General features: G+C 59.8%; 42 protein-coding genes (1 of these 42 cut by a window edge). 7 read left to right on the top strand and 35 right to left on the bottom strand.

The window, feature by feature from the left end; translation table 11 throughout:
• Positions 1-94: 94 nt before the first annotated feature.
• The 4 genes from ACQZ5K_RS22975 to ACQZ5K_RS22960 form a co-directional block, all read right to left on the bottom strand.
• Positions 95-571, bottom strand: coding sequence for a hypothetical protein (locus tag ACQZ5K_RS22975; protein ID WP_448741515.1), 477 nt, complete (start codon positions 569-571; stop codon positions 95-97).
• Positions 572-620: 49 nt separating this feature from the next.
• Positions 621-1,829 carry a sterol desaturase family protein gene (locus ACQZ5K_RS22970; protein WP_448741514.1) on the bottom strand — a complete coding sequence of 403 codons (1,209 nt, stop codon included), beginning with the start codon at positions 1,827-1,829 and terminating at the stop codon, positions 621-623.
• A 95-nt stretch (positions 1,830-1,924) separates the two neighbouring features.
• On the bottom strand, positions 1,925-2,701 hold the full coding sequence (locus ACQZ5K_RS22965) for an SDR family NAD(P)-dependent oxidoreductase (RefSeq protein WP_448741513.1): 777 nt from the start codon (positions 2,699-2,701) through the stop codon (positions 1,925-1,927).
• Positions 2,698-3,504: a glycoside hydrolase family 16 protein gene (locus tag ACQZ5K_RS22960; protein WP_448741512.1), complete on the bottom strand. Its 807-nt coding sequence runs from the start codon at positions 3,502-3,504 to the stop codon at positions 2,698-2,700. Before ACQZ5K_RS22960 ends, ACQZ5K_RS22965 begins: the two co-directional genes overlap by 4 nt.
• A gap of 108 nt (positions 3,505-3,612) precedes the next feature.
• Between ACQZ5K_RS22960 and ACQZ5K_RS22955 the strand changes: the two genes are divergently transcribed.
• Positions 3,613-4,116: a MarR family transcriptional regulator gene (locus ACQZ5K_RS22955; RefSeq protein WP_448741511.1), complete on the top strand. Its 504-nt coding sequence runs from the start codon at positions 3,613-3,615 to the stop codon at positions 4,114-4,116.
• A 12-nt stretch (positions 4,117-4,128) separates the two neighbouring features.
• Here the strand turns inward: ACQZ5K_RS22955 and ACQZ5K_RS22950 are convergent, their stop codons facing one another.
• From ACQZ5K_RS22950 to ACQZ5K_RS22895, 12 genes are all read right to left on the bottom strand, one after another.
• A complete protein-coding gene (locus ACQZ5K_RS22950; RefSeq protein WP_448741510.1) occupies positions 4,129-5,223 on the bottom strand; it encodes a LacI family DNA-binding transcriptional regulator in 1,095 nt (364 codons plus the stop codon).
• Positions 5,224-5,902: 679 nt separating this feature from the next.
• Complete coding sequence (locus tag ACQZ5K_RS22945) at positions 5,903-7,030, bottom strand: Gfo/Idh/MocA family protein (RefSeq protein ID WP_448741509.1); 1,128 nt, start codon at positions 7,028-7,030, stop codon at positions 5,903-5,905.
• Positions 7,031-7,240: 210 nt separating this feature from the next.
• On the bottom strand, positions 7,241-8,053 hold the full coding sequence (gene iolB / locus ACQZ5K_RS22940) for a 5-deoxy-glucuronate isomerase (protein WP_448741508.1): 813 nt from the start codon (positions 8,051-8,053) through the stop codon (positions 7,241-7,243).
• 236 nt (positions 8,054-8,289) lie between these two features.
• Positions 8,290-9,198: a myo-inosose-2 dehydratase gene (iolE, locus tag ACQZ5K_RS22935; protein ID WP_065116994.1), complete on the bottom strand. Its 909-nt coding sequence runs from the start codon at positions 9,196-9,198 to the stop codon at positions 8,290-8,292.
• A gap of 1 nt (position 9,199) precedes the next feature.
• Positions 9,200-11,026: a 3D-(3,5/4)-trihydroxycyclohexane-1,2-dione acylhydrolase (decyclizing) gene (gene iolD, locus ACQZ5K_RS22930; RefSeq protein WP_448741507.1), complete on the bottom strand. Its 1,827-nt coding sequence runs from the start codon at positions 11,024-11,026 to the stop codon at positions 9,200-9,202.
• The gene (locus ACQZ5K_RS22925; RefSeq protein WP_448741506.1) at positions 11,023-12,939 is read right to left on the bottom strand and encodes a bifunctional 5-dehydro-2-deoxygluconokinase/5-dehydro-2-deoxyphosphogluconate aldolase; all 1,917 of its coding nucleotides are present in this window, start codon (positions 12,937-12,939) and stop codon (positions 11,023-11,025) included. The genes iolD and ACQZ5K_RS22925 overlap by 4 nt, the downstream gene beginning before the upstream one ends.
• 208 nt (positions 12,940-13,147) lie before the next feature.
• Positions 13,148-13,963, bottom strand: a complete 816-nt coding sequence (locus ACQZ5K_RS22920; RefSeq protein WP_003519830.1) for a MurR/RpiR family transcriptional regulator — start codon at positions 13,961-13,963, stop codon at positions 13,148-13,150.
• A 271-nt stretch (positions 13,964-14,234) separates the two neighbouring features.
• Complete coding sequence (locus tag ACQZ5K_RS22915) at positions 14,235-14,951, bottom strand: ABC transporter ATP-binding protein (protein ID WP_020809642.1); 717 nt, start codon at positions 14,949-14,951, stop codon at positions 14,235-14,237.
• Complete coding sequence (locus tag ACQZ5K_RS22910) at positions 14,932-15,696, bottom strand: ABC transporter ATP-binding protein (RefSeq protein ID WP_020809643.1); 765 nt, start codon at positions 15,694-15,696, stop codon at positions 14,932-14,934. Before ACQZ5K_RS22910 ends, ACQZ5K_RS22915 begins: the two co-directional genes overlap by 20 nt.
• On the bottom strand, positions 15,693-16,700 hold the full coding sequence (locus ACQZ5K_RS22905; protein WP_137005608.1) for a branched-chain amino acid ABC transporter permease: 1,008 nt from the start codon (positions 16,698-16,700) through the stop codon (positions 15,693-15,695). The genes ACQZ5K_RS22910 and ACQZ5K_RS22905 overlap by 4 nt, the downstream gene beginning before the upstream one ends.
• 1 nt (position 16,701) lies before the next feature.
• Positions 16,702-17,565 carry a branched-chain amino acid ABC transporter permease gene (locus tag ACQZ5K_RS22900; RefSeq protein ID WP_003519826.1) on the bottom strand — a complete coding sequence of 288 codons (864 nt, stop codon included), beginning with the start codon at positions 17,563-17,565 and terminating at the stop codon, positions 16,702-16,704.
• A 90-nt stretch (positions 17,566-17,655) separates the two neighbouring features.
• Entirely contained in the window at positions 17,656-18,828 is a 1,173-nt protein-coding gene (locus ACQZ5K_RS22895; RefSeq protein ID WP_003519825.1) for an ABC transporter substrate-binding protein, read from the bottom strand.
• Positions 18,829-19,205: 377 nt separating this feature from the next.
• Here ACQZ5K_RS22895 and ACQZ5K_RS22890 point away from each other — a divergent pair, with 377 nt between their 5' ends.
• Positions 19,206-19,577 (top strand): hypothetical protein, encoded by a 372-nt coding sequence (locus ACQZ5K_RS22890; protein ID WP_078053182.1) that lies wholly within the window; start codon positions 19,206-19,208, stop codon positions 19,575-19,577.
• Between the two features lie 27 nt (positions 19,578-19,604).
• Here the strand turns inward: ACQZ5K_RS22890 and ACQZ5K_RS22885 are convergent, their stop codons facing one another.
• From ACQZ5K_RS22885 to ACQZ5K_RS22865, 5 genes are all read right to left on the bottom strand, one after another.
• Positions 19,605-21,338 carry a M14 family metallopeptidase gene (locus ACQZ5K_RS22885; RefSeq protein WP_448741505.1) on the bottom strand — a complete coding sequence of 578 codons (1,734 nt, stop codon included), beginning with the start codon at positions 21,336-21,338 and terminating at the stop codon, positions 19,605-19,607.
• A 5-nt stretch (positions 21,339-21,343) separates the two neighbouring features.
• Positions 21,344-22,192: an ABC transporter permease gene (locus ACQZ5K_RS22880; RefSeq protein WP_448741504.1), complete on the bottom strand. Its 849-nt coding sequence runs from the start codon at positions 22,190-22,192 to the stop codon at positions 21,344-21,346.
• Between the two features lie 6 nt (positions 22,193-22,198).
• Positions 22,199-23,122 carry an ABC transporter permease gene (locus tag ACQZ5K_RS22875; protein WP_037092271.1) on the bottom strand — a complete coding sequence of 308 codons (924 nt, stop codon included), beginning with the start codon at positions 23,120-23,122 and terminating at the stop codon, positions 22,199-22,201.
• A 75-nt stretch (positions 23,123-23,197) separates the two neighbouring features.
• Entirely contained in the window at positions 23,198-24,733 is a 1,536-nt protein-coding gene (locus tag ACQZ5K_RS22870) for an ABC transporter substrate-binding protein (protein ID WP_137005612.1), read from the bottom strand.
• Between the two features lie 41 nt (positions 24,734-24,774).
• Entirely contained in the window at positions 24,775-26,595 is a 1,821-nt protein-coding gene (locus ACQZ5K_RS22865; RefSeq protein WP_448741503.1) for an ABC transporter ATP-binding protein, read from the bottom strand.
• Positions 26,596-26,673: 78 nt separating this feature from the next.
• Between ACQZ5K_RS22865 and ACQZ5K_RS22860 the strand changes: the two genes are divergently transcribed.
• Positions 26,674-27,021 (top strand): hypothetical protein, encoded by a 348-nt coding sequence (locus ACQZ5K_RS22860; RefSeq protein ID WP_448741502.1) that lies wholly within the window; start codon positions 26,674-26,676, stop codon positions 27,019-27,021.
• 51 nt (positions 27,022-27,072) lie between these two features.
• A complete protein-coding gene (locus ACQZ5K_RS22855) occupies positions 27,073-27,375 on the top strand; it encodes a putative quinol monooxygenase (RefSeq protein ID WP_137005614.1) in 303 nt (100 codons plus the stop codon).
• A gap of 77 nt (positions 27,376-27,452) precedes the next feature.
• On the opposite strand, the gene ACQZ5K_RS22850 is transcribed toward ACQZ5K_RS22855, so the two are convergent.
• Positions 27,453-29,354, bottom strand: coding sequence for a bifunctional sugar phosphate isomerase/epimerase/4-hydroxyphenylpyruvate dioxygenase family protein (locus ACQZ5K_RS22850; protein ID WP_137005959.1), 1,902 nt, complete (start codon positions 29,352-29,354; stop codon positions 27,453-27,455).
• Positions 29,355-29,473: 119 nt separating this feature from the next.
• On the opposite strand from ACQZ5K_RS22850, the gene ACQZ5K_RS22845 reads away from it, so the two are divergent.
• Positions 29,474-30,166, top strand: coding sequence for a TetR/AcrR family transcriptional regulator (locus tag ACQZ5K_RS22845; RefSeq protein ID WP_137005615.1), 693 nt, complete (start codon positions 29,474-29,476; stop codon positions 30,164-30,166).
• Here the strand turns inward: ACQZ5K_RS22845 and aroQ are convergent.
• The 12 genes from aroQ to pcaD all read right to left on the bottom strand — a co-directional run bounded on the left by aroQ (position 30,141) and on the right by pcaD (position 39,471).
• On the bottom strand, positions 30,141-30,584 hold the full coding sequence (gene aroQ, locus ACQZ5K_RS22840; protein ID WP_137005616.1) for a type II 3-dehydroquinate dehydratase: 444 nt from the start codon (positions 30,582-30,584) through the stop codon (positions 30,141-30,143). The genes ACQZ5K_RS22845 and aroQ overlap by 26 nt on opposite strands.
• Complete coding sequence (locus tag ACQZ5K_RS22835) at positions 30,581-31,450, bottom strand: shikimate dehydrogenase (protein ID WP_137005617.1); 870 nt, start codon at positions 31,448-31,450, stop codon at positions 30,581-30,583. The genes aroQ and ACQZ5K_RS22835 overlap by 4 nt, the downstream gene beginning before the upstream one ends.
• Positions 31,451-31,522: 72 nt before the next feature.
• Positions 31,523-32,281 (bottom strand): amino acid ABC transporter ATP-binding protein, encoded by a 759-nt coding sequence (locus ACQZ5K_RS22830; RefSeq protein WP_003505500.1) that lies wholly within the window; start codon positions 32,279-32,281, stop codon positions 31,523-31,525.
• A 29-nt stretch (positions 32,282-32,310) separates the two neighbouring features.
• Positions 32,311-33,144: a transporter substrate-binding domain-containing protein gene (locus ACQZ5K_RS22825; protein ID WP_233284833.1), complete on the bottom strand. Its 834-nt coding sequence runs from the start codon at positions 33,142-33,144 to the stop codon at positions 32,311-32,313.
• 41 nt (positions 33,145-33,185) lie between these two features.
• Positions 33,186-34,025 (bottom strand): transporter substrate-binding domain-containing protein, encoded by an 840-nt coding sequence (locus tag ACQZ5K_RS22820; RefSeq protein WP_137005619.1) that lies wholly within the window; start codon positions 34,023-34,025, stop codon positions 33,186-33,188.
• A gap of 41 nt (positions 34,026-34,066) precedes the next feature.
• Complete coding sequence (locus ACQZ5K_RS22815; protein WP_035262651.1) at positions 34,067-34,717, bottom strand: amino acid ABC transporter permease; 651 nt, start codon at positions 34,715-34,717, stop codon at positions 34,067-34,069.
• Positions 34,718-34,727: 10 nt separating this feature from the next.
• Positions 34,728-35,396 (bottom strand): amino acid ABC transporter permease, encoded by a 669-nt coding sequence (locus ACQZ5K_RS22810; RefSeq protein WP_059758436.1) that lies wholly within the window; start codon positions 35,394-35,396, stop codon positions 34,728-34,730.
• Between the two features lie 370 nt (positions 35,397-35,766).
• Positions 35,767-36,828: a 3-carboxy-cis,cis-muconate cycloisomerase gene (locus ACQZ5K_RS22805; protein ID WP_448741501.1), complete on the bottom strand. Its 1,062-nt coding sequence runs from the start codon at positions 36,826-36,828 to the stop codon at positions 35,767-35,769.
• Between the two features lie 32 nt (positions 36,829-36,860).
• Entirely contained in the window at positions 36,861-37,481 is a 621-nt protein-coding gene (gene pcaG / locus ACQZ5K_RS22800; RefSeq protein ID WP_448741500.1) for a protocatechuate 3,4-dioxygenase subunit alpha, read from the bottom strand.
• Between the two features lie 2 nt (positions 37,482-37,483).
• A complete protein-coding gene (gene pcaH, locus ACQZ5K_RS22795) occupies positions 37,484-38,224 on the bottom strand; it encodes a protocatechuate 3,4-dioxygenase subunit beta (protein WP_003505508.1) in 741 nt (246 codons plus the stop codon).
• Positions 38,221-38,670, bottom strand: coding sequence for a 4-carboxymuconolactone decarboxylase (pcaC, locus tag ACQZ5K_RS22790; RefSeq protein WP_448741499.1), 450 nt, complete (start codon positions 38,668-38,670; stop codon positions 38,221-38,223). The genes pcaH and pcaC overlap by 4 nt, the downstream gene beginning before the upstream one ends.
• Before the next feature lie 3 nt (positions 38,671-38,673).
• On the bottom strand, positions 38,674-39,471 hold the full coding sequence (pcaD, locus tag ACQZ5K_RS22785; RefSeq protein ID WP_448741498.1) for a 3-oxoadipate enol-lactonase: 798 nt from the start codon (positions 39,469-39,471) through the stop codon (positions 38,674-38,676).
• Between the two features lie 94 nt (positions 39,472-39,565).
• Between pcaD and pcaQ the strand changes: the two genes are divergently transcribed.
• Positions 39,566-40,501: a pca operon transcription factor PcaQ gene (gene pcaQ / locus ACQZ5K_RS22780; RefSeq protein ID WP_003519800.1), complete on the top strand. Its 936-nt coding sequence runs from the start codon at positions 39,566-39,568 to the stop codon at positions 40,499-40,501.
• Positions 40,502-40,716: 215 nt separating this feature from the next.
• Here pcaQ and pobA read toward each other — a convergent pair whose 3' ends face one another.
• On the bottom strand, positions 40,717-41,889 hold the full coding sequence (gene pobA / locus ACQZ5K_RS22775; protein ID WP_448741497.1) for a 4-hydroxybenzoate 3-monooxygenase: 1,173 nt from the start codon (positions 41,887-41,889) through the stop codon (positions 40,717-40,719).
• Between the two features lie 117 nt (positions 41,890-42,006).
• On the opposite strand from pobA, the gene ACQZ5K_RS22770 reads away from it, so the two are divergent.
• Positions 42,007-42,228: the 5' end (the start) of a helix-turn-helix domain-containing protein gene (locus tag ACQZ5K_RS22770; RefSeq protein ID WP_448741496.1), read on the top strand. The gene runs 702 nt beyond the window's last position; 222 of the gene's 924 nt are visible here — the first part of the coding sequence; it begins with the start codon at positions 42,007-42,009; its stop codon lies beyond the right edge, outside the window.

Genomic DNA, 42,228 nt, shown 5'->3' with positions numbered 1-42,228 from the left:
GCAGGTCTAGACATAGATCCTCACATTCAGAGAACTCGTATGCCCCCAATACCCTACTCAGCATCAGCCGCGCCAGATGGGGTCTCCTTGCCGCTTACGAACCGGAAGCAAAATATCCAAGCAGCATGGGCGCAGAGATAGTGCCAAGGCTCAAGGCAAAGTCGAGTGCGCTGATATTGGACGAACTTCGTGCATTACTGCTTCGCCCGACAAAACCATGCCCAGTTGTAATGATCGTGCCGGAAGTCACGCCGAGGAGCCCATAGGAGAGCAGAAAGACGGTGTAGCTCTGCGCACCAACACCAACATGGGTTGCAACTGCGCCGATGATGGCTGCACATGCGAGAATCAGCGCAGGTCGGTATTGGGTTATAGCTCGGGCGGCGACTAGCGAGCCGCCGACGATACCGGAACCCCAGGCCACGTAGAGTAGGCTACCCTCTGCGGCATTTATGGCAAATTGCCGTTGCAGGTCTGGTAAAGCGGCTGGGGCAAAAGTACCGAGTGCCCCAGCAACGAAGAAGGCCAACATCAGCGGCAGCATGGCACGCGAATTCTGCTTTTCGTCCATTGCATGTCTCCTTGCGGTTCGCAAAAAGAGAAGGAACAGTGAGCGCTAGTCAGTATTTCGAATCTACGCGGATCGGCGGATGATAAGTGGTTTTGCCGAAAAGGATTTTCGGCCAGTGGACGATGGAGTTTAGCTTCAGCTCGAGATACATACGGTGAAAGGGGTGGGCGACGTAGCGGACTGGATTGCGGATATAGTCCTGCTCCCCATAAAGGCCGGTCTTCGGAATATGCTGAGGCGGTTCTACATAGGTGCCGAACACCCGATCCCAAAGTGTGAAGCGGGCGCCGAAATTACAGCCGAAGTCCTTGTTGTGGCCCTTTTCTCGGGAATGATGCGTGTAGTGAACGGCGGGGGTGACGAAGATGCTTCGAAGCCACCGCAGGAGAGGGAGTTTGATCTCTGCCTGATAGAGGGTGATCGAATGAGAGGGGTTCGTCCATGCATCGAAGAGCAAGATGACGATCAGGCCCCAGCCGCTTTGTGTCACATCGAAAGACAAAAGCTGGGTAATGACCGGCATGAACAATAAGACGAAAGCACGCCCTCCGGCGACGTCAAGGATTGCAGACTGCGGATCGACGGACTGGGTAAGTTGCGTGAGATTTTGGGTACGGTGATGGCTGACGTGGCCGAGGCACCAGAACAAACGCACCTTATGACTTAGACGATGTGACCAATAGTAGCAAAAATCGGCCATGAGGCAGGCGGTCAGCAAGGCCAACCAACCGTCGAGCTTCACGAGCGTGGGCACATGGCGCACGAGTTGCACGTAATAGTCCACCAATTTTTCGAAGAACGGGTTCGCGAAGGTGAAGATGGCCGTCAGCAGGTAGATGCTGTTCACCAAAGAGACGGTAATCATACCAGGCCAGTCGAAAGGCTCACCCTTGATACGCTGATGCAGCAACAGATCGAGCGCGCCGACAATAATGCCGAAAATGATTCGTACTAAGGCCGCAATTAACAATAGATCGGCAATTTGACGAGAAGAGATTGCCTCCATTATGACCGGTTCGGTTCCGTAGAAGACAGTAACGGCTTTGGCCTTGAGGATCGAGAAAGCCTCGATCCCTTTGTGATGGAAAGCCATCTCCAGGAGGAACGCGCCAAAGGCCGCGATCAGCAAAAAGTATGCCGCCCGATGCTCCTTCCCCGGGACAATGTCCTTTTCCCAGAATATTTCTCTGATAAACTTACTTACCCCTGCCGAGGAAGGGCGTTTGAAGATCCTCTTTGCCGAAATAAAATGCAACATGTTACCTCCATTGCTTGGCGCGCAAGCTATGTCCAACGACGTTTCAGGAATGACGGGAAATCGGAATTCGGTGATTCCGTGGATCGACGTTCAGCTCAGCGGATTGTCCACCCTCCATCGATCACGAGGTTGTGGCCGGTAATCAGAGAGGCAGCTGGTGAGGCAAGGAAGACGATTGCGCCGGCAACCTCTCTCGGCTGGCCCAACCGATGGAGAGCGGCGATACGGTCTATCGTATCCTGTTTGAAAGCCGGCTTGGAAAGCGCCTTTGCTGTACCAGGAGTTTCGATAAAGGTCGGGCAAACGGCATTTACGCGGATGCCATATTCACCCCATTCGACCGCCAGACATCGCGTCATGTGCGAAACCGCTGCCTTGGCAAGGCAATAGACCGTCTCCCCTGGCAGTGCGACAAGGCTCGCCTGGGAGCTGACATTGATGATGTTTCCGCCACGGTTCACCTCAATGAGGTTACGGGCAATTGCCTGGGAAATAAAAAACGCCGACTTCACGTTGAGGTTCATAACCTGGTCGAAATCTGTCGGCGTCACATCAAGAGCCGCATCAGCTATTCCGCCACCCACGTTGTTTACGAGTATGTCGATCGGGCCAACCTGCTCAATGGTCTTGTCAATCGCGGAAAGGCAGCGATCAATCACACCTGCGTCCATGTGCAGGATCTCTACTCGGCGGCCCATATCCCGGATGCTGCTTGCCAATTCTGCAACATCGGAGGAAGGCCGTACTCCGAGAAGGAGATCAGCGCCAGCATGGGCTAGAGCAAGTGCCGCCGCCCGACCGATGCCACGAGACGCGCCCGTCACCAGTGCGAGAGAGCCTGAGAGATCGTAATTCGGCAGATCGTGGCTCATGACGCGCTCCCATAGGCCCTGATATAGTCGATGTCGAACCAAGCCTCCTTGGCGGCTTCGCGCGCTCCGAGCCCAGAGAGATCATAGAAATTAAGCATGATCTGCATCGGATAGGCCGGCGATTGGGTGGTTGTCGTCACTCTTTCGCCATCGACGTAGAAATCGACGCCCGACGGTGTCCAGTCCATAGCATAGACGTGCCAATCCTCGATATTGATCGGCAATGCGCGGCCATCGATTTCATCAACAAGCGTGGGATCCTGTATCTTCTTGATTCCCCGATTGATGGACGAAGCGGATATACCGGCTTTATCGCCAAAGGCCTCGAACACAGTGATCTCCCCCGATTTCTCGGGAGCATCCTCGAAACCGATGAGCCAAAGAGCCGCGAGATTCCACGGATTGAGCTTGGCACACGCCTTCATTTCGAGTCGGCAATATTGCGGAACGAAGAGGCGCATCTCCGGAAGAGTGTGACGGACCCTCAGATTATCATTAAAGCGGTGCTGGCCTTGCGAACTGTCGAGTGGACCTGCGAAATGCCCCGTCTGAAGGCCGGATACCCGGATCTGCCCATCAAATTCGGGGCACCATGGCTGCTGATCGTTTGCGATCGTAAGGCGCAAAATGCTGTCGGCGATATTAAACCGCGCCGCAGCGCCCAACCCACTCCAGTGCGGGAGATAATAAGGAAGCCATTTCTTGGCATCCAAGTCGTGTCGGTCGAAATTGTCTTCGAAAATAATGTTTGATGCGTAAGGTTTTGTTTTCTCACAAAAAGCGTTCAGAGGCGGCCTAGCCATTCATGTGGCTCCTATCGTTGTTCGGCGGCCCTCCTCCAAAGCCATGTATATGCGTAACGCATATATACTTCAGTTGATTTATATGCGCAACACAAATAAAATGGCTCCATGCACTCAAAACGACTTCAGAATATCGTCGGTGCGCTAGCGCTGAAGATAGCCGATAATATTGCGGAAAATACCGAGGTTCTCGCGCCCCGCGATGATCCGGCTGCGGCGATTGCCCTGATCGGGCGTTCGCCGAGATGGACAATCCGTCAGCTTAGCAACGATCTCGGCTTGTCACATGCCGCCACCGTACGACTGGTGGATAGGCTGGTTGCCGACAGCCTGATGTTGCGGGAGAAGTCTACCAAGGATGGGCGCGCTGTAGAACTCGTTCTGACCCAAGTTGGCGAACAGGTTTACAGAGACATGCTCGAAGCCCGTCATCATTGCCTAGCCAAACTTCTTTGCCGCCTGTCTGACGAAGAACGGGAAATGCTGGGCAAGATCAGCGAAAAGCTTCTGGCACTGGCGGCAAAGAATACAACGGATCGAAGCCGAACTTGCAGGCTCTGCGATGTTGCAAACTGCAAGACCTGCCCAATGGATATCGCTGTGTCGATCTAACTGCTGGTCCGCTCATTTGCGCGAAGATGCAGGGAGACCCAAGACTGGCCCTTTACAAGGCCGGGATGTGCTGCCACGAACTATCAAGTTGACCTCAAGCGCTACGCGTTGAGGGATGGTGGCGCTTTCCAGTATCGAGTTCACCGCCTTTTGCGCAAGTTCCTGGAGTGGTTGCGCGATGGTTGTCAACCCAGGTTGCAAAATTGCCCCTTCTGGCACACCATCAAAGCCGACAACCGATACGTCGCTTGGTACGGAGATATCGTGTTTGCTTAGCCATTGTATCGCGAACATCGCTATCCGGTCGGACATTGCGAGAATGGCAGTCGGCGGCCTCGGCTGTGAGAATAGCGTCGTCAAGGCAGTCTCGACGGTCGGCCGGTCATTCAGCGTTCCATATATCGAAACATCGTCGCGCCTAACACCAAATACCTCCAACCCTTGCCAATAGCCAATCATCCGGTCTCGCATACTGACACCCAAGACCTCGTCCAAATGCTCCGGCGATAGAGCTCCATGAGAAAGGCTGGAGTTGGCGACAGCGAGCACCGCTACACGTCTATGCCCTAGTTCACCTATATGCCTCGCCGCCAACACTGCCCCGGCTTTATTGTCGATGCCAATCTGCGGGATTGTAGCGTCCTGATGGCCTAGCGCTAAAGCTATGAAAGGCAATCGCCGCTGGCGTGTCAATTCGACAAGCCTTTCGCCCCCTTCCACGCATAGCAGAATAAAGCCATCCACGAGCGCGCTGTTGATATTCCAGGCGAGCTTTTCCTGGTTCTGCGCCGAAACCAGTGCGATTCCAGTTCCGGTGACATCGCAAACCTCGCTGATTGCGGTCATCAGGGAACGTGCCCATTGATCTTCAAAAAAGTATGACAACGGTTCTACTGACGCCACGCCAATCGCATTGACGCGCCCCGCCCGAAGGAGCCGGCCCTTTAGGTCTGGTCCTCTATATCCCAGTTCCTTGGCTACCCTGAGCACATGTTCCCGCACTTCATCGCGCACCACCCCTGGGCGGCTGAAAACGTTTGAGGCCGTACCTTGCGACACGCCGGCCGCCTTCGCGATATCAGCCAATTTCACTTGTTTGTTTTTCAAGCTTGCAGCGTCCTGTCGTTGCCTGGCGCAATAGCATGCATAGAGCACTTTTTGTATCGATTCAAATCTGCTTGACATTTCGCCGAGATGAATCGAAATTGAATCGATTCAATTCCGCGACGGCTCTGTCAGAAACCTGCTGAAAGGTACCCGAAATGATTCCCATCAGCCATCTGTTCAAAGATATTTACAATGAGCGTTGGGGCTCCCCCCTTAATTTGACGCCGGAGATCGATACTGTATCCGGCTCGCGAGAAGGGGGCCCAAAGGCAGTTCTAAAAACGTTTCTCTGCTTATTCCACCGCAAACGCGGAACTGCTTGGTCCTTTACTCTACCTACAGATCACCGCCTGAGGTGAGCGAAGCAGTCTAATTCTCACACTCCAATTTGAGAGCGCCGGTGCAAAAGTCGGCCACGGTAGCGGCAGAATAATCCATCCGCGGGCGGAGTAAAAACCGGCCACCTATTTCCTTTCTGCAATGAGCGCAGGAGGCACAGGGGATGTTTGGTCCGCCTGAACCCTGACTGGTTTTTAGACCTGAATGATGAGTGAGTTATGCAGGAATTGGTTGCGGGGGCTCGCTTCAAATCTCCATAGTCAACAAATGTTGGTCTCGGTCAGAACCTGCCCGAGCATGACGAAAGAGGTGAAGCTTTGCGCTTACCTCATACGCGTCCCTATTCCGCAATCTCCGAGCTTCCCACCCAACGCCCTTCGGCAAACGACCGGGCCATGGCGTGGATGCTGCGCTCGATCTTCAGGCCTTCCTCGAAATCGATGATATGGGCCTTTTTCCCCTCGATTGCCGCGATCAGTTCCCGGCATTCGATCACCTTCAGATCGTTGAAACCGAGGCCGTGGCCGGGGGCGGGGATGAAGCGGTCATAGGGCTTGTGATGCGGTGCCGTGAGGATGGTTCTGAAACCCTGCTCTTCCGGGCGTCCATCCGTGGTGTAGAGCTGGAATTCGTTCATCCGCTCCTGATCGAACAGGATCGAGCCGGTGGAGCCATAAATCTGGATGGCGATGCGGCCCTTGCGGCCCCAGGCGGAGCGGTTGGCGATGAGCACGGCGGAAATGCCGCCTTCTAGCTTCAACAGCACGCTGGCAAGATCGTGCGTCTCGACGGCGCGGTTGCCGCCGCCGGCAAGCGGGCGGGTTTCGTAAGGTTTCACCATGTCGGTGATGGCGCTTTCGGCATGGCCGAACAGGGCGAAGAGCAGTGACAGAGGGTGCACGGCAAAATCATCCAGCGCGCCGTAACCTGAGGAGGCCTCGCTCTTCCAGTAGAAGGGCTGGGTGGCGTCGGCCATGAAGTCCTCGTCCATTTCGGCGCGGACGTGATAGACGTTGCCAATCGCGCCTTCGTCAATCAGGCGGCGGATGTGGCGGATGACGGGGTTCTGGATGTAATTGTAGCCCATCGCTGCCGCCTTGCCGGACCGGCGGGCGGCATCGCGCATCTTCACCGCGTCAGTAAAGGCGGGCGCCATCGGCTTTTCGCACCAGACATGTTTGCCGGCCTCAAGGGCGGCAATCGCCATTTCCGGGTGGAAGGCGTTGGGCGTGGTGACCGAGATCACGTCGATCTCGGGGTCGGAAAGCAGGTCGCGCCAGTTGCCCGTCGAGCGGGCAAAGCCGAACTCGGCGGCTTTCTTTGCGGCAAGCTCGGGATTGACTTCCGCGAGCGTCACGAGGCGGGGGCGTTCCACATCGCCGAAGACGCTGGTGACGTTGTTCCACGCCAGCGCGTGGCATTTGCCCATGTAACCGGTGCCGATAAGGCCCACGCCAAGAGCGGCCATGCTATTCTCCTCCCGAGAGTTTTATAATGAAATCAATGTATTGAGCGTTAAATGTGACAGGCGAAACGAAACCCCTCCGCCCTCATCCCTGTGCTTGTCACAGAGATCCAGCCAGCCCAAGTCCTTGGGCTGGGAAGACTCTCCCCGTCGCGCAGACGCGCGCTAGCTGGATTCCTGTGACAAGCACAGGAATGAGGACAGGTGAGTGAATTACGGATTATCCCGCTTGAAAATCCAGTCATGATCCGGGTGGTTCTTGAAGCGCCATTTGCGCATCGGCCCCGCCATCACGTTCAGATAATACATCTCATAGCCATAGGGCGCGCCGCAGGGGTGGTGGCCCTTGGGGACCAGCACGACATCGCCGTCTGACACCGCCATGGTCTCATCCAGCGAACCGTCTTCGGTAAAGACGCGCTGGAAACCGAAACCCTGCGCCGGGTTGAGGCGATGATAATAGGTCTCCTCCAGATAGGTCATATCGGGGTAATTGTCCTCATCGTGCCGGTGCGGCGGATAGGAGGACCAGTTGCCCGACGGCGTGAAGACTTCCGTTACCAGCAGGCTGTCCGCCACATCGCGCTCTTCCATGGCGATGGGGAAAATGTAACGCGTATTGGCGCCCTTGCCACGCTCGGTGAGCTGCACGCCATTGGGACCGATCTGCTGCGCCTCGCGGCTGCCTTTTTCGCCGGGCGCGGTGCAGATACCGACGGTGCAGTCGGTCGTGGCGGTCAGCGACCATTCGGAGCCTGCGGGCACGTAGACGCAATGCGGCGGTTTGCGTTCGAACACATTCATGCGGTCGCCGAGTTCACCGAAGTCCTTACCGCCTGCGGAAATCGTCGCCTTGCCTTCCACCAGCACGAGGATGACTTCGGTATCGCCGGTGCTTTCCGCTGCCGTTTCGCCCGGCTTCAGGCGGTAGAGGCCGAAACCGACATAACCCCAATCCGCGCTTTGGGGCGTGATGTCGTGCACCTTGCCGCTGGTCGCGACCGGCTTGCGCAGAAGTGAGGTCATGGTGGTGTTCCTTTTTGGTCAGTCGTTCAATTTATCGGGCGGCTATTCCCGCGTTTCCCTCATCCCTGTGCTTGTCACAAGGATCCAGCCAGCCCAAGTCCTTGGGCTGAGAGGAGTCTTTCCGCCGCGCCGACGCGCGTCGGCTGGATTCCTGTGACAAGCACAGGAATGAGGGAGGAGGGGATGCACCGGAACATACGATTCCAGGACGTATGGACGAATGCCCCCCGCTCAGCTCAAGCAGCCTGAGCCTTGTCCAGCCCTGCCTCGCGCGCAAAAGCCTTCAGCGATTTCAGCCCGAGGCTCTGATATTCGAACGGGTTGCGCACGTCAGGGTCCTGTTCGGCCTCGATCACCAGCCAGCCGCTGTAACCATGCTCGGCCGCCACCTTCAGCACCGGCGGGAAGTTCACGCCGCCTTCGCTGTCGCCGGGAACGGTGAACACGCCGCGGCGCACGCCTTCGAGGAAGGAGAGCCGCTCACCCCGAACCTGATCGGCAATGGCAGGGCGCACGTTCTTGGCATGGATATGGCCGACACGACCCATGTATTTCTGCGCGACGCGCACGGGATCGCCGCCGCCGAACAGGCAATGGCCGGTATCGAGCAGCAGATGCGTCTTCGGGCCGGTATGCTTCATCAGGAGGTCGATTTCCTCTTCGCTCTCGACCACCGTTCCCATGTGGTGGTGATAAACGAGGGTGATACCCTGTTCTGCGGCAAAGGCGGCCAGCGCCTCGACGCCCGCGCCGAATTTCGCCCAGTCCTCGGCCGCAAGGCGCGGACGGTCGACCAGCGCCTTGTTGTCATCGCCATGGATGGCGTTGGAGGTCTCGCAGACGATGATGACCTTCGAGCCCATGGCTTTCAGCAGGTCAAGCGCCGGCTGCATCGCCTTCTTTTCGGATTCGATGTCATCGGTCAGAAGGTTCAGCGAATGCCAGCCGGAGACGAAGGAGAGGCCGCGCGGCGAAAGCACGCCCTTCAGGCCTTCCGGCTCAGTCGGGAATTTGTGACCCTTTTCGATGCCGTCGAAACCGATCTTGGCGGTTTCATCGAGGCATTGTTCGAGGCTGATATGCGCGCCCAGCGTGCGGTCGTCGTCGTTGGACCAGGCAATCGGGTTGGTTCCGTAACGGATCATCTTACTGTCTTTCCTTGACATGGTTTTCATAACGGACGCGGGCCGGGCCGATTTCGGCGCGGTCGGAAACTTCAGGCACCGCGACATCCCACCAGTGACCGCCGGCCTGCGGCGTCGGGTAAGGGTCGGTATCGATGACGATGACGGTGGTGCGGCTGGAGGCACGGGCTGCCGCAAGCGCCTCTTCCAGCTCGGTAATGGTGGAAACCTTGCGCGCATCCGCCCCCATCGAGCCCGCATGGGCCACGAAATCGATGGCGATCGGGTTGACGTTGGTGTGGGCGTAGAGGTTGTTGAACTCCGCGCCGCCGGTTTCCATCTGAAGGCGGTTGATGCAGCCGTAACCGCGATTGTCAGTAATGACGAGCGTGATCTTCACGCCCATGGCAACCGATGTCGCAAGCTCGGAATTCATCATCATATAGGAGCCATCGCCGACCATGACGATCACGTCGCGGTCCGGTTCCGCCATCTTGATGCCGAGGCCGCCGGCCACTTCATAACCCATGCAGGAGAAGCCGTATTCCATGTGATAGGAGAGCGGCAGCCTGGATTTCCACAGCTGGTGAAGCTCGCCCGGCATGGTGCCGGCCGCGCACATGACGACAGTATTGTCACGCGACTGGCGCTGCACCGCGCCGATGACCTGCATGTCGGTGGGCAGGCTGTTGGAATTTTCTTCGCCCGGCGCTGCCGTATCGGCATCGGCCTTTTTAAACCATGCAGCCTTGAGACCGGCGTCCGGCGCGGCAAAACGGTGGCTGCCGAGTGCTGCGGAGAGCTTTTCAAGTCCGATCTTCGCATCCGCCGTCAGGCTGATCGCATCGTGCTTGGCGCTGTCATAGGGCTGAACGTTAAGCGCCAGGATTTTGCGGTTCGGGTTCTTGAACAGCGCCCAGGAGCCGGTGGTGAAATCCTGAAAACGGGTGCCGACGCCGAAGACCAGATCGGCCTTTTCGCTGATGATATTGGCGCTTTCCGCGCCGGTGACGCCGACGGGGCCGAAATTCAGATCATGGTCCCAGGCGAGGGCCGATTTACCGGCCTGCGTTTCGACGACGGGAATGGAATGGGTTTCGGCAAAGCGCTTCAGGGTTTCGGTTGCGCCGGCAAAATGCACGCCGCCGCCGGCAACGATGATCGGGTTCTTCGCCGCCTTGAGCGCAGCGACGGCTTCATCGAATTCCACCACATCCGGCTCGGGGCGGCGCTGGCGCCAGACACGCTTTTCGAAGAAGCTGACAGGGTAATCATAGGCCTCCGCCTGCACATCCTGGCAGAAGGCGAGCGTGACGGGGCCGCAATCGGCCGGGTCTGTCATGGTGCGCATGGCGCGGGGAAGCGCTGTCAGCAACTGTTCCGGCCGCATGATACGGTCAAAATAACGGCTGACGGGGCGGAAGCAGTCATTCACCGTCATCGTGCCATCGCCGAAATCTTCGAGCTGCTGCAAGACCGGATCAGGCCCACGATTGGCGAAGACGTCGCCGGGGATCAACAGCACCGGCAGGCGGTTGACATGGGCAAGGGCGGCGGCCGTCACCATGTTTGCCGCACCGGGGCCGATGGAGGAGGTGACCGCCATGGCGCGGCGGCGACGCAGCTGCTTGGAATATGCGATGGCCGCATGGGCCATGGATTGCTCGTTCTGGCCGCGATAGGTCGGCAGTTCGTCGCGGATACCATAAAGCGCCTCGCCGATGCCGGCGACATTGCCATGGCCGAAAATGGCCCACATGCCGGCGATATAGGTTTCGCCATGTTCATTCATCTGCGCTGCCAGGTAACGAACCATGGCCTGCGCAGCCGTCAATCTGATTGTATTCACGCTGCCTCTCCCTTTTTGGCGCGCGCCTCATCCCAAATGCGGCACAGGCTGGCATAGCGCTGCGCCATATCCCTGACCGCTTCCTCATCGGTCATCTTGCCACCGAGCCAGCTGCGGGCGGCATCCGCGAAAATCGTGCGGCCAACGGCGAAACCTTTGACCAGATCGAAACCGGCGGCAAGGCGGAAGCTCTCTTCCAGTTCGCTTTGCGGCGCGTCGAGACCGAGAACGACGATGCCCCGCACGTAAGGATCGTTGCGATGCACGGCGTCGCAGGCGTTTTTCCACGCAGCACGGGTCTTCATCGGCTCCAGCTTCCACCAGTCGGGATAGACCCCGATCTCGTAAAAGCGCTCGATGATGCGGGCGGCGGTCAAATCGTCGGTCGGGCCGACCTTGGAGGGAATGACCTCCAGCAGCATTTCCAGCCGGTTGCGGCGTGTCGCCTGGAACAGACGCATGACCGTCTCTTCCTGCGCGGCGCGCATCTCATCCGTATCGTCGGGATGATAGAAACACAGAACCTTGACGACATTTTCAAGCGGCCATTCGGAAAGACCGCCGAAATCCTTGCCGAGATCGGGTTCCAGCGTCAGCGGGCGCGAACCCGGCCATTCCACCGGGCGACCGATCCAGAGGCCCGAGCCGCTGGCGGCAAACAGGGCGTCACGTCCAAGGCGGCCGTCGCAGAGAATGCCGTAACCCGGCCTGTCACCGGCAACATGCTGTGCGGCCTGAAGGCAGAGTTTCTTGAAAGCGCCGATCTGCTCGTGCTTGACGCCAAGCTCGTCGGCGATGGCTTCCAGCTGCATGCGGTGGTCGAAGGCGAAGACGCGCATCGTGTCCCAGTCGCCCTTGCGGTTGGTCGACCAGTGCACCTGTTCCAACGCCTCGTCCTTGCGCAGCGCCTTGTTACGAATGCCGGCCTTGAAGAAATATTGCAGCTCCTCCCAGCTTGGATAGGCAGGCGTGCAGCCATGGCGGGAGACGGCGAAGGCGCCGCAGGCATTGGCGTATTTCAGCGTCGTCGGCCAGTCTTCGCCGCGCAGCCAGCCACGGAACAGCCCGGCCATGAAGCCATCGCCGGCACCCAGAACGTTGAAGACCTCGATCGGGAAACCTTCACCCGTCTCGCCATCGTCGAGGCTGGCAGGAATATCGCCAGCGAAAACCGAAGCGCCCATCGGTCCGCGCTTGCACACCAGCGTCGCATTTGAGACCTTGCGCACGGCGTTCAGCGCGGTCAGCGTATCGGTGGAACCGCCGGCAATGTGGAATTCCTCTTCCGTGCCGACGATCAGGTCGAAGAGATGCAGGGTGGATTGCAGCTTGGCGGTGACCTTCTGCGATTCGACGAAACGGCTCTCGCCATCGCCATGGCCGGCCACACCCCAGAGATTGGGGCGGTAATCGATATCGAGCGCGGTCTTCGCGCCATTTTCGCGGGCGAGTTTCAGCGCCTTCAGCACGGCCGCTTCCGTCTTCGGATGCGACAGATGCGTGCCGGTGGCGCAGATGCAGCCGGCTTCGGCGATGAAGGCGGGATCGATGTCGTCTTCGCTGAGCGCCATGTCGGCGCAGTTTTCACGATAGAAGATCAGCGGGAACTGGTTCTGGTCGCGAATGCCGAGCAGCACCAGCGCGGTCAGCCGCTCCGGATCTGTCTTTACGCCACGTACGTCAACGCCTTCGCGCACCAGCTGTTCGCGGATGAAGCGACCCATATGCTCATCGCCGACACGGGTGATGACGGCGCTGTTGAGCCCGAGGCGGGCAGCGCCGGCTGCGATATTGGTGGGAGAGCCGCCGATATATTTGGCAAAGGAGGCCATGTCCTCCAGACGGCCGCCGACCTGCGAACCGTACAGATCGACAGACGAGCGCCCGATCGTGATGAGATCAAGTTTTTTCAAAAGGTTCCTCCTTAGCACCGCACCTCGGTACGGTCTGCCTCACATGTCTGGAGCGGCATTCAGGCGACGATCGCCCGCATCTTTCGCCATCCCGCTCCGATGAGCCTCCTCCGCTCATTTTCGTTCGTCACGAGACGGACGATTATGGAATGCCCGTTTCATGGATTTGGATCATAAATTCTATTTTTTCCGTTTTCAATAAAAATATTCAGGCTGTTTTGCGAGTTCCCACAGCCACGGCCAGCGTAATGGCCAGACAGAGCGTGGCGGAAAGCGAGCGAAATGCGCCGAAATCGATCTCGGTGACGGTCAGCAGCGTCGCGCCGGATTTCCGCAGCGGATTGACGGCGGAATCGGAGAGCGCCACGACCGGAATACCGTTGGCGCGGGCGTTTTCCGCCAGCTCCAGCGTTTCGGCGGAATAGGGAGAAAAGGTGATAGCGATCAGCGCGTCGTCACGGGAAATGGCGCTGATATTGCCGAGCCCGCCGACCGCACTGTGCAGAACCGCCGGCACCTTCATCTTCTCGAAGGCGTAAGCGAGATAGCTGGCAATGGGAAAAGAGCGCCGCAGACCGATGATATGCACGGTGCGCGCCTTCGCCAGCGCCGAAACCGCCTCGTCAAGCTGGCGGGTATCGACCGATTTCAGCAGCATTTCCAGTGAGGAACGGCCGGCCTCCACGAATTCGGCAAGCAGGCCGGATGCGCTTTCATCGCCCTTCTCCCGCAGATGGTCGAGTCGCGTCGCATAATCCGGCCAGCCGCCGACATAGGAATCACGGAACAGCCGCTGCATTTCCGAAAAGCCGGAAAAGCCCATGATCTGGCAAAAACGCATGAAGGCCGAGGGCTGTACGCCAGCCCCTTCCGCCATTTCAGCGACGGTGGAAACGGCGATGCGATCCTGATTGGAGGCGACATAATCGGCGCATTGCCGCAATCGTTTCGGCAAACCCTCCGCGACCTGGAGCAGCCGCTCCTCAAAAGCCTTTACGGATTCTGGCGCCTCGATTGCCGTCATTGTCGTTCCTTTGTGCAGACTGAAATCGTGTGCACTTTAACTGCAGTGGAATTTTTATTCCATTGGGTTTTTTGAGGAAGGGCAAATGAGACGGCGGGGGCTTTGTGTGATCGGTCACCCTCCGTCATTCCGGCCTTGAGCCGGAATCCAGCCGGCGCGCGTCTGCGCGGCGCGAAGAGTTTTCACCCCAAGGACTTGGGGTGGCTGGATACCGGCTCAAAGCCGGTATGACGAGATTATATATATGAACGCGCAACGGCGATGCGTTGGCTCAATGCAGCCCGCCGACCCCAAGATGCGTATCGATAATATCCGGGTTTTCCGCAAGATCGCTCGACGGCCCTTCCCAGACGATGCGGCCGCGTTCCATGATGATGGCGTGGTCGGCGAAGTCGATGGCCATCTGGATGCGCTGTTCGACGAGGAGAATGGTCATTTCGCCGGATTGGGCGAGTTTGGAGAAGGCGGCCATCAGCTCCTCGCAGATGACGGGGGCAAGGCCTTCGAGCGGTTCGTCGAGAAGCAGCACCCGCGGTTGGCCGAGAATCGTGCGGGCGGTGGAAAGCATCTGCTGTTCGCCGCCCGAAAGTTGCGAGCCGAGATTGCGGCGGCGTTCCTTGAGGCGCGGAAACAGCGTGTAGGCTTCCTCGATGGCCGATTTCGGCCGGGTCTTGAGGCCGACGAACAGGTTTTCCTCGACGGTGAGGGTGGGAAAAACATCGCGGGTCTGCGGCACGTAGCCGAGGCCGGCTTTGGCGCGGGCGGCACTCGGCAGGGCGGCGATGTCCTGCCCGCCGATGCGGATATCGCCGGCAAAGCGTTTCGTCTGGCCGGCCAGCGTGGCGAAGAGGCTGGTCTTGCCGACGCCGTTGCGGCCGAGAACCGCGAAACGCGAGCCCGACGGCACGGAAAGCGACAGGCCCTCGATGACGCGGGTAGGGCCATAACCGGCGGTGAGGTTGACGATTTCAAGCGGCGCTGCGGGCATCGGCGTAACTTCCCAGATAGGCTTGGCGGACTTCCGCATTGCTGGTGACGTCTTCCGGTGAACCGTCGAAGATGACGGCGCCGGCTGCCAGAACGACGACGCGTTTGGCGAAACGGAAGACCAGATCCATGTCGTGCTCGATCATCAGGATCGCTAGATCGGCCGGCAGCCGGTCGAGCGCCTGTTCGATGCGCGCGGTTTCCGTGGAAGGCACGCCGGCGGCCGGTTCGTCCAGCAAAAGGATTTTCGGGCGAAGCGCCATGGCAAGCGCGATCTCGATCAGCCGCTGCTGGCCGTAGGCGATTTCGCGCACCTTTGTTTCGGCAAGGGCCAGAAGGCCAAGCGTGCCGAGAATGTCGCGGGCTTCGCTCATCACCGCAGGCATGGCGCGGTAACGGCCGAAAATCCGGCCCGTTTTGCCTTCGCGCTGGAGAATGGCAAGCGCCACATGCTCCTCTGGCGTCATATCCTGAAACAGCCGTGTGACCTGAAACGAGCGCACAAGGCCGCGCTTCACCCGCTGGCTGGCGCTGAGGCCGGTCACATCCTCGCCGGCGATGCGCACCGTGCCGGCCGAGGGCTTGATATTGCCGGTGACGAGATTGACGAAGGTGGTCTTGCCGGCGCCATTGGGGCCGATCAGCACCGTGCGGTCTCCCGGCGAAAGCGACAGCGAGACATTGTTGGTGACGACGAGGCCGCCGAAATTCTTCTTGAGGCCGGAGACTTCGAAAATGGCGCTCATTTGCGACCTCCACGGATGCGCGCGATGATCTGTTCACCCGCGCCATAAAGCCCGCGCGGCGCAAAAAGCACGACGGCAATCAGCAGCAGGCCGACAATGGTGAGCCAGTGGAACGGATTGGCGGCCGAAACGACATCTTCGAACCACATGAAGGTGACGGTGCCGATCAACGCGCCGTAAAGCGAACCCGCGCCGCCGAGCACCAGCATGACCAGCGCTTCGGCCGAAAGCGTGAAGCTGAGGCTGTCGAGGCCGACGACCTGGGTGGAGATGGCGTTGAGCGAACCGCCGATGCCGGCGACGACGCCCGATATGACAAACATCTTCAAAATCGTGCCGTTGACGGCGCCGCCCATGGCCTGAATGCGGATGCTGTCCTGTTTGACGCCGCGGCACAACATGCCAAAGGGCGAATTGACCACGACCCTGAGGGCGAGGAAGACGACGAGCAGCAGACAGACGCCATAAATATAGGCGGTGCGGCCGAAAAGATCGAATTCGAAGGTGCCGAACAACGCGTCCGGGGAAACGCCGGCAAGACCGTCGCTGCCGCCCGTCCAGCCCGATGCCTTGTTGGCCGCCTCATGGAACAGGTGGATGACGGCGATGGAAAGAACGAGCTGCGGCAGGCCGTGGGCGCGCAAGAGAACCGTGCCGGAGACCAGCCCGGCAACGCCGCCCGCGCCTGCGCCGATCACGGTCATCAGCAGCGGATCGGTAATCTCGAAATGGGCCGCGGCAATACCGGCGGCATAGGCGCCCGCGCCGAAGAGCGCGGCATGGCCAAGCGTTGCGACGCCGCAATAGCCGGTAACGAGATCGATCGACAGCACCAGCAGTGCAATGGCGGTGATGCGGGTCAGAAGCGCCAGATTATCCGGAAACAGGTAATAACCGGCAACAGCGGCGATAATGATGAGGAGCGGCCCCGCAAGCGTGCGCAGCGGCGAGCGCGCCGTCGGGATTTCTGCCGTTTCAGTCACGTCGTTCATGAGCACCGCCATCTCATTTCGCCCTTCCGAGAAGGCCGCGCGGGAACAGCGTGATGATCACGATGACCGCTAGGTAAAAGAAGAATTCGCCATATTCGGGGGCGAGGTAGCGCCCGGTCGTATCGATAGCGCCGAGCAGCAGGCAGGCGATCAGCGCGCCGGGAATGGAGCCCGCGCCGCCGACCGAGACCACTACGAGGAAGGTCACCATATAACGCAGCGCATAATAGGGTTCGACCGGCAGCAGTTCCGCGCCGATGACGCCGCCCATGGCGGCAAGGCCGACGGCGATGGCGAAGCTGACGGCATAGATAACCTCGGTGCGAACGCCAAGCGCGGCCGCCATGGCGGCGTTATCGACAGCAGCGCGCAGCTTGATGCCGAAGGCGGTCTTTTCGAAGGTGAACCACAATGCACCCGCAACGGCCAGACCGCAGGCAATGGCGAAGATGCGATGCGTGGCGATGGTGCGGAAGCCGAGATCGGTGGGGCCGGCCAGCTGCTGCGGCAGCGGAATGGTCTTCAGCGTCGGGCCGAAGACGAAGTTGGCGATGCCGATGATGCAAAACGTGATGCCGATGGTCATCAGCACCTGCGTCAGTTCCGGCGCGCCATAGATGCGACGATAGAGAAAACGCTCAAGCGGAATGGCAATGACGATGGTGCCGACGATGGCGACGAGGATCGCCACCGCGTAACCGAGGCCGAGGCCATGGGCGGCATAGGAGGCGAGATAACCCCCGATCATGGCGAAGGCGCCATGCGCCAGATTGACCACCCGCATCAGCCCCATCGTCACCGAAAGGCCGATGGAGATGATGAACAGGACCATGCCATAGGCAAGCGCATCGACAAGGATGCTGAAGACCGTCTGCATGCTGAAAAATTCCTCCCGGTGCTGCAATGCCCATCCGGGCCGGAGACGGGCCGCTATTGGCGGCCCGACAACGTCTTTTAAAAGCTGCCGTTACTTCGCGGCGGCGAGGCCCGGATCGCCCTGTTTTTCGAAGGTCTGGACTTCCTTGTTGTAATAATTGCCGTCATCGCCCTTGGCCACTTCGCGCAGATAGATGTTCTGCGTGATGTGGCGGCTTTCCGGATCGATGCTGACAGGGCCGCGCGGGCTTGTCCAGGAAAGACCCTTCACCGCGTCCACCGCCTTTTCCGCATCCTGTTTGCCGCCGGTGGCCTCGATCATCTTGCTGATGACATACATGCCGTCAAAGGCGCCGACGGAAGGGAAGGAGAGCTCCTTCGGATTGCCGATGGCCTTGGCGGCGGCTTCCACGAAGGTCTTGTTCTCAGGCGAATCATGCGAGACGGCGTAATGGAAGGTCGTCTGCATGCCGAGTGCGGCTTCGCCAAGCGCCGGCAGGTCGGATTCCTGCGTCAGATCGCCCGGCGCGAAGAGCTTGACGCCTGCGGATTTCAGGCCGTTATCGTTGAAGGCTTTGACGAAACCGAGCGTGGTCGGGCCCGACGGCAGGAAGGCGAAAACGCCCTGCGCGCCGGAATCCTTCACGCGCTGCATGATCGGGCTGAAATCATTGGTGGAAAGCGGCATGCGGATGCTTTCGACAACCTCGCCGCCGGCGGCGGTGAAGGCCGCCTTGAAGGCGTTCTCGGCATCGACGCCGGGGCCGTAATCGCTGACCAGCGAAATGACCTTCTTCACGCCGCCATCAAAGGCCACCTTGGCGATGGGGGTGGAGGTCTGCCAGGTGGTGAACGAGGTGCGTACCACATAGGGGCTTTTCGTCACGATGGCCGAAGTGGCGGCATTCATGATGACCATCGGCACGTTGCCCTGCTTCAGCAAAGGCGTGACGGCCATGGCGTCGGGGGTGAAATAGAAGCCGGCGAGATATTGCACGCCTTCCTTCACCACCAGTTCCTGCGCCAGCGCCTTGGACTGCGCCGGATCGGCCTGCGGCACATCGCGATAGACGACTTCTACCGTATCGTCGCCGACCTTGTTGCCGTGAAGGGCGAACCAGGCATCGATGCCGGCCTTGAAGTTCTTGCCCTGCAGCGCGAAGGGGCCGGAGAACGGACCGACCACGCCCACCTTGATGGTCTCGGCATAAGCGGCAGTACTGAAGCAGATGGCCGCGATGGCGGCGGTGATCCGTAATTTCATGATTTCCTCCCAATTGATCCGTGGCTCCCATCCACCGATCCAGACTGCCAGATTGATGAGTGCGGTGGCCAAAGTAAAATGAAATAAGGGGGGTGATAAATAACCTGACGGTTATCAATGCCCGTCTCGCCGGTTTTGTCTCATGCGAGATCGCACAATAGTGATCATCCCGTGATTCTCACTATATAGCGCCGCCGCAGCCATCGCGAACGGTGTTTTCGCGGCACGTGGTATCGAAATGCTTCGTCATGAAAACCAGCTTTTGCGACATGTTTCGAAAATAACGGTCATACCCGCGCAAGCCTCGTGCCTTAACCAGTTCTAAGGGGATTGTTTGTAGCCTCGCGAAGCATATTGTGAACTTTATTTGGTGTCTGATGGGCGAATATCAAAATAGAGTTGTTGAGTTGATGCGGGATCGCGTTGGCGAAAGTATACTCAACAATAAGATCGAGCGCCGCGAAGCATTTCTTCGCAAGGCGCTGGCGCTGTATCACGTCATGGGCGGAGACGCGCAAGGCATGCACGCTGCGGTGGAGGATGTCGTCAACCTGCAAAAGCCGAGTGTCGATGTCGCTATTGGTGACGTGATGCATGAGCTGGCAGCAATCGGTCACGTCGCCGATCTTGATATTATTCAGGCCGGGTACAACAAGCTTGATGCCGCTAATTTGCATATTCTGAGCAAGGGCAAGAGGCTTTTGCAGAAGCAGCGGGACCAAAAACTCGCCAGCACGGCGGGAAAATAGGCCGCCCATCGAGGGCGGCCCGCAATATCAGGCCACTTCCCCGACGAGAATCTCCTGCCAGGCATCATAGGCGGAGAGAACCGTTTCCATCTGTGCGGTGTGGCCGGTGATGAAGTCGTTGCCGTAGATCGTCTCATCAGGATATTCGGTGATCAGCGTCATCGGCACGGTGTGGCGGTCGTCGACGGAGGACAGGCACGGGAAGCCGTTGATGATGCGGAAACCGGTTTCGCCGGCGTGGATTTCATAAAGAGCGATCTGTCGGTTGTTGTAGTCGAGCAGGCCGGGAATGGCGCCGAGATGGCGGGTCACCCGGTCGAGCAGGGCTTCGGCCTGCCTTTCCCAGTCCGCATGGTGGCGAATGATGAGGAAGAACCCTTTCGGCAGCGTCCACATGGCGAAATTGCGCGGGACATAACCGGAAAGCGGCCGGGTCCATTCGTGGGATGGATAACCATGCAGGTTCACATGCAGGCTGGCGCCGCTCATCTCCTGCGCCCTGAAACGGATTGCCTTCTCGTTGAGATGGACGCCCGAATTCTCCCGCGTGCGATATTCGAGATCGTCGCCGAGCGCCGTGTAACGCGCCGCGTGATGCATGTGGCGCGGATTGTCGGCTCTCAGCCGTTGATGCAGGGCGTAACCATCCGGATTTTCCAGCGGCGAAATGGTGAAATGTGCGCCCTTGCGCTCTGCGAGTTTGCGGGCGGCGCGGATGGCGCCGACAATGCCTGTGGTCTCGTTGGGGTGCTGACCGCCGCTGATCATCACCGCGGAATCGCTGCCGGCGACATAACGGGCGGCAAGAATACGGCCGGAACGGGAATGGGCCTCGAAGGCTTCGCCGCCGATCTCTTCAAGCAGTTTCGCGAGCTGGCCTGCCGCAACCGGTTCGCTGGCCGTATCGATCTGCTGTTCACGGCCATCGAGAAAGGCTGTGGTGAGCGTGCGGGCCTCGATGCGGACGGAGACTTCGCCTTCGCTTTTGACAATTTCCGGCACGATCTGGCCGGGCTTCAGGCCCCGGTCACCCAGCGGCCGGCCGGACTTCTTCTGGAAGAACTCCAGGAGCGAGAAATAGAAATCCTCATGCAGGGCTTCGCGCAGGCTGACGACCTCATCGCCGAGGGCAAGTGGCAAATCTTCGGCCGGATGCGCGACGCGGATGTTCAGTTCCTCGAAATAGGGCTCTTCATCGCCCCAGCCATGGTTGGCGACGGCATGGATCGCCGCTTCGAAAAGCCGTTCGTAATCCGTCTCCAGCCGCTCACCCACAGCATCGCCGGCAAGCCGGAACCAGCCGGTGGGCGAAACATTGGTGTCGCCGACGATATCGGTGTGCACCCGGTTTGGCGCCAGAATCTTCAGGGTTTCCTTCTTGCCGTTGCGGCTCAGGGTAACATCATAATGGAAGGCGTCGTCTTTTCGGGCGACGAAGTCGATCTTCGCATCGCCCACCAGAGCCGCCAGCGGATAGGCTTCCAGCCGGAAACGATTGGCGGGCGCGTTTGCGTGTACGGGGTAACGCACCTCTATGGTGTCGACGCCATCCAGATTGATCTCTTCCATAAAGGTGAAGAGAAGCGGCTTGTAGGCGCTGCGGATGCGGGCGCTTACGCCCTTTTTCTTCAGCCGGTTTTCGGCTTCGCGGCGGCTTTTGGCATCATCGAAGCTCCATGCCTCGAAGGACTGGCCGGGCTCGGCATTGGCGAGAAGCGCATCCAGCGTGCGTTCGAAAGTCTGGTCGAAAATCTGGCTCATCGCTGTTACCTCGAGGTTCTGCCGGTGGGGTCGAGGCTGTCGCGCAGCCAGTCGCCGAGAAGGTTGAGGCCAAGCACCGTCAGAAGGATAGCGAGACCCGGGAAGACGCTGACCCACCATGCCGTCTGCAAATAGGTCCGTCCATCCGCCAGCATGCCGCCCCAGCTCGGAATGGTCGGATCGACGCCGAGGCCGAGGAAGGTGAGGCTGCTTTCCAGCAGGATATTGTTGGCGACATTGAGCGTCATCAGCACGATGACCGGGCCGATGAGATTCGGCAGCAGATGCTGGAGAATGATGCGCCAGTCCTTCACGCCGATGGCGCGGGCGGAAAGGATGAATTCCCGCTCCCTGAGCGTCAGCACCGAGCCGCGAACGAGACGGGCATATTGCACCCATTGCGAGACGATCAGGAGGATGATGGTGTTGGTGAGACTGCCGCCGACAATGGCGATGAAGGTGATGGCGAGCAGAATGAAGGGCATGGCGAGCTGGATATCGGCAAAGCGCATGACCAGCATATCCCAGAAGCCGCGATAATAACCGGCGACCAGACCGACCGCGACACCGAAGATGACGGCGCCGATAACCGAGGTGAAGCCGACAAGCAGCGAAATCTTGCCGCCGGCGACGACACGGGCGAGCACGTCACGGCCGAGCGGATCGGTTCCGAGCGGATGGGCGGCATTGGCGAAGGGCTTGGCAAGGCGGGCCATCAGGTCGATCTTGTCCGCACCGCCCGGAAACAGCACGTCGGAAAAGACGACGGCAAGGCAGATGACTGTCGTGAGGAACGCGCCGAGGACGAATTCGAGATTGGTGAAGCGCGCGAAACGCGAGGTTTTGGCAGCCATCGTCACTTACTCCGTGCGGATGCGCGGATCGACAAGGCCATAGGCGATATCGACCAGAAGGTTGATGCCGACGATCATCAGCGACAGCACGGTGATGACGGCTTGCAGCACGGGATAGTCGCGCGCGCCGACCGCGTCGAAAGCCAGCGTGCCGAGGCCCGGCCAGTTGAAGACGCGCTCGATGACGACGATGCCGCCCAGCAGCCCGCCAAATTGCAGGCCGAAATAGGTGATGAGCGGAATGGCGCAATTGCGCAGCGCGTGTTTGTAGAGAACCTTGCTTTCGCTGAGGCCCTTGGCGCGCGCCACCATGACATATTGCGAGCGCAGCGTATCGAGCATGGCGGTGCGCACAAGGCGCACATTGGTGGCGGTGAGGATGACGCCCATCGTCACGGCGGGCATGATGTAGCTGGCAAAACCACCCATGCCGCTTGGCGGCAGCCAGCCGAGCGTGATGGAGAACAACAGCACCAGCATGGTGGCCAGCCAGAAATTCGGGAAGGACAGGCCGATGAGCGAGAAGATGCGGATCACCTGATCGGCCGTCTTGCCGCGCGAGGTCGCCGCCTTGATGCCGAGCGGAATGGAAAGCGCAATCGACACCGCCATGGAGATGAAGGCGAGAAGCAGCGTGGCGGGCAGGGCATCGGCGATGAGGCGCGAAACCGGCGTGCTGCCGGTGAAGCTGCGGCCGAAATCCAGCGTCACGAGGCCCTTCAGGAAGCTGAAATATTGCACGAAGAACGGCCGGTCGGTGCCGAGCGCCGCACGGATGCGCGCCAGATCGTCTTCCGTCATGCTGCCGCCGCCCTGGAACATGGTGACAGCCGGATCGCCGGTGAGGCGAATGGCGAAAGAAACGAGAAGGGTGATGGCTATGACGACAAAAATCGCCTGCAGCAATCGCTTGATGAGGAAACCGGCCACGTTTTTTACCTTGAAGAGAAGTTCTGCCTTGCCCGCGCGTGGCGGGCAAGGCGACTTATGAGAGGATTAACCAGCTTATTCGACGGTGACGTCGGTCAGCTTCAGGCGGTTATCCGGCGGTGCCACGAAACCCTTGACCCGCTTGTTGATGCCGTAAATGGCATTGGTGTTGTAAAGCGGGATTTCCAGCGCGCGTTCGGCGGTATAGCTGCCGATTTCCTTGAGGATTTTTTCGCGCTCGGCACGGTCGGTCAGCGGACGCTGGGATTCCAGCAGCTTGTCCAGCTTTTCGTCCTTGTCGTAAGGGTTCCACTTTTCACCCGAGTGATACATGGAATAGGCGGTGTTGTCGTAATCGAAGGTCCAGCCGCCCCATTTCTGCTGGAACATCGCGCCGGTCTTGCCTTGGGGGATGATGTCGTTCAGCAGCACGTTGGTTTCATAGGGCTTGATGGTGGCGGTGATGCCGACCATGGAGAGGTAGCTGGAAATAACCTGCGCCACCTCGTTCATCGTCGCGTCATTGCCGCGGATATCGATCTGCAACGCCGCACCCGGCTTGACGCCGGCTTCCGCGAGAAGCTTCTTTGCGCCTGCCGGATCGTAAGGCAGCGGTTTCAGATCGGCGTCGTAGCCGAAGGACAGCGCACTCTGGAAGCTGGCGATTTCAGATGCCTGACCGGCGAGGATCGACTTGACGATCGTGCCGCGGTCGACGGCCATGATGATCGCCTTGCGCACCTTCGGATCGGCGGTGATGCCGTCACGGGTGTTGAAGCGCAGCGCATCGACGGTCGGGCCGGGCACGCTGACGATCTCAAGCTTGGAATCGCCTTGGATAACCGGAATCATGCCGATCGGGATGGTGGGCGGAATGACGAGATCGACGCGGCCAGCCTGCAATTCGGCAACGGCGGTCGCCGGCTCGGCGATGAAGCGATATTCAAGCTCGGAAAGCTTTGGCGCACCGCCCCAGTAATCCGGGTTGGCTTCGAGCTTGATGTTGGTCTTCGGCGCGTAGGAAACGAATTTGAACGCGCCGGTGCCGACAGGGTTGAGGTTGAAATTGTCCTCGCCCTTTTCCTGAATATATTTCGGCGGAACGATCATGCCGCCATAACCGGCAAGCTTGGTCAGCAGCACCGGATCCGGCGCCTTCAGCTTCATGTCGACGGTGTAATCATCGATGACCTCGACGCTTTCGATGGCGACATAGTTGGAGCGCTGCGGGCCCTTGGCACCCTGTTCGCCGAGAAGGCGCTCGAAGGTGAACTTGACGGCGGCGGCGTTGAAGGGTTCGCCATTGTGGAACTTGACGTTCTGGCGCAGCTTGAAACGGATGCGCTTGCCCTCATCCAGCTCTTCCCAGGATTCGGCAAGGCCGGGCACAACCTTCAGGTCCGGGCCGCGATAGGTGAGGCCATCGAAGATGTTGGTGGCGACGGCCGCCCATTGCACGAGGAAGGTGTCGATTGGATCCCAGCTGCCCGGATCCTGCGGGCTGGAAATGGTCATCTTGCCGGCGGCAAGAGCCGGTGCGGCGGTCAAGGCCGTTGCGGCCATGGCAAGCGCGACGAACGTTGTCGTCATCCCCTTCTTGATCATTGTCATCTACCTGTTCCTCTTCAGATGGTTGTGGTTCTGGTTGTTATTCAGGCGCTCTTCGCGATGAAGTGGCCCGGATTGATTTCCTCATGGGCGAGAATGGCCGGCTCATCGCCGACACGGCGCACGGGATTGGGAATTTCGCCCTCGATCATGGCGATGCGGCGCTCGATGGTCGGATCGGCGACCGGCACGGCTGATAGCAGGCGGCGGGTGTAATCATGCGTCGGCGTTTCGAAGACCTGCCGGCGGCTGCCCATTTCCATGATCTGGCCGAGATAAAGTACGGCGACGCGGTGGCTCATCTTTTCCACGACTGCCATGTCATGGCTGATGAAGAGATAGGCGAGGCCACGCTCGGCCTGCAAATCCATGAACAGATTGATGATCTGCGCCTGAATGGAAACATCGAGCGCCGACAGAGCCTCGTCGGCAATGATAAGCTTCGGATCGGAGGCAAGCGCGCGGGCAATGCAGACACGCTGGCGCTGGCCGCCGGAGAACTCGTGCGGATACCGCGCGGCATGTTCGGAGCTGAGGCCCACACGCTCCAGCAATTCATCCACCCGCCGCTTTACGGCTTTCTGATCATTGATCAAACCGTGGGTGTTGATCGGCTCGGCAATCGAAAAACCGACCGTCTTGCGCGGATCGAGCGAGGCGAAGGGGTCCTGGAAGATATATTGCACTTCCTGGCGCATGCGGAAACGCTCCGCCGCCGACATCTCAGAATAGCTGCGACCATTGAAGGCAATCTCGCCCGAGATGGCCGTCTGCAATTGCTGGATGGTGCGGCCGATGGTGGATTTGCCGGAACCGGATTCGCCCACCAGCGCCAGCGTTTCGCCGGCATGAATATCGAAACTCACCTTCTGCACGGCGCTGAGGCGGTGCGTCGCCTTGCCGAACAGGTTCTTGCGGATATCGAAGCGGACAAACAGGTCCTTGACCGACAAAAGCGGCTTCGCGTCGTATTTTGCGGTGTTTTGCACGCGTTCCTCACCGACCACGACCGGCTGGCCGTCCTGCAACACGGTGAGCGGCAGGCGCTTGGGAAACTCTTCGCCTTCCATGCTGCCAAGGCGCGGAACAGCGGAAAGCAGGGCGCGCGTGTAAGGGTGCTGCGGGTTGGCGAAGATATCTTTTACAGGACCTTCCTCGACCTTCTTGCCCTTCCACATAACGACGACGTCATCGGCCATTTCCGCCACCACGCCCATATCGTGGGTGATGAAGACCATGCCCATGCCGAGCTTCTTTTGCAGGTCGCGCATGATGTTGAGGATCTGCGCCTGAATGGTCACGTCAAGCGCCGTCGTCGGCTCGTCGGCGATCAAAAGCTTCGGCCGGCAGGCGAGCGCCATGGCGATCATCACGCGCTGGCGCATGCCGCCGGAAAGCTGGTGCGGGTATCGCTTCAGAAGCTCGGCGGCATCGGGCAGGCGCACCATTTCGAGCAGCGTCTGTGCTTCCGCCAGCGCTGCCGGCTTGCCCATCTTTTCATGCAGCACGAGTACTTCGCAGATCTGGTCGCCGATGGTGAAAACGGGGTTGAGCGAGGTCATCGGCTCTTGGAAGATCATGGCGATCTCCTTGCCGCGGATCGCGCGCATCTCTTTCTGTGACGCCTTCAGCAAGTCCTTGCCTTCAAACAGGATTTTGCCGGTGGGGTAGGTCGCGCCCATCATGTCGGCAAGGCGCATGGTGGAAAGCGAGGTGACCGATTTTCCCGATCCGGATTCGCCGACGACCGCGACCGTGCGGCCGGGCTCGACGCTGAAGGAGATATCGTCCACGACGCGGCTATTGCCGAACTCGACGCTCAGGCCTTCGACCGAGAGGAGGGCATTTGCGGGTGCGGCAGTCATGTCAGCGTCTCCGGCGTGGCCTGCGCGGCAAAGCTGGCGCGGCCATGTGAAAATGAGGAAGGGGAAAATGTCTCGGCCATGCGCGTGCTGGGCGACGCCATGGGCAAGGACGGGAATGTCGCGAAGAACTGCATGTCTTCAGGCCGCTTTGTCGGCAAAATGCGCATTGGCCGTCGCCCGCGGACACGGCACATTCGATGTCACCGAAGCGCCGCAGGCAACCTCATCGGTACCGGCCGGATGATTTGCGTCGGCCGCAGATTCGACGATGCGCATGTAGCTCTAATTCCCCACCCTTGTTTTGCGAAAAAGCTAACAAAACCGAACAATCATGTCCAGAGTGTTGAACAATTTTTGTGTACTGCTCTACAAATACGCAGCTGCACCGATTTTGAGCTCGCATTCCTGAAGAATGCTTCGCAATGATGCGTGTATTCCACGATTATTGTCGCTAAAAACCTTTGAGAAGAACGATGAATGCCGGGCATGAACAACAAGGCAGGCGCAGTCAGGCTGAGGGGCTTTTTACGCTGCTTGTCCAGGGATGATGTCGAGCTGGTGCGGCGCTACCTTCCCGAACATCTGCGTCTGACCAGAGCGGAACCCGGCTGTCTTTCCTTCGAGGTGTTCGAGACAGGCGATCCCCTGATCTGGCAGGTGGAGGAGCTTTTTGCCGACCGTGCCGCCTTCGATTTCCATCAGCAGCGGACACGGGCGTCCGAGTGGTTCACGGCGACCTCCGCCATTCCACGCGATTACGAGATAACGACACTGGCGTGAATGAAAACAGGCCGCAGCGGCATTCCTGCCGGCTGCGGCCTGATCGGATTTGCCCGATCGTATTTCGGCGCCGGGATTTATTCCTTCGGCATGCCGACCGGCGGCGCAAGCCGTCTTTGTGCGGCGATGCGGAAGGGGGCGTTCATCGCGCCATAACCGCCATAGGCTCCGCGCCTTTCGATGATTTCAAAGAAGAAACCCTCGCCGAAGGTGCGGCTGTAGATCTGGAAATATTCGCCATTGTCGTCGCGGTCATAAAGAATGCTCGCGGCCCTGAGCGCATCGGAAAACTCCGGCTCCAGCCCGAAACGGGCTTCCAGATCGTCGTAATAATTGCGCGAGATCGGCAGGGCGTGGAAACCGCGCGCCTGCAGGGCTTTTGCTGTGGCGAAAATATCGTCGGTGGCAAACGCGATGTGCTGGATGCTGGTGCCGAAGCCCTCGGCCAGAAATTTGCCGGCGAAAGTCTTGCGATTGTCCGCACCGTTCATGGTCAGACGGAAATGCGGCGAGGGCACGCTTTCAATCGCTTGGCTGCGCACCAGCCCGCCCGGATCGACCACGTCGACCATCGGCGTGCGCCGCGTCGCAAATAGCGAGGTGTAGAATAAAAGCCAGGTCAGCATTTCATCGTAATGCGTTGTTTGCGCAAGATGATCGATCCGCCTGAGGCCGGCATCGCCTTGCGGCGTTCGGCCTTCCGTGGGCACGAATTCATTGTCCCAGATGGAGGAAAGCTCTGGTGAACCGTCGAGGAAATAGATGACGCCGTTGCCCACGCCCTGAATGGCGGGAACGGCGACTTCGCCTGACTTGCGCGGTTCGGCGAAGGTGGGCGCGCCGAGCGCTTCGGCCCGCGCCAGCGCTGCTGCGGCATCGTTCACCTTCAGCCCGAAGGCATAGGCATTGGTGCCGTGGATGGAATAGGAGGCTCCCGCGAAACTGTCGCCGCCATCGCTGGTATTGATAACGATGCGAATATCGCCCTGCGTATAAAGATCTACATCGCGGTTGCGGTGCCGGGCGGTGTTTTCAAAGCCGAGCGTGGTGAGAAGGGCTTCCAGATTGGGTTTTTCTTCCGGTGCTGTGGTGAATTCGACGAATTCCACGCCTTCCGTCTCCACCCGTTCCGGCATGGCGGGCACATCGATGCGGATGTCGGGTTCGAGACGGCGCACCTGGTCCATCAGGTTGATGAGCGAGCGGTGGCCGTCTTCGGCTAGCAGCCGTGCCGAGCCGCCCCGGAACTGGTCGTTGAAGATTTCGAGCGACAGCGGGCCGCTATAACCGGTTGCCGCCACGGCGCGCATGAAATCCACCACCGGCAGATCGCCTTCGCCCGGCATGTTGCGGAAGTGGCGGCTCCAGTAAAGCAGGTCCATGTCGATCAGCGGCGCATCGGCAAGCTGCACGATGAAAATCTTGTCGCCGGGAATGGAGCGGATCGAATTGGGGTCGATCTTGCGCGACAGCGTGTGGAAACTGTCGAGGATGATGCCGACATTGGCGTGGTCGGCACGGCGCACCACCTCCCAGGCATCGCGGTGATCGCTGATATGGCGGCCCCAGGCCAGCGCCTCGTAACCGACACGCACGCCATGTTTTGCCGCAAGCTCGCCGAGCTGATGGAAATCGGCGGCGGCGCGGTCGATGCCGCCGAGCGAGACCGGCGAGACATTCGAGCAGATCAGCATCAGATCGGTGCCGAGTTCGCCCATGATGTCGAATTTGCGCTCGGCCCTTTCAAAAGCGCGGCTCCGGTGCGGCTCCGGCATGCCCTCGAAATCGCGGAACGGCTGGAAAAGGGTGATATCCAGCCCGTGATCGGCGGCCAAGGCCTTCACCTCGCGCGGCGAGGCGTCGTAGGTCAGGAAATCGTTTTCGAAAATCTCAACGCCGGAAAAGCCCGCTTTGGCGATGGCCGCCAGCTTTTCGGGGAATTCGCCGCTGATCGATACGGTTGCAATGGATGTGCGCATTGGCATGCCGTGTCTTGTTGTGTCATAGCTCGCCATATTGCCTTCCTTTTCAGCCTTATGTACTGATTGGTTAATAAAGGGGACGCAGCCAGAAGCCAGCCCCGTCCAGGGAATGAAGCATGAGCAAAAGCACGACCTCCAAAGGCACCCGCGATACCCGGCAGGCGAAGCGCGATCCGGAAGGGGTGCGCCGGGATATTCTTTCGGTCGCGATGGAGGAATTTTCGCAGAATGGCCTTTCGGGCGCCCGCATCGATGAGATTGCGGCGCGCACGCGCACGTCCAAGCGCATGATCTATTATTATTTCGGCGACAAGGAAGGCCTTTACAAACGCGTGCTGGAGGAAGCCTATGCGCAGGTGCGCGGCGGCGAAGGCAGTCTTGAGCTGGATGATCTCGAACCGATCGCCGCACTTGAGAAGCTCTGTCGGTTTACCTTCGAGCACCACCGCCGCAACCCCGCTTTCGTCCGGATGGTGATGACGGAAAACATTCATCACGGCAGGCACATCAGGGTTTCCGAAGCGATCCGCAACGTCAACCGACCGGCCATTGAAATCATGCGCCGAATATTGAAACGCGGGCAGGATGCCGGCGTGTTTCGGCCCGGGCTGGACGCTCTTGAACTGCATTGGCAGATCAGTGCTTTGTCTTTTTATAATGTCTCGAACATCGAGACGTTTTCGTTCAATTTTGGCGACACGCTTTTTAGCGAGGCCGGCCAGGAAGCGCTGTCTGCGCATGTGGCGGAGATGTTGCTGCGCTATGTATTGATGCCCGAGCATATTACGAGGATCGGGAAAGGCGATTGATGAGGTGGCGCAACGCCACGTCATAACCTTCGATGCCGAGGCCGGCGATCACGCCTTCGGCGCGGGTCGAGACATAGGAATGGTGCCGGAAAACCTCGCGTTTGTGGATGTTGGAAATATGCACCTCGATCACCGGCCCCTCGAAGGCATTGAGCGCATCGAGGATCGCGACCGAGGTGTGGGTAAAGGCGCCGGGATTGATGACAATGCCCGCGGACTTGCCGCGGGCTTCGTGAATCCAGTCGATCAGCTCATATTCCCGGTTGCTCTGGGCAAAAAACAGATCGTGGCCCGCGGTTTCGGCGATCCCACGGCAATTGGCCTCGATATCGGCGAGCGTTTCATAACCATAGATTTCCGGCTGGCGCTGGCCGAGCAGGTTGAGGTTGGGACCGTTCAGAACAGTGAAAAGGCTCATGCGACCCCCTCCGCCATGCAAAGCTCGGTGAAATGCGCCGTCATGCGCCCGGCATCCGGCTCGCGGCCACAGAAGAGGCGGAATGCGCCGACGGCCTGAAACACCGTCATGCCGCCGCCGGGCAGGGTGCGACAGCCCTTTTTCGCCGCTGTCGCCAATAGCTCGGTGACAAGCGGCATATAGACGATATCGGCCACCCAGTGCCGCCGTTCGATGAGATCGGCCGGAACCGGCATGCCGGGATGGGCCGGCATGCCCATCGGCGTGGCGTGGATCAGGCCATCGGCAAAGGGCAGGGAGGCGGCGGGGTCTTTGACGGCAAGCGCGCGGCCCTCGCCGAAGCGTGCATTGAGTTCCCGGGCCAGTTGCTCCGCTCTTGCGAAATCCCGGTCGAGAATGTCGAGACGGGCGATATCGAGCTTCAATGCGGCATGGGCCACCGCAACGCCAGCGCCACCCGCGCCGACCAGAAGCGCCCGGTCGCGCTTCGCATCCGGCAGTCCGCGAACGAAGCTTTCATAAAAGCCGTACCAGTCGGTATTGTGGCCGATGCGGCGTCCGTCCTTAAAGACGATGGTGTTGACCGCGCCCAGCATACGGGCATCGTCCGACAGTTCGTGCAGATGCGGAATGACGGCCTGCTTGAAGGGATGGGTAATGTTGGTGCCGGCAAAACCGCGCGCTTCCAGCTCGTCCAGCAGGTCGGGAAGGGCGCTTGACAGCAGCTTGCGGGCGGTGACATCCACCAGCTCGTAGGAATAATCGAGGCCGTGAGCCGCCCCTTCGCGCATGTGCAGCGCGGGCGATTTGGAAAGCTGTATATCGGCACCAATCAGGCCGACCTTGAAAGATGTTTTCTCTGTCATAATCACGTGTCGCTCATCGGACGGTGTGGGAGAGGCGGGATTATCCCCGCCCGCCTTAAGAGCGCGCGAACCTCAGTGGTGGGCGAGAATTTCGCCGAGGAACGTGCGCGTGCGCTGGTGCTTGGGATCGCGGAAGAATTCCTCCGGCGGGCCTTCTTCGATGATCTCGCCTTCCGACATGAAGATCACCCGGTCGGCCACCTGCCGTGCGAAGCCCATTTCATGGGTCACGCAGATCATCGTCATGCCGTCGCGGGCAAGGCCGATCATGGTGTCGAGCACTTCCTTCACCATTTCCGGGTCGAGCGCCGAGGTCGGCTCATCGAACAGCATGGCCTTCGGCTCCATGCACAGCGCCCGGGCGATGGCCGCGCGCTGCTGCTGGCCGCCGGAAAGCTGGGCCGGGTACTTGTCTGCCTGGTTGAGAATGCGCACGCGCTCCAGATATTTGCGCGCCGTCGCCTCCGCATCGGCTTTCGACAGGCCCTTCACCCGCATGGGCGCGAGCGTGCAGTTTTCCATGATGGTCTTGTGCGGGAAGAGATTGAAGCTCTGGAACACCATGCCCACTTCGCGGCGAACCGCATCGATGGCGCGGCTGGAATCCGACAGCGTCGTTCCCTCGACCGTGATCTTGCCCTCCTGGATTTCCTCCAGATGGTTGATGCAGCGGATGAGCGTGGATTTGCCCGAACCGGACGGCCCGCAAAGAACGATTTTTTCGCCCTTGCGAACCGTCATGTTGACGTTTTTAAGCGCGTGGAAGGCTCCATACCACTTTCCCACCCCTTCAAGGGCGATCAGCGGAGCCTGAGCGGCGGATTGCGGCATGGAACTTTCCTTCATGCTTGGCAGCAGTGTTAGTTGACGGTGTAGGGAATGTCGGGAAGCGAAGCCGGGAACTGCGGTACCGGGCGCTTCATCCATTTGGCGTAGACTTTTTCGAGGTCGCCATTGGCCTTGATCTTGTCCAGATAGGCGTTCAGCGCTTCGTTCCAGTCCTTTTCGCCGGGGCGTGTGGCGGCGCTGTTGTAAAGGGTCACGAGGTCGAACTTCACCTCGTAATCCTTGCCGCCGGCAGCCGTGAGACGGTCGCCATAGAACTGGTTACCGCCGATCGCCTCGATCTGGCCCGACAGGATCGCCTGAATGGTGGCGGCGTCGTCATCGAAGCGAAGGATATTCGCCTTGGTGCCAGCCCCTGCGGTCAAGGCCGTATCCATAGGGCTGGATTTCGGTGCGCCGACGGTCATTCCAGTCAGATCGTCGAAACCGGCGATCTTCTTGTCCTTGGTAGCATAGACCGACATGACATTATGCGCGTAGGGCTGCGCATATTGCACGTTCTTCGCCCGCTCCGGCGTCATTCCCATCGATGCGAACAGGGCATCGACCTTGCCGGTGCGAAGCGAAGGGATGCGGTTGGCGACGGCAAGCGGCACGAATTCCACCTTCAGCCCCAGATAATCCGCAAATCCCCTTGCGAGATCGGCGTCGTAACCCTCCTGAACGCCGGTGGAATTGATGAAACCCCAGGGCGCATTGTCGCCCTGGATACCGATCACGACCTTGCCGCTGGCTTTTGCCTCGTCAAGCGTTCTCGCATCTGCCGCCACCGGCGTCAGAACCGGCAGCAAAGCTGCCGTCAGTCCCGCCGCAAAGGTTGCTCGCCAACCCGTCAGGGTTTTCAAGATTTTCACTGTTTCCTCCTCCCAAATCCAGACGGAACCCGCCGTTACTTCACGGTGAACGGAATGTCGGGCAGGCTGTCCGGGAAGGCCGGGACTTCGCGCTTCATCCACTTGTCGTAGATCTTGGCGAGCTGGCCGTCAGACTTGATCTTGTCGAGGAAGGCATTGACGGTTTCGTTCCAGTCCTTTTCGCCGGGCCGGGTGCCGGCGCCGTTATACATGGTGGTCAAATCGAATTTCGATTCGAATTTGCCTTCCGCCGCCTTGTTCAGGCGGTCACCGTAGAACATATTGCCGCCGACAGCGTCCACCTGCCCGGATATGATCGCCTGGATATTGGCGGCGTCGTCGTCAAAGCGCAGAATGTTTGCTTTCGTCCCAGCTCCTGCCGTGATGGCTGTATCCATGGCGCTGGACTTGGGAACCCCGACGGAGACGCCAGTCAGGTCGTCAAAGCCAGCGATTTTCTTGTCCTTGGCGGCGTAAACGGAAAAGACGTTGCCGACATAGGGCTTCGAATACTGGATGCTCTTGGCACGTTCGGGCGTCATTGCCATGGTTGCGAACAACAGGTCCACCTTGCCGGTCAGAAGGGCCGGAATGCGGTTTGCCACGGCAAGCGGCACGAATTCCGCCTTGACGCCGAGATAGTCGGCAAAGGCCTTGCCGATATCCGCATCGAGGCCATCCTGCACACCGCTGGAATTGACGAAGCCCCACGGCGAGTTGTCACCCTGAATGCCGATGACGACCTTGCCCTTGGCCTTGGCCTCTTCCACCGTGCCGGCGAAAGCATCGACCGGTGCGACGAAGGGCAGGGCAACCGTTGCCGCGGCAAGCGCGAGCACGGCGCGACGAGAGAATTTCATGCTGGTGGTTTTCATCTTTTGCTCCTCCTTACAAAGCTGATGAGATCTTCATGGACTTAGCGGGTTGCGGTCTGCAGCCGCTTTTCAACGCTGGCGCCCCACAGGGAAAGCGGCCAGCAGATCAGGAAATAGATGACGCCGACGAGGGCGAAGACGGTGAGCGGGCGGAACGTCTGGTTGGAAACGATCTGGCCGGCGCGCGACAGCTCGACGAAGCCGACAATGGCCGCAAGCGAGGTGCCCTTGATGAGCTGCACGAGGAAACCGATGGTGGCCGGCAGCGAAATCTTGAAGGCCTGCGGCAGAACCACGTCCTTCATACGCGAGATGTAATGCAGGCCGAGCGCATTGGCGGCTTCCGTCTGGCCTTTCGGCACCGCCTGAATGCCGCCGCGCCAGATTTCGCCGAGGAAGGCGCTGGCATGCAGCGTAAAAGCGATGGCGACCGCAATCCAGGCATCGACATTGAGGCCCGCAAGCGCCACGCCGTAATAGACCACGAAAAGCTGCATCAGGAGCGGCGTGCCCTGAAAGACGGCGATGTAGCCGGTGCTGGCGCGCTGGATTGCCGGGCTGTCCGCGACGCGGGCAAGCGCCACGCAAAGGCCGAAGACGCCGCCGCCGATAAAGCCGATGATGGTCAGCGCAAGCGTCCATTTCAGGCCTTGCAGCAGGAAGAAGAGTTCGTTGGGACCGATGGATGCCATTGTCTTTTCCTCACTTGACCGGATAGCTGAAGGATGCGCGGGAGATGAGCGAGAAAATGCCCATCATCAGCGAGGAAATGACCAGATAAAGCAGCGTGATCGAGAAATAGACCTCGAAGGACCGGAAGGTATCCGCCTCGATCTTCTGCGCCACCGAGGTCAGCTCGTAAGCGGCGATCGAGGTGCAGACCGAGGTGGTCAGCGTCAGCATGATGAACTGGCTGGTAAGCGAGGGATAGACCGCCCGCAGCGCCGGCTTCAGGATGATGTGCCGGAAGATCTGCGCGCGGTGAAGGCCGAGCGCAAGCCCCGCCTCCACCTGGCCCTTGGGAATGGAATCGACCCCGCCGCGAATGATTTCAATCGCATAGGCGCCGCCGTTCAGAGCCAGCGCAATGATGGCCGTTACCGTCGGGTTGAGCTTGATGCCGATCTGCGGCAGGGCGAAGAAGATGAAGAATATCTGCACCAGAAACGGCGTGTTGCGGATAGTTTCCACAAAACCGATGACGAGGCCGCGCAGCAGCTTGAACCGCGAGCGGCGGGCGACGACGCCCAGAACGCCGATGACGGTGGCGAGCGACATGCCGGCAATCGCAAGGCCGATCGTCGCCAGACAGGCTAAAAGCAGCTCGGGAAGGCGGTCTATGACCGCCGAAAAATCGAGACTGTAAGACATTATTCCTCCCAACCCGTTCGGGTCCGGACAGGCGTTTCGCCTTGTCCGCATCGCTTTGGAAACCTTGCGGCGCCAAAGCCCTCCATTTGTCGTTCACTGTCGCCGCAGGCTTCAAAACCCTTGGCGGCGGCAGGCTGTTAATCATAATGTTTGTACCAGTTAGTTCATTTTTTTGTCAAGCGGCATGTCCGGTTAAAAAAGCAGCTTTCATGCTGTTTTTTCATTTTCAGGATTTCTGAATAAAGTCTTTTTTATCAATGACTAATGCGGAAAAGCGCAATCACTTCCCGCGCGTCGTCGCATCGTCTCCGGCTGCTGTTCGGCAGTGCCCGAAAACCCAGTTTGCACACGAAATCGACCGGCCTTGCGACTAGTTTTCGCGTGTGCCCAGCCTGTCTATCTGCTCGGCCAATCGACCGGCGATCAGCAGCGAGGCGCCGGTTGCCGTCACCATTTGCGGCAGTGACAGCCATTCCAGCATCCAGCCCGCGCCGGACCGTTCCTGTTCGTGCACGAGCGACTGGTGCAGGGCGGATATCTGCACCGCATTGAAGCGTGCGAGCGTCACCAGCGTTTCGGCATTGACCGGGTTCTGCTTGTGCGGCATGGCCGAGGATCCGCCGCCGCCGGAGAGGCGGATTTCCGCACCGAGTTCGGCCATCAGCGCAATATCCTGCCCGAACTTGCCGAGCGCGCCGGTGATCAGCGAGAGCAGATTGGCGAATTCGGCGATGCTGTCGCGCTGGCTTTGCCATTGCGGCCTGTCGGCAAGGCCGAGCCGTTTTGCGAGATCGGCACGCACCGCTGCGGCATTGTCGCCAAGCTTTTCCAGCGTGCCGGCCGCCCCACCGAATTGCAGGGCGAAGCCGCTCTGCGTGAAACTTTCGAGCCGCAGCAGGTGGCGTTCCAGCGGCGCAGTCCAGCTCGCCGTCCGGTCGGCGACGGTGATGCCGATGGCGGCCTGCATCCGAGTATAGCCCGTCACCGGGTTGTGGCCGTCGCGGGAGGCAAGGTCTCCCAGCGTATCGATCAGGCGGCCGAGCCGGGCGGAGATGATTTCCGCCGCAGCCTTCAGCCGCAGCATCAGGCTGGTATCGATGACATCCTGGCTGGTGGCGCCGAAATGCACCCTTTCCGCCGCCTGACCGGCGACCGCCGCGCGCATCTGCCGGATGAGTTCGGGAACCACGACGCCGTCCTTCGCGACGCCATGGCGAAGCGCGGTCATATCGGCGGCAAAGTCCGAAAGCCGCGAAACGATCGTTTCCGCCGCATCCTCGGGGATGATGCCAGCCTGCGCTTCCGCCTGCGCCAGCCCCGTCTCGAAACGGACCATGGCGTCGATATCCGCTCTTGCCGAAAACAGCTCGACGATCTCGCTGTCGCCGAAGAGGCCTGACAAAAAAGGATGCTCGAAGGGGGAAAGGCTCATCTTCCGTCTCGCTTTCTTTTGCGCGATATGCGTCAGATATCGAAAAACACGGTTTCGCCTTCGCCCTGAAGGCGGATATCGAAACGATAGACGTTGCCTTCCTCTTTTTTGGCGACAAGCGTGGCGATGCGGCTTTTCTGCTCGATGCGGGCAAGAACCGGATCGGCGGCATTGGCCTCCTGTTCTTCCGGGAAATACATGCGGGTCTGCAGGCCGATATTGATGCCGCGCGCGACGATCCAGAACGTGATATGCGGCGCCATCGGCCGGCCATCGCGGAACGGCACTTTGCCCGGCTTTATGGTTTCGAAGACGAATTCGCCCGTATCCATGTCGCCGGGCGAGCGGCCCCAGCCGATGAAATTCGGATCGGCCTTGCCCCGCGTTTCGCTGCGGCTGTTGTAATAACCGTCGGTATCGGCCTGCCAGATTTCGATCAGCGCGTCCTTCAGCGCCATTCCGGCCCCGTCATAGACCGTGCCGCGCACGCTGATGCGTTCGCCGCGGGCCTTGTCGTTATAAAGCGGACCGGAGCCGAGATCCTTCTCGAACACGCCCTCGATGCCGACGAAATTCGGCGTGCAGCCGATATGCACGTAGGGGCCCGCCGTCTGCGAGGCGGTTTCCTTGAGATAGTTGAGCGGCTGAACCATGGTCAGTTGCCCTCCATGCGGTTTTCAAAAAGGGTCGAGCGGCGGCCGCGCAGAACGATATCGAACTTGTAGGCCAGCATGTCCATCGGCAGCGTCGCATTCATGTCCAGCGGCGCGATCAGTCTTCTGATCGCATCCTCATCCGGAATGGTCTTGACGATCGGACATTTCCAGATCAGCGGGTCGCCTTCGAAATACATCTGGGTGATGAGCCGCTGGGCGAACCCATGGCCGAAGACCGAGAAATGGATATGGGCCGGCCGCCAGTCATTGACGCCGTTCGGCCAGGGATAAGCGCCGGGCTGGATGGTCTTGAACCAGTAATAGCCGTTCTCATCCGTGATGGTACGGCCGACGCCGCCGAAATTCGGATCGATGGCGGCGAGGTAGCTTTCCTTCTTGTGGCGGTAACGGCCGCCGGCATTGGCCTGCCAGAATTCCACCAGCGCGCCATCCACGCCGCGACCGCGCTCGTCCAGCACCCGGCCGTGCACCAGAATGCGCGGCCCGACCGGCATTTCGCCGGGGCGGGCATAATTGAGGATAAGGTCGTTATCCAGCGGGTTCAGCATGCCATGGCCGAAGACCGGGCCGGTGATCTCACTCTTGGTGCCTTCCAGCGAAATCAGCGCGCGCTGCGGCGAACGCAGGATCGAGGTTTTGTAGCCGGGCGCATAGGCGAGCGGATGGATGTCGCGGTTGCGTGCGAAGAACGGTCCGGTTTCCGGCGGCTGGTTGCTCATTTCGTCTCCTCCTCATCGCCAGAATTATAATTGCCAGAATTATCCGGGGAACTATCGGCTTTCATGCTGGCCAGGGCAAGCTTGGCGATTTTGAAAGCGTGGTTGGCGGCGGGCACGCCGGCATAGATCGCCACATGCAGCAGCGCCTCGCGAATATCCGCCTCGGTGGCGCCGGTATTGGCGGTGGCGCGCACATGCATGGCCAGCTCTTCGTCCTGCCCGAGTGCGGCGAGCAGGGCGATGGTCACCATCGAGCGCTCGCGCTTCGTCCAGTGGTTGCCGGACCACACCGTTCCCCAGGCGGCTTCGGTGATGAGCTGCTGGAAAGGCTGGTCGAAACCGGACGTCATGGTCTGCGCCCGGTCGACATGGGCGTCGCCGAGCACGGAGCGGCGGGTTTTCATGCCCTGTTCGAAACGTTCGTTCTTGTCGATATGGTCCGCCATCGGTCAATGCTCCGGCAAGGTCTTGAGAAAAATGCACGCCGCCTGCGCGTAGGTGAGCGGCTGTTCAAGGCAGGGAATATGGCCGCAGCCGGCAATGGTGACGAAGCGGCTTGCGGGAATGAGGCCAGCCAGCGATTGCACCAGTTCCGGCGGTGTTGAGCCATCCTGATCGCCCGCCACGCAAAGCGTCGCCACGGCGATGCGCCCGGCCTCTTCGGTAAAATCCGCATCGCGGATGGCGGCGCAGGTGCCGCTGTAACCGGCTTCCGGCTGTTGCGAGAGCATGTTGCGCGCGCCGGCATAGGCGGCATTGTCAGGCTGGCGGAAGGCGGGTGTGAACCAGCGCTCCATGACGGGATCGACCAGCGAGACGAGGCCATCTGCGGCGATCTTGTCGATGCGGGCATTCCACATCTCGGCTGTGCCGATCCTGTGGGCGGTGTTGCTGAGTATGAGCGCGCACACCAGATCGGGACGGCGGGCATAAAGCCCCTGCGCGATCAGGCCGCCGACCGACAGGCCCCAGATGATCGCGCTCTTCACGCCAAGATGATCGAGCAGCGCGATCAGATCGCCGGCATGATCGTCTATCGAATAAGGGGCGTGCCCGACATCGGAAAGCCCGTGGCCGCGCTTGTCGTGCAGCACATAGGCATAATCATCCCCGAGCGCTTCGATCACCGCATCCCAGATGCGGAAATCGGTGCCGAGCGAATTGATGAAGGCGATGACCGGCTTGCCTGTGTCCAATCCCCTGACGCGGTAATGGATCACGGTCTCGCCGCAGCGCAGAAAATGCATGATGTGCTCCTCCTGCCGGGGATATTGCAAGCGGGTTCCGGTTAAGTAAAATGACATTATCGATGAAAATCATAACCTGTGGATTATATGAGCGATGGTCGATCAACGTATCAAGTTCCGCCACCTGCAGACTTTCGTGGAGGTGGCGCGGCAGAAAAGCGTCATCCGCGCTGCGGAAATCCTGCATGTCAGCCAGCCGGCGGTGACGAAGACGATCCGTGAGCTGGAAGATATTCTCGGCGTCTCGCTGTTCGACCGGGAGGGGCGCGGCATCCGCATCAGCCGTTATGGCGAGGTGTTCCTGCGCCATGCCGGCGCGACGATGACGGCGCTCAGGCAGGCGGTCGATTCGGTATCGCAGGAGGCGGCGCGCGCCGGTCCGCCGGTGCGGGTCGGCGCTCTGCCCACGGTGTCTGTTCGCATCATGCCGAAGGCGATGGCCGGTTTTCTGGCCGAGAAAACCGGCAGCCCGGTAAAGATTGTGACGGGCGAAAACGCCGTGCTGCTGGAACAATTACGGGTCGGCGATCTCGATCTTGTTGTCGGCCGTCTGGCCGCGCCGCAGAAAATGGCGGGCTTTTCCTTTGAGCATCTCTATTCGGAAAAGGTCCGCTTCGTGGTGCGCGCCGGGCACCCGCTGCTGTCACCCGGCCTTTCGGTGTTCGATCACCTGCATGAATATCCGGTGCTGATGCCGACACGCCAATCGGTCATCGGCCCCGTCGTCGAGCAGTTTTTGATCGCCAACGGCGTGCCGGCCCTGCCGATCCGCATCGAAACCGTGTCCGACGCCTTCGGCCGCGCCTTCCTGCGCACCAGCGATGCGATCTGGATCATCTCGGAAGGCGTGGTGGCGGCGGATGTGGCGGATGGTATCCTCGCGATCCTGCCCGTCGAGACCGGCGATACCAGCGGCCCGGTGGGGCTGACGGTGAGGGCCGATACGCAGCCCTCGCTGCCGCTTTCGCTGCTGATGCAGGCTATTCGCGAGGCGGCGGGCGAGTTGCTGGATGGTAGGGCTGAAGGGTGAACACACTCTCGACGTCATCCTCGGCCTTGCGCCACTGCTGTCCGGTTTAAATTTGGTGGACATGGCGCACGGTGTTGCTCCTCTTTCGTGTCCGAGATCGTCGCCAAACGCTCGAATACGAGTAGAATCAACACCGTGCGCCATGTCCACCAAATTTAAACCGGACAGCAGTGGGACAGGCCCGAGGATGACGTCTATACAAGTGGCGTGGCTCCCTAATAGGGAAGCCCCACATAGTTCTCCGCAAGCGCGGTGGAAGCGGCGCGCGATTGAACGAGGTAGTCCAGTTCCGCTTCCTGAATGCGCTGGCCGAAATCTCCCGTATCGGGAAAGCGGTGCATCACCGTCGTCATCCACCATGAAAAGCGCACGGCCTTCCAGACGCGGGAAAGCGCTTTCTGCGAATAGCCGTCGATGCCGGCCTCGGAACGGTCGCGATAAAATTCGATCAGCGCCTCGCTCAGATAATGGACATCGCTGGCGGCGAGGTTGAGACCCTTCGCGCCCGTCGGCGGCACGATGTGGGCGGCGTCTCCGGCCAGAAACAGCCTTCCGAACCGCATCGGTTCACAGACGAAGGATCGGAGCGGCGCAATGGATTTTTCAAATGACGGGCCGGTGACCATCACATCCGCATGGTTTTCCGGCAGGCGACGACGGATTTCGTCCCAGAAACGCTCGTCGCTCCAGTCCTCCGGCCGGTCATCCAGCGAACACTGAATGTAATAGCGGCTGCGGGTGTGCGAGCGCATGGAACAGAGCGCAAAACCGCGCGGGTGGTTGGCATATATGAGTTCATGGTTGACGGGGGGCACCTCGGCCAGAATGCCGAGCCAGCCGAAAGGATAGACCTTCTCGAATTCCTTGATCGCGCTTTGAGGCACCGATTTGCGGCTCACCCCGTGGAAGCCGTCGCAGCCGGCGATGAAATCGCAATCGATCCGGTGGGTTACGCCGTCTTTCTGATAGGTGACATAGGGGCTGGCGCCATCGAAATCATGCGGTTCGACATTGCCGGCGTCGTAGATGGTCACAAGGTTTGCCGCTTCGCGGACATCCATCAGGTCATGGGTCACCTCGGTCTGGCCATAGACCATCACATGGCTGCCGCCGGTCAGGTCGAAGAGATCGATACGGTGGTCGCGGCCGTCGAAGGTCAGCGAAAATCCGTCATGCGGCAGGCCTTCCCGGTGCAGGCGCTTATCCGCGCCCACCTTTTCCATGAGCTGCACCGTGCCTTCTTCCAGCACGCCGGCGCGGACACGGCCGAGGATGTAATCCTTGCTGACCCGGTCGATGATGACGGTCTCGACGCCCTCTCTGGCGAGAAGCTGGCCAAGCAGAAGCCCTGAAGGGCCGGAGCCGATGATGACGACCTGGGTGCGCATTGTTTCCTCCCGAACTTGTCTCCTATCAAGAAATTGACCAAGGGATGCGGCAAGCTCAATGGACTTTCTGATCGGCAAATTGCACAATCCGACCATTGTGCGGAGGAGCAAAGGAACATGCGGCTTGCTGCGAGTGAGGGTTTGTATGGCGAAGAAGCGGTGCAAGGCACTGATTTTCGCTTTCATTGCGAGACGCTTTTTTCCAGAAGCAGCCTGCACCGCTTTGAAATCGGCCTGCACCGTCACGCTGCGTTTCAGCAAATCTTGTACATTTGGGGCGGTGAGGGCGATGCGCTGCTGGATGGCCGCGTCGAGGCGATCCGGCCGCCGGTCGCCATT

Source organism: Agrobacterium sp. 22-226-1, from assembly GCF_053522345.1.
The sequence above is the reverse complement of the archived record's forward strand: the minus strand, read 5'-3'. Positions and strand labels throughout refer to the sequence as shown.

Coding starts and splice junctions, on each gene's coding strand:
- pcaD (WP_448741498.1), bottom strand. CDS start 39,471: ATGCATTTTCTGCGCTGCGGCGAGACCGTGATCCATTACCGCGTCAGG.
- ACQZ5K_RS22865 (WP_448741503.1), bottom strand. CDS start 26,595: ATGACTGCCGCACCCGCAAATGCCCTCCTCTCGGTCGAAGGCCTGAGC.
- ACQZ5K_RS22895 (WP_003519825.1), bottom strand. CDS start 18,828: ATGAAATTACGGATCACCGCCGCCATCGCGGCCATCTGCTTCAGTACT.
- pobA (WP_448741497.1), bottom strand. CDS start 41,889: ATGCGCACCCAGGTCGTCATCATCGGCTCCGGCCCTTCAGGGCTTCTG.
- ACQZ5K_RS22910 (WP_020809643.1), bottom strand. CDS start 15,696: ATGAGCGCCATTTTCGAAGTCTCCGGCCTCAAGAAGAATTTCGGCGGC.
- ACQZ5K_RS22820 (WP_137005619.1), bottom strand. CDS start 34,025: ATGAAAACCACCAGCATGAAATTCTCTCGTCGCGCCGTGCTCGCGCTT.
- pcaG (WP_448741500.1), bottom strand. CDS start 37,481: ATGGTTCAGCCGCTCAACTATCTCAAGGAAACCGCCTCGCAGACGGCG.
- ACQZ5K_RS22890 (WP_078053182.1), top strand. CDS start 19,206: ATGGGCGAATATCAAAATAGAGTTGTTGAGTTGATGCGGGATCGCGTT.
- ACQZ5K_RS22970 (WP_448741514.1), bottom strand. CDS start 1,829: ATGTTGCATTTTATTTCGGCAAAGAGGATCTTCAAACGCCCTTCCTCG.
- ACQZ5K_RS22815 (WP_035262651.1), bottom strand. CDS start 34,717: ATGGCATCCATCGGTCCCAACGAACTCTTCTTCCTGCTGCAAGGCCTG.
- ACQZ5K_RS22860 (WP_448741502.1), top strand. CDS start 26,674: ATGCGCGTGCTGGGCGACGCCATGGGCAAGGACGGGAATGTCGCGAAG.
- ACQZ5K_RS22960 (WP_448741512.1), bottom strand. CDS start 3,504: ATGGCTAGGCCGCCTCTGAACGCTTTTTGTGAGAAAACAAAACCTTAC.
- ACQZ5K_RS22830 (WP_003505500.1), bottom strand. CDS start 32,281: ATGCCGCAATCCGCCGCTCAGGCTCCGCTGATCGCCCTTGAAGGGGTG.
- ACQZ5K_RS22965 (WP_448741513.1), bottom strand. CDS start 2,701: ATGAGCCACGATCTGCCGAATTACGATCTCTCAGGCTCTCTCGCACTG.
- ACQZ5K_RS22870 (WP_137005612.1), bottom strand. CDS start 24,733: ATGACAATGATCAAGAAGGGGATGACGACAACGTTCGTCGCGCTTGCC.
- ACQZ5K_RS22915 (WP_020809642.1), bottom strand. CDS start 14,951: ATGCCCGCAGCGCCGCTTGAAATCGTCAACCTCACCGCCGGTTATGGC.
- ACQZ5K_RS22885 (WP_448741505.1), bottom strand. CDS start 21,338: ATGAGCCAGATTTTCGACCAGACTTTCGAACGCACGCTGGATGCGCTT.
- ACQZ5K_RS22805 (WP_448741501.1), bottom strand. CDS start 36,828: ATGAGCCTTTCCCCCTTCGAGCATCCTTTTTTGTCAGGCCTCTTCGGC.
- ACQZ5K_RS22955 (WP_448741511.1), top strand. CDS start 3,613: ATGCACTCAAAACGACTTCAGAATATCGTCGGTGCGCTAGCGCTGAAG.
- ACQZ5K_RS22850 (WP_137005959.1), bottom strand. CDS start 29,354: ATGCGCACATCCATTGCAACCGTATCGATCAGCGGCGAATTCCCCGAA.
- pcaH (WP_003505508.1), bottom strand. CDS start 38,224: ATGAGCAACCAGCCGCCGGAAACCGGACCGTTCTTCGCACGCAACCGC.
- ACQZ5K_RS22975 (WP_448741515.1), bottom strand. CDS start 571: ATGGACGAAAAGCAGAATTCGCGTGCCATGCTGCCGCTGATGTTGGCC.
- ACQZ5K_RS22855 (WP_137005614.1), top strand. CDS start 27,073: ATGCCGGGCATGAACAACAAGGCAGGCGCAGTCAGGCTGAGGGGCTTT.
- ACQZ5K_RS22900 (WP_003519826.1), bottom strand. CDS start 17,565: ATGCAGACGGTCTTCAGCATCCTTGTCGATGCGCTTGCCTATGGCATG.
- aroQ (WP_137005616.1), bottom strand. CDS start 30,584: ATGAGCCTTTTCACTGTTCTGAACGGTCCCAACCTCAACCTGCTCGGC.
- ACQZ5K_RS22880 (WP_448741504.1), bottom strand. CDS start 22,192: ATGGCTGCCAAAACCTCGCGTTTCGCGCGCTTCACCAATCTCGAATTC.
- iolB (WP_448741508.1), bottom strand. CDS start 8,053: ATGACCTCACTTCTGCGCAAGCCGGTCGCGACCAGCGGCAAGGTGCAC.
- pcaQ (WP_003519800.1), top strand. CDS start 39,566: ATGGTCGATCAACGTATCAAGTTCCGCCACCTGCAGACTTTCGTGGAG.
- ACQZ5K_RS22845 (WP_137005615.1), top strand. CDS start 29,474: ATGAGCAAAAGCACGACCTCCAAAGGCACCCGCGATACCCGGCAGGCG.
- ACQZ5K_RS22945 (WP_448741509.1), bottom strand. CDS start 7,030: ATGGCCGCTCTTGGCGTGGGCCTTATCGGCACCGGTTACATGGGCAAA.
- ACQZ5K_RS22920 (WP_003519830.1), bottom strand. CDS start 13,963: ATGACGGCAATCGAGGCGCCAGAATCCGTAAAGGCTTTTGAGGAGCGG.
- iolE (WP_065116994.1), bottom strand. CDS start 9,198: ATGATCCGTTACGGAACCAACCCGATTGCCTGGTCCAACGACGACGAC.
- ACQZ5K_RS22835 (WP_137005617.1), bottom strand. CDS start 31,450: ATGACAGAGAAAACATCTTTCAAGGTCGGCCTGATTGGTGCCGATATA.
- ACQZ5K_RS22905 (WP_137005608.1), bottom strand. CDS start 16,700: ATGGCGGTGCTCATGAACGACGTGACTGAAACGGCAGAAATCCCGACG.
- ACQZ5K_RS22810 (WP_059758436.1), bottom strand. CDS start 35,396: ATGTCTTACAGTCTCGATTTTTCGGCGGTCATAGACCGCCTTCCCGAG.
- pcaC (WP_448741499.1), bottom strand. CDS start 38,670: ATGGCGGACCATATCGACAAGAACGAACGTTTCGAACAGGGCATGAAA.